The 51,537-nt window shown below is 60.4% G+C and carries 48 protein-coding genes (1 of these 48 cut by a window edge); 33 read left to right on the top strand and 15 right to left on the bottom strand.

What is annotated here, in order from left to right; all coding sequences use genetic code 11:
• Positions 1 to 201, top strand: a 201-nt coding sequence (locus ACYVI2_RS21335) for a hypothetical protein (RefSeq protein WP_460490349.1), incomplete at its 5' end; no start/stop codon positions are given.
• Positions 202 to 573: 372 nt separating this feature from the next.
• Here the strand turns inward: ACYVI2_RS21335 and ACYVI2_RS21330 are convergent.
• Entirely contained in the window at positions 574 to 1,557 is a 984-nt protein-coding gene (locus tag ACYVI2_RS21330) for a Bug family tripartite tricarboxylate transporter substrate binding protein (protein WP_415822352.1), read from the bottom strand.
• Between the two features lie 140 nt (positions 1,558 to 1,697).
• On the bottom strand, positions 1,698 to 2,597 hold the full coding sequence (locus tag ACYVI2_RS21325) for a LysR family transcriptional regulator (RefSeq protein ID WP_415822353.1): 900 nt from the start codon (positions 2,595 to 2,597) through the stop codon (positions 1,698 to 1,700).
• A 152-nt stretch (positions 2,598 to 2,749) separates the two neighbouring features.
• Between ACYVI2_RS21325 and ACYVI2_RS21320 the strand changes: the two genes are divergently transcribed.
• From ACYVI2_RS21320 to ACYVI2_RS21275, 10 genes are all read left to right on the top strand, one after another.
• The gene (locus ACYVI2_RS21320) at positions 2,750 to 3,664 is read left to right on the top strand and encodes an SDR family NAD(P)-dependent oxidoreductase (RefSeq protein ID WP_415822354.1); all 915 of its coding nucleotides are present in this window, start codon (positions 2,750 to 2,752) and stop codon (positions 3,662 to 3,664) included.
• 10 nt (positions 3,665 to 3,674) lie between these two features.
• Positions 3,675 to 4,535 carry a MaoC/PaaZ C-terminal domain-containing protein gene (locus ACYVI2_RS21315; protein WP_415822355.1) on the top strand — a complete coding sequence of 287 codons (861 nt, stop codon included), beginning with the start codon at positions 3,675 to 3,677 and terminating at the stop codon, positions 4,533 to 4,535.
• A 32-nt stretch (positions 4,536 to 4,567) separates the two neighbouring features.
• On the top strand, positions 4,568 to 5,764 hold the full coding sequence (locus ACYVI2_RS21310; RefSeq protein ID WP_415822356.1) for a CaiB/BaiF CoA transferase family protein: 1,197 nt from the start codon (positions 4,568 to 4,570) through the stop codon (positions 5,762 to 5,764).
• Between the two features lie 230 nt (positions 5,765 to 5,994).
• Positions 5,995 to 7,116, top strand: a complete 1,122-nt coding sequence (locus ACYVI2_RS21305; RefSeq protein ID WP_415822358.1) for an ABC transporter substrate-binding protein — start codon at positions 5,995 to 5,997, stop codon at positions 7,114 to 7,116.
• 28 nt (positions 7,117 to 7,144) lie between these two features.
• The gene (locus tag ACYVI2_RS21300; RefSeq protein ID WP_415822359.1) at positions 7,145 to 8,017 is read left to right on the top strand and encodes a branched-chain amino acid ABC transporter permease; all 873 of its coding nucleotides are present in this window, start codon (positions 7,145 to 7,147) and stop codon (positions 8,015 to 8,017) included.
• Positions 8,018 to 8,066: 49 nt separating this feature from the next.
• Complete coding sequence (locus ACYVI2_RS21295; protein ID WP_415822360.1) at positions 8,067 to 8,951, top strand: branched-chain amino acid ABC transporter permease; 885 nt, start codon at positions 8,067 to 8,069, stop codon at positions 8,949 to 8,951.
• 8 nt (positions 8,952 to 8,959) lie between these two features.
• A complete protein-coding gene (locus tag ACYVI2_RS21290; protein ID WP_415822361.1) occupies positions 8,960 to 9,733 on the top strand; it encodes an ABC transporter ATP-binding protein in 774 nt (257 codons plus the stop codon).
• The gene (locus ACYVI2_RS21285) at positions 9,730 to 10,449 is read left to right on the top strand and encodes an ABC transporter ATP-binding protein (RefSeq protein ID WP_415822363.1); all 720 of its coding nucleotides are present in this window, start codon (positions 9,730 to 9,732) and stop codon (positions 10,447 to 10,449) included. Before ACYVI2_RS21290 ends, ACYVI2_RS21285 begins: the two co-directional genes overlap by 4 nt.
• The gene (locus ACYVI2_RS21280; protein ID WP_415822364.1) at positions 10,449 to 12,074 is read left to right on the top strand and encodes an AMP-binding protein; all 1,626 of its coding nucleotides are present in this window, start codon (positions 10,449 to 10,451) and stop codon (positions 12,072 to 12,074) included. The genes ACYVI2_RS21285 and ACYVI2_RS21280 overlap by 1 nt, the downstream gene beginning before the upstream one ends.
• A gap of 57 nt (positions 12,075 to 12,131) precedes the next feature.
• Positions 12,132 to 12,587, top strand: coding sequence for a MaoC/PaaZ C-terminal domain-containing protein (locus ACYVI2_RS21275; RefSeq protein WP_415822365.1), 456 nt, complete (start codon positions 12,132 to 12,134; stop codon positions 12,585 to 12,587).
• A gap of 132 nt (positions 12,588 to 12,719) precedes the next feature.
• Here the strand turns inward: ACYVI2_RS21275 and ACYVI2_RS21270 are convergent, their stop codons facing one another.
• Positions 12,720 to 13,166 carry an SRPBCC family protein gene (locus tag ACYVI2_RS21270; RefSeq protein WP_415822367.1) on the bottom strand — a complete coding sequence of 149 codons (447 nt, stop codon included), beginning with the start codon at positions 13,164 to 13,166 and terminating at the stop codon, positions 12,720 to 12,722.
• Between the two features lie 254 nt (positions 13,167 to 13,420).
• Between ACYVI2_RS21270 and phnD the strand changes: the two genes are divergently transcribed.
• From phnD to phnE (ACYVI2_RS21250), 4 genes are all read left to right on the top strand, one after another.
• On the top strand, positions 13,421 to 14,392 hold the full coding sequence (gene phnD, locus ACYVI2_RS21265) for a phosphate/phosphite/phosphonate ABC transporter substrate-binding protein (RefSeq protein WP_415822368.1): 972 nt from the start codon (positions 13,421 to 13,423) through the stop codon (positions 14,390 to 14,392).
• A 76-nt stretch (positions 14,393 to 14,468) separates the two neighbouring features.
• On the top strand, positions 14,469 to 15,365 hold the full coding sequence (gene phnC, locus ACYVI2_RS21260; RefSeq protein WP_415822384.1) for a phosphonate ABC transporter ATP-binding protein: 897 nt from the start codon (positions 14,469 to 14,471) through the stop codon (positions 15,363 to 15,365).
• A gap of 121 nt (positions 15,366 to 15,486) precedes the next feature.
• Positions 15,487 to 16,281, top strand: a complete 795-nt coding sequence (gene phnE / locus ACYVI2_RS21255; protein ID WP_415822370.1) for a phosphonate ABC transporter, permease protein PhnE — start codon at positions 15,487 to 15,489, stop codon at positions 16,279 to 16,281.
• Entirely contained in the window at positions 16,278 to 17,081 is an 804-nt protein-coding gene (phnE, locus tag ACYVI2_RS21250) for a phosphonate ABC transporter, permease protein PhnE (RefSeq protein ID WP_415822372.1), read from the top strand. Before phnE (ACYVI2_RS21255) ends, phnE (ACYVI2_RS21250) begins: the two co-directional genes overlap by 4 nt.
• 110 nt (positions 17,082 to 17,191) lie before the next feature.
• On the opposite strand, the gene ACYVI2_RS21245 is transcribed toward phnE (ACYVI2_RS21250), so the two are convergent.
• Positions 17,192 to 18,250 (bottom strand): Fic family protein, encoded by a 1,059-nt coding sequence (locus tag ACYVI2_RS21245; protein WP_415822374.1) that lies wholly within the window; start codon positions 18,248 to 18,250, stop codon positions 17,192 to 17,194.
• 183 nt (positions 18,251 to 18,433) lie between these two features.
• Here ACYVI2_RS21245 and ACYVI2_RS21240 point away from each other — a divergent pair, with 183 nt between their 5' ends.
• A complete protein-coding gene (locus ACYVI2_RS21240) occupies positions 18,434 to 18,835 on the top strand; it encodes a hypothetical protein (protein ID WP_415822376.1) in 402 nt (133 codons plus the stop codon).
• A 65-nt stretch (positions 18,836 to 18,900) separates the two neighbouring features.
• On the opposite strand, the gene dkgB is transcribed toward ACYVI2_RS21240, so the two are convergent.
• Both dkgB and ACYVI2_RS21230 read right to left on the bottom strand, forming a co-directional pair.
• Positions 18,901 to 19,704 (bottom strand): 2,5-didehydrogluconate reductase DkgB, encoded by an 804-nt coding sequence (gene dkgB, locus ACYVI2_RS21235; RefSeq protein ID WP_415822377.1) that lies wholly within the window; start codon positions 19,702 to 19,704, stop codon positions 18,901 to 18,903.
• A 50-nt stretch (positions 19,705 to 19,754) separates the two neighbouring features.
• Entirely contained in the window at positions 19,755 to 20,918 is a 1,164-nt protein-coding gene (locus ACYVI2_RS21230; RefSeq protein WP_415822379.1) for an MFS transporter, read from the bottom strand.
• Positions 20,919 to 21,081: 163 nt separating this feature from the next.
• Here ACYVI2_RS21230 and ACYVI2_RS21225 point away from each other — a divergent pair, with 163 nt between their 5' ends.
• Both ACYVI2_RS21225 and ACYVI2_RS21220 read left to right on the top strand, forming a co-directional pair.
• Positions 21,082 to 21,981 carry a LysR substrate-binding domain-containing protein gene (locus ACYVI2_RS21225; protein WP_415822380.1) on the top strand — a complete coding sequence of 300 codons (900 nt, stop codon included), beginning with the start codon at positions 21,082 to 21,084 and terminating at the stop codon, positions 21,979 to 21,981.
• 80 nt (positions 21,982 to 22,061) lie between these two features.
• Positions 22,062 to 22,247, top strand: coding sequence for a hypothetical protein (locus tag ACYVI2_RS21220; RefSeq protein ID WP_415822382.1), 186 nt, complete (start codon positions 22,062 to 22,064; stop codon positions 22,245 to 22,247).
• 459 nt (positions 22,248 to 22,706) lie between these two features.
• Here ACYVI2_RS21220 and ACYVI2_RS21215 read toward each other — a convergent pair whose 3' ends face one another.
• On the bottom strand, positions 22,707 to 24,230 hold the full coding sequence (locus tag ACYVI2_RS21215) for a fumarate hydratase (protein WP_415820113.1): 1,524 nt from the start codon (positions 24,228 to 24,230) through the stop codon (positions 22,707 to 22,709).
• A gap of 95 nt (positions 24,231 to 24,325) precedes the next feature.
• Positions 24,326 to 25,093, bottom strand: coding sequence for a crotonase/enoyl-CoA hydratase family protein (locus ACYVI2_RS21210; RefSeq protein ID WP_415820114.1), 768 nt, complete (start codon positions 25,091 to 25,093; stop codon positions 24,326 to 24,328).
• A 262-nt stretch (positions 25,094 to 25,355) separates the two neighbouring features.
• On the opposite strand from ACYVI2_RS21210, the gene glyQ reads away from it, so the two are divergent.
• The 9 genes from glyQ to ACYVI2_RS21165 all read left to right on the top strand — a co-directional run bounded on the left by glyQ (position 25,356) and on the right by ACYVI2_RS21165 (position 35,449).
• Positions 25,356 to 26,264: a glycine--tRNA ligase subunit alpha gene (glyQ, locus tag ACYVI2_RS21205; protein WP_415820115.1), complete on the top strand. Its 909-nt coding sequence runs from the start codon at positions 25,356 to 25,358 to the stop codon at positions 26,262 to 26,264.
• Positions 26,265 to 28,451: a glycine--tRNA ligase subunit beta gene (gene glyS, locus ACYVI2_RS21200; protein ID WP_415820116.1), complete on the top strand. Its 2,187-nt coding sequence runs from the start codon at positions 26,265 to 26,267 to the stop codon at positions 28,449 to 28,451. It begins immediately after the preceding gene.
• A complete protein-coding gene (gmhB, locus tag ACYVI2_RS21195; RefSeq protein WP_415820117.1) occupies positions 28,448 to 28,984 on the top strand; it encodes a D-glycero-beta-D-manno-heptose 1,7-bisphosphate 7-phosphatase in 537 nt (178 codons plus the stop codon). The genes glyS and gmhB overlap by 4 nt, the downstream gene beginning before the upstream one ends.
• 3 nt (positions 28,985 to 28,987) lie before the next feature.
• Positions 28,988 to 29,725 carry a lysophospholipid acyltransferase family protein gene (locus ACYVI2_RS21190; RefSeq protein ID WP_415820118.1) on the top strand — a complete coding sequence of 246 codons (738 nt, stop codon included), beginning with the start codon at positions 28,988 to 28,990 and terminating at the stop codon, positions 29,723 to 29,725.
• Entirely contained in the window at positions 29,703 to 30,692 is a 990-nt protein-coding gene (locus ACYVI2_RS21185; RefSeq protein ID WP_415820119.1) for a M48 family metallopeptidase, read from the top strand. The genes ACYVI2_RS21190 and ACYVI2_RS21185 overlap by 23 nt, the downstream gene beginning before the upstream one ends.
• Before the next feature lie 11 nt (positions 30,693 to 30,703).
• Positions 30,704 to 31,630, top strand: coding sequence for a LysR substrate-binding domain-containing protein (locus tag ACYVI2_RS21180; RefSeq protein WP_415820120.1), 927 nt, complete (start codon positions 30,704 to 30,706; stop codon positions 31,628 to 31,630).
• Between the two features lie 83 nt (positions 31,631 to 31,713).
• Positions 31,714 to 33,129: an FAD-dependent tricarballylate dehydrogenase TcuA gene (tcuA, locus tag ACYVI2_RS21175; RefSeq protein ID WP_415820121.1), complete on the top strand. Its 1,416-nt coding sequence runs from the start codon at positions 31,714 to 31,716 to the stop codon at positions 33,127 to 33,129.
• A gap of 91 nt (positions 33,130 to 33,220) precedes the next feature.
• Positions 33,221 to 34,378: a tricarballylate utilization 4Fe-4S protein TcuB gene (tcuB, locus tag ACYVI2_RS21170; RefSeq protein WP_415820197.1), complete on the top strand. Its 1,158-nt coding sequence runs from the start codon at positions 33,221 to 33,223 to the stop codon at positions 34,376 to 34,378.
• Between the two features lie 93 nt (positions 34,379 to 34,471).
• Positions 34,472 to 35,449 carry a Bug family tripartite tricarboxylate transporter substrate binding protein gene (locus tag ACYVI2_RS21165; protein ID WP_415820122.1) on the top strand — a complete coding sequence of 326 codons (978 nt, stop codon included), beginning with the start codon at positions 34,472 to 34,474 and terminating at the stop codon, positions 35,447 to 35,449.
• An 80-nt stretch (positions 35,450 to 35,529) separates the two neighbouring features.
• Here ACYVI2_RS21165 and ACYVI2_RS21160 read toward each other — a convergent pair whose 3' ends face one another.
• Positions 35,530 to 36,213, bottom strand: coding sequence for a GntR family transcriptional regulator (locus ACYVI2_RS21160; RefSeq protein ID WP_415820123.1), 684 nt, complete (start codon positions 36,211 to 36,213; stop codon positions 35,530 to 35,532).
• Positions 36,214 to 36,402: 189 nt separating this feature from the next.
• Between ACYVI2_RS21160 and ACYVI2_RS21155 the strand changes: the two genes are divergently transcribed.
• Both ACYVI2_RS21155 and ACYVI2_RS21150 read left to right on the top strand, forming a co-directional pair.
• On the top strand, positions 36,403 to 37,944 hold the full coding sequence (locus ACYVI2_RS21155) for a Rieske 2Fe-2S domain-containing protein (protein ID WP_415820124.1): 1,542 nt from the start codon (positions 36,403 to 36,405) through the stop codon (positions 37,942 to 37,944).
• 70 nt (positions 37,945 to 38,014) lie between these two features.
• The gene (locus ACYVI2_RS21150; RefSeq protein ID WP_415820125.1) at positions 38,015 to 39,007 is read left to right on the top strand and encodes a PDR/VanB family oxidoreductase; all 993 of its coding nucleotides are present in this window, start codon (positions 38,015 to 38,017) and stop codon (positions 39,005 to 39,007) included.
• 29 nt (positions 39,008 to 39,036) lie between these two features.
• On the opposite strand, the gene ACYVI2_RS21145 is transcribed toward ACYVI2_RS21150, so the two are convergent.
• Positions 39,037 to 39,942 carry a LysR substrate-binding domain-containing protein gene (locus ACYVI2_RS21145; protein WP_415820126.1) on the bottom strand — a complete coding sequence of 302 codons (906 nt, stop codon included), beginning with the start codon at positions 39,940 to 39,942 and terminating at the stop codon, positions 39,037 to 39,039.
• 117 nt (positions 39,943 to 40,059) lie between these two features.
• Here ACYVI2_RS21145 and ACYVI2_RS21140 point away from each other — a divergent pair, with 117 nt between their 5' ends.
• Both ACYVI2_RS21140 and ACYVI2_RS21135 read left to right on the top strand, forming a co-directional pair.
• Positions 40,060 to 40,902 (top strand): class II aldolase/adducin family protein, encoded by an 843-nt coding sequence (locus ACYVI2_RS21140; RefSeq protein WP_415820127.1) that lies wholly within the window; start codon positions 40,060 to 40,062, stop codon positions 40,900 to 40,902.
• A 136-nt stretch (positions 40,903 to 41,038) separates the two neighbouring features.
• Positions 41,039 to 42,349: an MFS transporter gene (locus ACYVI2_RS21135; RefSeq protein ID WP_415820128.1), complete on the top strand. Its 1,311-nt coding sequence runs from the start codon at positions 41,039 to 41,041 to the stop codon at positions 42,347 to 42,349.
• A gap of 259 nt (positions 42,350 to 42,608) precedes the next feature.
• Here the strand turns inward: ACYVI2_RS21135 and ACYVI2_RS21130 are convergent, their stop codons facing one another.
• Positions 42,609 to 44,858: an IgaA/UmoB family intracellular growth attenuator gene (locus ACYVI2_RS21130; RefSeq protein WP_415820129.1), complete on the bottom strand. Its 2,250-nt coding sequence runs from the start codon at positions 44,856 to 44,858 to the stop codon at positions 42,609 to 42,611.
• Between the two features lie 180 nt (positions 44,859 to 45,038).
• Between ACYVI2_RS21130 and gloA the strand changes: the two genes are divergently transcribed.
• Positions 45,039 to 45,434, top strand: coding sequence for a lactoylglutathione lyase (gene gloA, locus ACYVI2_RS21125; RefSeq protein WP_094823159.1), 396 nt, complete (start codon positions 45,039 to 45,041; stop codon positions 45,432 to 45,434).
• 20 nt (positions 45,435 to 45,454) lie between these two features.
• Positions 45,455 to 45,988, top strand: coding sequence for a peptide deformylase (gene def, locus ACYVI2_RS21120; RefSeq protein ID WP_415820130.1), 534 nt, complete (start codon positions 45,455 to 45,457; stop codon positions 45,986 to 45,988).
• 69 nt (positions 45,989 to 46,057) lie between these two features.
• Here the strand turns inward: def and ACYVI2_RS21115 are convergent, their stop codons facing one another.
• From ACYVI2_RS21115 to ACYVI2_RS21100, 4 genes are all read right to left on the bottom strand, one after another.
• A complete protein-coding gene (locus ACYVI2_RS21115; RefSeq protein ID WP_415820131.1) occupies positions 46,058 to 47,374 on the bottom strand; it encodes an MFS transporter in 1,317 nt (438 codons plus the stop codon).
• Between the two features lie 84 nt (positions 47,375 to 47,458).
• Positions 47,459 to 50,662 carry a c-type cytochrome gene (locus ACYVI2_RS21110; RefSeq protein ID WP_415820132.1) on the bottom strand — a complete coding sequence of 1,068 codons (3,204 nt, stop codon included), beginning with the start codon at positions 50,660 to 50,662 and terminating at the stop codon, positions 47,459 to 47,461.
• Positions 50,659 to 51,204 carry a (2Fe-2S)-binding protein gene (locus ACYVI2_RS21105; RefSeq protein WP_415820133.1) on the bottom strand — a complete coding sequence of 182 codons (546 nt, stop codon included), beginning with the start codon at positions 51,202 to 51,204 and terminating at the stop codon, positions 50,659 to 50,661. Before ACYVI2_RS21105 ends, ACYVI2_RS21110 begins: the two co-directional genes overlap by 4 nt.
• Positions 51,205 to 51,236: 32 nt before the next feature.
• Positions 51,237 to 51,537, bottom strand: partial view of an FAD-dependent monooxygenase gene (locus ACYVI2_RS21100; RefSeq protein ID WP_415820134.1) — the final stretch only. 860 nt of this gene lie beyond the right edge of the window; only the last 301 of its 1,161 coding nucleotides appear in the window; the start codon falls outside the window, past its right edge — the gene reads right to left on this strand; its stop codon occupies positions 51,237 to 51,239.

Genomic DNA, 51,537 nt, shown 5'->3' with positions numbered 1-51,537 from the left:
GCACACACGCGAATCGCTATCGGTCCGGGCATGCAACGGGGTGGCGTGGTGCTTGGTTGGAAGATCTGCGTGGCTAGAGTTGTTGCATGCGATGATGATGCCTACCTCATCTCTATGCATGGCGAGAACGTCGCTCGAGAGATCTTTTGTTTATCTCCAACGCCAAAGCTTTCGCATGCAGATCACGAACGCTATGCATAGGCGCGCCCGTAGGCGCCTATGCATAGCCGCCCTGCAAAATATTCGTCCTTGCAAAAATCAGTGCCTACGAAGCCTACGTAGACCGCTCGTGCCAGCGACGAGGGAATCAGAGACGATGCGAGTCGAAGCGGGGCAGTGACCGTGTTGGCGCGCCTCGTGGCTGAGCGAGTGGATACCGAAGGCAGCGCGAAGGCGCGGACGAGGTGAACGAAGCGGTGTCGGCCGCGCAGGCGGCCGAGCAGCCACGTGAAGCGCCAACACGGTCACTGCCCCGCTTCGACGTCCAATAGCACTCGATCCCCCGCCCTACCAGCGCGCCAACGTCCAATAGCACTAGCCCCCCAAACCTGCCCACGATCCCGACCTATCTCATCACTCGACCTTGATCCCCGCATCCTTGATAACCTTACTCCACTTAGCAAGCTCAGCTTGTATGAACGCCCCGAACTCCTCCGGCGTACCCGGTTTGGGCTCCGCCCCTGCAGCCAGCATACTTTTGACGGTATCAGGATTGTTCAACACTTTCTGCATATCGGCGTTCACGCGCTTGACAATATCGGCAGGCGTACTTGAGGGCGCCAGCATGCCGCTCCAGGAATAGGCTTCGTAGCCGGGCACGCCCGACGACGCGATGGTGGGAATACCTGGGAACAACGCAGAAGGCTCGGGATTACCTACACCCAATGCACGAATTTTCCCGCCCGATAAATGCGGCATGGCGGATGGACCATCGGCGAACATGACCTGGACTTGTCCCCCAAGCAGGTCCTGCATCGCCGGCGCACTGCCACGATAAGGCACATGCTGCAGGCGCGTACCAGTCATGCTGTTAAAGAGTTCACCCGCGAGGTGAGTGCCACCGCCGGTGCCAGACGAGCCGAACGACAGCTTTCCTGGATTTTTCTTGGCATAGGCAATGAGTTCCTTGACACTTTTGACGGGCAAAGACTCATGCACAACCAGCACGATCGGAAATACCGCGCCCATACCCACAGGCACAAAATCCGCAGTGATGTCGTAGCTCAGGTTACCGCGCAGGCTGGGCAATACGGTGTGATGGATCGAAGCAAAGAAATAGTGATACCCATCCGCAGGAGCCTTGGCCGCGGCTTGCGCGCCGACGATGCCGCCCGCGCCCGCCTTGTTGTCCACGACCGTCGGCGTCTTCCACATCGCGCCCAGAGGCGTTGCGATGAAACGGGCTGTTGTATCGACCGGGCCACCGGCGGGGAATGGCACAATGAAATTGACGGGATGATCAGGCCACGAGGCAGCGCGAACAGAGAACGGCATAGTCGCGGCAGCGCAGGCTGCCCCCAGCCCCGCCAGCAGGCGGCGGCGTTGCGGATCGTGCATGAGTATGTCTCCGGTTTTTTGTCTGTGCGCACAAGCGCTGTGCCTTGTGCAGTGCTCGTATTATTTGCGCACAGGTGCCGGCTTGCCGATTCTTTTTTGCCGAAGCCCCTGTTCAGCAGCGGCAACCATCCGGCCGGGCGTCAGGCATTGCGCGCTGCCACCCGCACATGCTCGATGAAGTCTTCCACAAAACGCGGCAGATCGCGGCCGCGTTGCCGGCACAATAAACGGTCGCGCTGTGCCCAGGCGTCCTTCAGGCGCAGGACATGCAATGCCTGGGGCCGGCTGTAGCGCGCCGCGCAGGCCCTGGGCACTACGGCGATCCCAGCCCCTGCCTCGACCATGCGGCACACAGCCTCGAAACTGCCCACGTGTACCCGTTGACACAACCGTTTTCCCAAACCCAGCGCGATGTCCTCCAGGAAGGTCTGAATCGCACTGTTGGGATGAATGCCGACGAACTGATAGGCATCGATCACATCGACAAAATTGGCAGACTCCAGTTGCGCCAAGGGATGTTTCAATGATGTCACGACGGCCAGTTCATCACGGAACAGGGGCATCACGTCCAGCCCCTCGACATCGATATTGCCCGCCACGATCCCCAGGTCCGCCGTTCCGGCGCGAATGGCCAACACGATATCGCCGGAGATTTTTTCCTCCAGCTCGATATCCACATCCGGGTTTTCAGCCAGAAAGGTCGACATGGCATCGGCCAGAAAAGAATTCGTCGCCGTCGTGTTGGCGAGCAATCGTAACCGTCCCTTGATACCACTGGAATACGGCTGTAAATCGGCATTCAGGCACTCCAGCTGACGAAATACTGCGTGGGCGTGCTTGAGCAGGACTTCGCCCGCCGGCGTCAGGGCGACACCTGTCGCCTGGCGCACCAGCAATCGCGCCTTGAACGCTTCTTCCATGTTCTTGATGCGCGCACTGGCCGCAGGCAGCGACAGAAAGGTGCGCTCGGCCGCACGGGTCAGATTCAGGGTTTCGCCTACGTTCACGAATAAACGCAGATCGGTCAGGTCGTGTCTCATGTTCCGCCAAGCAAAAGGGGGGTGTCTTTAATTTTGAATTCCGCTGGCCCGACTTGAAATCTACCATGCACAGAGTCGGGTGTCCCAAACAGGCGTGCGATTCGCGTGCATCTGTCTAGCGAAGCGGCCCCAGCCCCAAAGGAGAATGGATTATGAGCGGTATGGTTGCAGGAAAAGTCGTCGTCGTCACCGGCGCGGGCGGCGGGATCGGGCGCAGTGTCGCCCTGGCGATGGCTGCGGCAGGCGCAAAAGTCGTGGTCAATGACATCGGGGTATCTCTGCAGGGCGAAGGCGGCGGGGACGGCCCCGCTCAGGCCGTGGTCAAGGAAATCCAGGCCGCCGGCGGACAAGCCTGCCCCAGCACAGACAGCGTCGCGAGCTACGAGGGCGCTCACAACATCATCAAGACAGCGGTCGATGCCTTTGGGCGCATTGATGCCGTGGTCAACAACGCAGGCAATCTGCGCGACCGCGTGTTTCACAAGATGAGTGAAGAAGAATGGCGCCAGGTGCTGGATGTGCATTTGAATGGCTCGTTCTACATGAGCCGTGCCGCGGCACCCTATTTTCGCGAACAGGAATCCGGCGCGCTGGTGCATATGACCTCGACATCCGGACTGATCGGCAATTTTGGGCAGGCCAACTATGCGGCAGCCAAGCTCGGCATCGTCGCACTGTCCAAGTCCATCGCGCTGGATATGGCACGCTATCACGTGCGATCAAATTGCATTGCACCATTTGCCTGGAGCCGCATGACCAGTTCCATTCCCGCAGAGACCGAAGCCGAAAAAGCCCGCGTCGAAAAGCTGAAAAAAATGGAAGCCGGCAAAGTTGCTCCTCTCGCGGTGTACCTGGTCAGCGACACCGCCAGCGAAGTGACGGCGCAGATTTTTGCCGTACGAGCCAATGAAATCATGCTGATGAGCCAGCCTCGCCCGCTGCGCACCGTGCACTACAGCGAAGGCTGGACCCCGGAATTGATTGGCGATATCGCGATTCCCGCGATGCGCAAACATTTCTATGCGCTGGAACGTTCGCCTGACGTCATCGACTGGGACCCCATCTGAGAGAGCCGCCATGCCCTTGGATTATCAAACCATCAAGAACTGGCAATTCGCCGACATCCACCACCGTTACGAGGACAAGGACACGATTCTGTACGCGCTGGGCATCGGTCTGGGGGCAGACCCCATGGACGCTGCGCAGTTGCGCTATGTCTATGAACAGGATCTTCAAACCATCCCCACCCTGGCCACCGTGCTGGGGCATCCCGGTTTCTGGATGAATGACCCTCGCACCGGGATCGATTGGGTCAGGCTGGTACACGGCGAACAGCGTCTGCAATTGCACGCGCCACTACCTGCCAGCGGTACCGTGATCGGCAAGAGCCGCATCACGCATGTCATCGATAAAGGCGCCGACAAGGGTGCGCTGGTGGTCACCGAACGCACGCTGCATGACGATCAAGGCCTGCATTTGGCGACCTTGCAGCAGATCACGTTCTGCCGTGGCGATGGCGGTTTTGGGCAGGGCGACGAAGCGCTGCCGCCCTTGCCCGCCGCGCCAGCACGCACGCCGGACCGATCGTGCCAACTATCGGTTGCCCCCAACGCAGCACTGCTGTACCGGCTGAATGCCGACCGCAACCCGCTGCATGCCGACCCTGCAGTCGCCAGCAAGGCCGGTTACCCGCAGCCTATTCTGCACGGCCTGTGTACCTACGGCATGGCGGCACACGCCATCATCAAGACCTGCTGCGACTACGACGCGTCGCGATTGACCGGTTTGAACGCCCGATTCTCGTCCCCCGTCTTCCCGGGCGAAACCTTGCAGTGCGACATATGGCAGGACACGAGCAATGCATTGCAATTCGTCGTGCGTGCCGTCGACCGAGACGTCGTGGTGATGAGCCACGGCACTGCCACGCTTTCTCCATAAACGCGGCTTGCCGCAACAAGGTTCTTATTGTCATGCAGCATCGTCCCCCGCCTCTGGAAGGCATCCGCGTACTCGATCTCAGCCGTATCCTGGCCGGCCCCTGGTGCACCCAGAACCTAGCGGATCTGGGTGCAGACGTGATCAAGGTCGAACGTCCCGCCACCGGTGACGACACGCGTCACTGGGGTCCACCCTATCTGAAAGACGGCCAAGGCAAGGACACGTCCGAGGCGGCCTACTATCTGAGCACCAATCGCAACAAACGCTCGCTGGAAGCCGATATCGCCAGCCCTGAAGGCGCGGCACTCATCCGCGAGCTCGTCACTCATTGCGACATTCTGGTCGAAAACTTCAAGGTCGGGGGCTTGCGCAAATACGACCTGGACTACGACAGCCTGAATGCCCTGAATCCACGCCTGATCTATTGCTCGGTCACTGGTTTTGGCCAGGACGGCCCCTGCGCCACATTGCCCGGCTACGATTTCATGATCCAGGGGCTGGGTGGCCTGATGAGCATTACCGGTGAGCGCGATGACCTGCCCGGCGGCGGTCCTCAGAAAGCGGGTGTGGCTGTCACAGACATCATCACGGGGATGTACGCTACGGTCGCCATTTTGGCAGCCATTCAAGAACGGCATCGCAGCGGCTTGGGCCAGCAGCTGGACATCGCGCTGCTGGATTGTCACGTCGCCATGCTGGCGAACCAGAACTCCAACTATTTCACGTCGGGTAATGCGCCAACGCGTGCAGGCAATGCCCATCAGAATGTCGTGCCCTATCAGGTCTTTGCCGCCAGCGACGGCCACCTGATCGTCGCAACAGGCAACGAATCGCAATACCGCGCCTATTGCAAAGCCATCGGCGTGCCCGAACTGGGGGACGATCCCCGCTTTGCGACGAATCGGTTGAGAGTCACCAATCGGGATGTTCTGGTCGCCCTGTTGAGCGACATCATGAAACAAGGTCCGCGCGACGAATGGATCAGCAAGCTGGAGGCTGCGGGCGTGCCTTGCGGCCCCATCAACAACATCGCGCAAACTTTTGCTCATCCGCAAGCACAAGCACGTCAACTGCGTCGAGAACTGCCGCACCCTTTGGGTGGCACGGCGTCCGTGACAGCCAGCCCGCTGCGGTTTTCCGCGTCGCCTGTGGTGTATCGCAATGCACCGCCCATGCTGGGCCAGCATACGCAGGAAATCCTGCAGGAGATCCTCGGTAAAACGGCTTGAACGCATTGACGATCCGATGACCGGGGAAAACCCGCGGTTAAGCAAATCCGAATAGTGCCGCCGATCCAGAATAGCTAGCATTTTTCGAGCCGTGAATCAGGTTGATCATGATGTTGCGGCACACAAAAAATCCTGACGCCGCATCTTGGCTTGCCGCTTTCCAAAGCAGCATTCGGCCTGCAGGCGGCTTTGAGGCAGAAAATCACGACATCTATCGTGGGAGACAACGCATGAAAAAGCTGCTTGCCGGTTTGGCCCTGTGCCAAGGCCTGTCCCTGACATCGCTGGCCACCGCGGCCGATCTGACGATAGGAGGCCTGCTGCCCATGAGCGGCAGCAACGCCGAATATGGACAGATATTCAGCTCGGGCGCCAACCTGGCCGTTGAACACATCAATGCGTCCAAGATGCTGTCCGGCAAGCTCTCCATCGTGTACGAAGACAGCCAGGCACTGCCCATGCAAGGCGTCATCGGCATGAACAAACTGGTCAACGTCGCAAAAGTGCCCTTCGTGCTGAGCGCGTTTACCGGCGTGTCCAAAGCCATCGCCCCCGTTGGCACGCGCAGCAAAACCGTGATGGTCAACGGCGGCGGTGTAGGCCCCGACCTGGCAGACCTGGGCGAGTACTTCTGGAACACGATTCCTCTGGCCAACTTCGAGGTACGCGCCATCGTGCCGTATCTGGTCAAAGATCGTCAGTTCAAGCGCATTGCCCTGATCTATGTCGACGATCCGTTGGGCCAAGCCGTCGTCAAGGAATTGGGCACAGAGCTAGGCAAAGCCGGAGGCGAATTGGCTGGCAGTTTCTCGGTACCTGCCACCTCGCAGCAGTTTTCAGGTATCGCTGCACGCGTGCGTGATGTCAAACCCGACGCGGTTTATATCGCCTCGTATGGCAGCCAGCAAGGGCAGATCGTCAAGCAACTGCGCGATAACGGCGTCACGCAGCAACTGGTCAGCTATTCTGCATTCGCCATTCCCTCGACGCTGTCCCTGCCCGAAGCCAAAGGCGCGATTTTCACCAGCCAGAAGGTGGACTGGGAGAAATCCGACGACATCACGCGCCGCATGCTGGACGACTATAAAAAGCAGTATGGCAAAGCCCCCAACATGTATGTCCTGAACTACTACAACGCCGTGCGCACCTTTGCCGTGCTGGCCGCAGCGCTGGAAAAAGCCGGTAAGCCCATCACTGGCGAGAACCTGCTGGCGCAGCGCAAGGCGACCCCCTCTTTTGATTTCGTGGGCGCCACCGTCTCGTTCGCGGATAACGGCACCATCAAGGCTCCTATCCAGATCAATGAGATCGGCGAGAACGGCACCAAGCCCATCGCCGACGCCGCGCCCTGACCCCGTCCCATAGAGAGGTGGCTATCGTATGTTGTTTGTCCAGCTCTTCATCAACGGGATACAGACAGGTGCCCTGTATGCCCTGATCGCGGCCGGGTTTTCGCTGATCTTCGGCACGACCCGGGTCTTTCACGTCGCCCACGGCGCCACATTCACGCTGGCAGGCTTTATTTTTTACGAGTGCTATACGGTGCTGGGCTGGATGTGGCCATTGGCTGCGGTGGCCGCGGGTCTGGCGGCGGCCTTGTTCGGCGTGTTGGTGGACCGCTATATCTACGCCGTCATCCAGCGGCACGAGGGTGCGTTTTTTACCGTGTTTGTCGCCTCGTTCGGCGTTGCGATCGTGGCACAGAATCTGATCACCATCGGGTTCGGCCGGGGTCTGGTGACTGTGCCCACGCCGTTGAGCAAGAGCGTGGAATGGCTGCCGGGATTGTATGTCGCCCCTATGGCAGGGGTCGCAGTGCTATGCGCCATCGTCGCATTCGGCCTGCTGCAGTGGCTGCTGACCCGCACCAATCTGGGCCTGGCGCTGCGGGCGTTAGGCGAAAATTCCGCCCTGGTACGCGTCTATGGCCTGACACCGCGGCGGCTGTCGCAATACGTGTTCCTGATCGGCTCATTACTGGCCGTGCCGGCAGCGATCCTGACGGCGACGACATCGGGCCTGAATCCCTCGATGGGACATCACATCATGCTGATCAGCATCGCGGCCACCATAGTAGGCGGCGTCGGCAGCCTGCGCGGTGCGGCCGTGGCGGGATTGCTGTTAGGCATGGCCGAGAATCTGTCGCTCGCCTGGATCGATCCGCAGTGGAGCGAGGCGGTCACTTTTGTCGTGCTGTTCCTTTTCATCCTGTTCCGCCCCGGCGGTGTATTCGGGCGCGCAGTGACGTCGTGACAGTGGCACGCCGTAATCATGGTCTGACGATTCATTCAACGGAGCATCCATGCTGGCTTATCTGCAAAACATTGCCGTGCTCTTCTGCGTGAATGCCATGTTGGCAGTCACACTCAACTTCATCATGGGCTATGCCGGCATTTTCTCCCTGGCGCATGCGATTTTTTTCGGGGTTGGCGCTTATACCGCAGCGAATGTGGCGATGCACTTCAGCGATTCGCTGTTGTTATGTACCGTCGCTGCCGTACTGGTGTCGGCCGTGCTGTCCATGGTCCTGGCCTTGCCGGCGTTACGCGTGCGGGGGGAATATTTTGTTGCCGCATCGCTGGGCCTGCAGGTCATCGGCGTCACGGTCTTTTCGGAATGGAAAGGCGTCACCGGCGGATTGGGGGGACTGGTGGGTATCCCCCCGCCCACGATTTTCGGCCACGCACTGAGCACGCCTGCCGAGTTCCTCGCCTTGGCCATCGCGGGGTTGATCGCCGTTTTACTCATCACCACCGCCCTGTTACGCGGCAGCTTTGGCCGCAGCTTGATGGCCATCCGCGATAGCGAATCCGCAGCGCAATCGGCGGGCAAATGGGTCGCCGCCATCAAAACCCTTTCTGTCGCCGTCTCTGCCGGATTGGCCGCCGTCGCTGGCGTCATCTACGCGTTCTACATGAGTTTCGTCAATGTCGAAGGATTCATGCTGGAAACCTCGATCCTGTTGATGGCCATGGTCATTATTGGCGGCACAGGCACCGTGTTTGGCCCCATCATTGGTACCGCGCTGTTGATGGTGCTGCCTGCCGCGTTGACGTATCTGCCCTTCCTGCCGCCTGCGGAACTCGGCACGATACAGCAGATCGTGTATGGCGCAGTCATGGTGTTGTTGATGATGTATCGCCCAGGCGGATTGGTGGGCGGACGCCGCAAAGGGGGCCAAGCATGAGTGCCGCCATGTCTGCATCCACGCAGTCATCCGAACATGCGATGAGCACGGCATCCTCTCCTGCCCTGCTGCAATTACAGGGACTGTCCAAGCGATTCGGCGGCCTGCAAGCCATCACCGATGTATCGATGGACCTGCCCGCGGGCCTCATTACGACGCTGGTCGGCCCGAACGGCGCGGGCAAGACCACGCTCTTTAACATGATCACGGGACACTTGGTACCGAGCGCCGGGACCGTCTATCTGCACGGCAAGCCGCTCGACAAGCTGGCGCCGTGGCAGATCGCCCGCCTCGGCGTCGGCCGGACGTTTCAGGACTTGCGGCTCTTTACTCAGATGAGCGTGATGGAGAACGTCACGACCGTCACCGAACGCAGCAGCTGGTTGTGGCAGCACCGCACAGATCCCCAACGTATTGAATCCATTTTGAACGAGTCCGGACTCTGGAATAAACGGCACGAGCGCGCGGCGGATCTGGCGTATGCCGAGCGCAAATTCCTGAGCCTGGCGCGCTTGATGGCCAGTGGCGCATCGCTCTGGCTGCTGGACGAACCGGCCTCGGGCCTGGACCCGCGCTCCTTTGATCGTTTCGTCGCCTTGCTGCGCGACTATGCTACGCGCGGCATCACCATTTGCATCATCGAGCACAATCTGGATCTGGTGACGCAGCTGTCTGATCAATTGGCCTTTTTGGATCAGGGCAAATTGCTGGCGTGCGGCGATCCGGCAGCCATTCTGCAGGATCCCGCCTTGGCTGCGATTTACTTCGGAGAGCGAGCATGAGTGCCTCCCCCCCGATCCTGGAAACCCGCGGCTTGCGTGCAGGCTATGGCGAGCGGCCCGTTCTCGAAGGCATCGATGTGCATCTGCATGCCAACGAAGTGCTCTGCCTGATCGGACACAACGGCGCGGGCAAATCCACGTTGCTCAAGACTTTATTCGGCCTGCTGGACCCGGAAGATGGCCAGGTGCTGTTGGACGGGACGCCCATGCATAGACCCGACGCACGCCGTCTGACGGATGCGGGCATCTCCATGGTGCCCGAAGGGCGCGGCATTTTCCCGGGGCTGACCGTCGCCGAGACCATGCGGTTGGGGCTATGGTCCGCAGGCGTTCCGAAGGGCGAACACGCGGCACGGTTGGATTGGGTCATGCAAGTCCTGCCCGCCTTGCGCAAGTTCTACAGCCAACGCGCCGGCACGCTCTCTGGCGGCCAACAACAGATGGTGTCGTTAGGCCGCGCCCTGCTCAGCCAACCGCGCTGCCTGTTGTTGGACGAGCCCTCGATTGGACTGGCGCCCAAGCTGTTTCAAGACTTGATGGGTCCGATTCGCGCGCTGCAACAGCAACGCGGCATGGCCATCTTGATCGTTGAACAGAATGTCCGCGAGGCCTTGAAAATCGCCGATCGCGTCATCGTCATGAAATCGGGCACCCTGATCCGCGCTGGCGTACCCGCCGATTTTTCCGACAATGCCAGTCTGATGGAACTGTATTGATGTCTGCCGCTGACACGCCAGCGCCTGTACGCCTGGCCGATTTATATATTCCGCATTTACAGGCCCGCCCTGACGACATCGCGCTGATCGACGAGGCCGGCCCTCTGAGCTATCGCGAATTCGATGCGTTGTGCCTGCGCACTGCGCAGTGGCTGGCGGCGCAGGGTATTCGGGCCGGCGACTGCGTAGCAGTATGGCTGGTCAACCGCCGGGAATGGCTGGCGCTGCTATTCGGTCTCGCCCGGTTGGATGCCACATTGGTCGCCATCAACACGCGCTATCGCAGCAGTGAGCTCGAGTACATTCTGACGCGCTCCAAAGCGCGCATGCTGCTGATGCAGCCTTCGTTTCGGAAAATCGACTTTCCCGAGGTCCTGGCAGACATCGCGCCCGATGCGCTGCCGGATCTCGAGTGTATTGCGTTACTCGATGCCCCCACTGATACACCGGATACGGTGCTGGACCGGCGCACCGTGGCGTTTTCACCCGATGCGCCAACACGGTTTCTGCAAACGCCAGATATCGCTAGCGGAGCATCCCAACCATCGCATCCGGTGATCCTGTTCACCACATCGGGCACCACCAAGGGCCCCAAACTGGTGATGCATAGCGCTGCAACCCTCTATGCACACAGCACCTGCGTCGCCGATGCATACGGGTTTCACGAAGCCGGCACGCGATTGCTGGCTGCATTGCCGCTGTGCGGCGTGTTCGGCCTGAACGGTGTGTTGGCGGCGCTACGGGCGGGTGCGCCCGTCATCATGATGGATCTGTTCGATGCGCCGCGGGCTGCACAGACCTTGCGTGACGAACGCATCACGCATTTGTTCGGCAGCGACGAAATGCTGCGGCGTATTGCCGACGAAGCCGCGGAAACGCGGCCCTTTCCCCATGCCCGGGTATTCGGATTCGCCTCTTTCAGCCCAGGGGCTGCCGCACTCGTTGATTCCCTGCAGCAACGCGGTTTTCCGTTGCAAGGGTTATACGGTTCTAGCGAGGTACAAGCGCTATTCTCTCTGCAAGATGCCGACTTGCCGGTCGAGGAGCGGGCCCTGGGAGGCGGCAGGCCAGCCGCAGACCAGGCGGCTCATCTGCGCATTCGTCATCCCGATACCGGCGACTTATGTCCATTGGGCGAGCCCGGTGAAATAGAAATCCGTGCGCCCGGTAATTTCCTGGGTTATCTGGACAATCCGGAGGCGACCGCCCAGGCCATGACAGACGACGGATACTTTCGCACCGGAGACCTGGGCTACCTGCGCCCGGACGGCAGCTTTGTTTATCTCGCACGCATGGGCGACACGCTGCGGCTCGGCGGTTATCTGGTTGATCCTGCAGAAATCGAACATGCGCTAGCCCAACAGCCGGGCGTGCGCAATGCGCAAGTCGTCGGCATCTCGCTGGACGGCCAGCCCCGCGCAGCGGCCTTTGTGATCGCGGCCCCGGAGATCACAGCAGAGGATTTGCTCACATCATTGCGCACATCGCTGGCGCCTTTCAAAATCCCCGCGCGGTTGTGGCTGGTCGATACCTTTCCCACCGCAGCCAGCGCCAACGGCTTCAAGATTCAACGAGCGAGATTACGCCAAATGGCCGAAGAGCGACTGCACCTGGAGATGCGTTAACCGGGTCTTTCCGGGTATCCCAGGAACGACTTTTGACGAATTCCTTTGAGGCAACCGATGCACGACACTTCTTTATATTTCGAGGACTTCCACCCAGGCCAGACATTCGAAAGCGGCGGCCGCACACTGACCGAAGCCGACCTGACCATGTTTTCCATGGTATCCGGCGACTGGAATCCCATCCATGCCGATGCCGTCTATGCTGCCAGCACGCGCTATGGCCAACGATTGATACACGGTACGCTGGGCATTGCCATCGCGACCGGCATGATGCATGAACTGGGCATCTTTCACCGCTCGGTCGTTGCGATGCTGTCGCTGCGCGAATGGAAATTCGTCAAGCCTATCTTTGTCGGCGACACGCTGCATCTGGTGCTGGATATTCTGGCGGTCAACCCCGGCACCAGCACACGCGTGGGCGCGATTGACCGGCGTCTGCGGCTGGTGAATCAGAACGGCGAAACTGTACAGGATGGCAGCAGCGAGGTGCTGGTCCTCAAGAAGAAAAACTAAACGCCTGACCGCGGCCACCACCTGCAGCCCGTTCATGATCGTGCTGCGCCGCTAGGCGATGCATCACACGGAGAGCGTCACAATCCAAAGCGGGAAAACAGGCAGATTCACTCCTGTTTTCCCTGTCAACGCTCATTCCGTGACATTCGCCTCAACCAGTTTGGCCAGTTGCAGCAGCGATTCCTGCCATCCCAGATAGCACATTTCGGCGGGAATCATTTCTGGAATTCCCTCCTGCACGATATTCAGCTCGGTCCCGCACACGACCTGTTTCAGTGAAACCGTAACAGTCATTTCGCCGGGCAAATCGGCATTATCAAAGCTGTCCGTATAACGAATTTTCTCAAAGGGCACCAACTCCAGATATTCTCCGCCGAACGACTCGCTCTTACCCGTGCCGAAATTGCGGAAAGACATCTTGTGCGTGCCGCCGACCCGGGCATCGAGGTGATGCACCTCGCAGGTATATCCGTAGGGGGGCAGCCATTTAGCAGCAGCATCGGGCTCGAGAAAGGCTCGATAGACGCGCTCGGGGGTAGCACGCAAGACACGGTGTAGGCGAACGGTTCCGGTTGTCATGATGAGAGCTCCTTAGGGTTAACGCCCCCGCCGCGCCTGTGGCGGTGGTTCAAAACGGGGGATGTACTCCTACGACGAATCAGCTTTCCACAAATCGACAACGATCAGACTAGAGAAAACCCTGATCTGCCATGGCTCCAAGGCATAGTTGCCCAACGCAACCCCCTACCTGACAATAAGCTGACGCGTCACAGACGTGTCACGAAACCGCCCCACAATCCGGTGAACTGTTCAAAAATGGATCATCCGGGATCATGAAGAAACTACTGAGCGTCACGTTGATCGGCCTGGCCTGGGCCGCCGTCGCCCCCGCCACCGCCGCCGAATGCCCACATGGTGAGCTCGACAAGAAATTCTGCGACGCCAACGGCGACATGGTTGCCGACGCCCCCGCCAATCCCAAAGAATGGGTGGATCCCTCGACGCTGATTTTTGCCTACACCCCCGTCGAAGACCCGGAGGTCTATCGTAGCGTGTGGGACGATTTCCTGCGCCACATGGAAAAGACCACAGGCAAAAAGGTCCAGTTTTTCCCCGTGCAGTCCAATGCCGCGCAGCTCGAAGCCATGCGCGCCGGCCGCCTGCACGTCGCGGGCTTTAACACAGGCAGCAATCCGCTGGCCGTGAACTGCGCGGGCTTTGTGCCGTTCACCATGATGGCGGACAAACAAGGCGCCTACGGCTACGAGATGGAAATCATCGTCCCGGCCGATAGCAGCGCTCAAAAAATCGAGGATCTGAAAGGCAAGACGATCGCCTTCACCTCGCAGACGTCGAACTCGGGCTACAAAGCCCCCTCGGCCTTGCTGGCCAGCACCTACCACATGCAGGCAGACAAGGATTACAAGCCCGCGTTCTCGGGCAAGCATGACAACTCGGTCATCGGCGTTGCCAACAAGGATTACGACGCAGCAGCGGTGGCAAACTCGGTGATGAACCGCATGATCGCGCGCAACGCCGTGGACAAGACCAAGATCCGCAGCATCTACAAATCGCAGTCGTTCCCCACGACGGGCTACGGCTATGTCTATAACCTCAAGCCCGAACTGGCCGAGAAAGTCCGCGAATCGTTCACGACGTTCAACTGGGAAGGCACTGCGCTCCTGAAGGAATTCGGCAAGGCCGAACCCGCTCAGGAAGCCTTTATTCCCATTACGTACAAAGAACACTGGGCAGTCGTGCGCGAGATCGACAAGGCCATGAACGTGTCGTACACGTGCCAGTGAGCGGGCATTGTGCAATGACAGTCAGCGTTATGCGAGGCATCGGATGATACATGGCCGCGCCGACACCGATGCGCCTATGCTGGAGCTGCAAGGACTCGTCAAACGCTATCCCACTGGCGATCTGGCGTTGGATCACGTAGACCTGAACGTCCCCCGCGGACAGGTCCTGGCGTTGATCGGCCCATCCGGGGCAGGCAAAAGCACGTTGATCCGCTGCATCAACCGGCTGGTGGAGCCGTCAGGCGGCGATGTGCGCCTCGACGGCCGCAGCCTGCCCACGCAATCCGCACGCGAACTGCGGCGCACGCGCCGCCAGTTGGGCATGATTTTTCAAGAGTACGCATTAGTCGAACGCCTGACCGTCATGGAAAACGTATTGTCAGGCCGGCTCGGCTACACAGGATTCTGGCGCAGTTGGGCGCGCCGCTATCCGCAGGCTGATCTGGAGCAGGCGTTTTATTTACTGGACCGTGTAGGACTCACGGGCTTTGAAAACAAGCGTGCCGACGCATTGTCAGGCGGTCAACGGCAACGTGTCGGGATCGCACGCGCGCTGATGCAGGATCCACTGCTGTTGCTGGTAGATGAACCCACCGCCAGCCTGGACCCCAAGACCTCGCGTCAAATCATGCGGCTATTGTGCGAGATATGCCGTGAACGGGGCCTGTCGGCCATCATCAACATTCACGACGTGGCGCTGGCCACGCAATTTTCGGATCGCATCGTCGGGTTGCGCAAGGGACGCCTCGTTTATGACGGCCAGCCTGCCGGCCTCGTGCCGCAGGTATTGACCGACATCTACGGCATGGAAGACTGGCACGATGCGGGGTCCGAACACGATGCCGACGCCACGAGCGATGCCAGTGAGACACTGGCGGGGACGGCGTCGCTGCACGTCACGGCGGCGCCATCCGATACCGCCTCGTCCTCCCCGCGCAGCGATACGTTGTGCACGGCGCGGGCGACAGCATGAGCCCCGTGACGGCTAACGCCGCCTATTGCCCAACGCACGCCCAGGCAACCAGGACGCGTACGCAATGCGGCATAAACGTCGCAGCCGTTAGACAGTACGGAACCACCATCGCATCAGCACGATGAACACAACAACAGCATGGCGCAAGCCGCCATTCATCCGCTCCGCTCGCATGCGCATCCTGTTGTGGGTGCTTGCAGGGCTGTATCTCATCACCGCGCTGAATTCCGTCGCTATCGATTGGAGCCGCGTCGCCGAAGGATTGACACGCGGCTGGCGTTTTATCGCCGCCTTCGCGCACCCTGACTTTGTCAGTCGATGGCGCGAGATCAGCGAAGGCCTGATCGAAAGTCTCGCCATGACCATGACGTCAACGGCCCTGGGCGTATTGCTCAGCATCCCGATCGGCCTGGGCGCGGCGCGCAATATCAGCCCCACGCCGGTCTACGCCGTATGCCGCGGATTCATCGCGATTTCACGCGCCTTTCCCGAATTGATCATCGCCATTTTGCTGGTGAAAATGTTCGGCTTTGGGCCGTTGGCAGGCATGCTGACATTGACCATCGCCTCGATGGGTTTCCTCGGCAAGCTCCTTGCCGAGGAAATCGAAACGGCCGACCGATCGCAACTCGAGGCCATCCGCGCCACTGGCGCCGCATGGCCGCAATGGATAGTCTATGCCGTACAGCCGCAGGTCATGCCACGCCTGATCGGCCTGTCCATCTATCGTCTGGACATCAATTTCCGCGAAGCCGCCATCATCGGCATCGTCGGCGCGGGCGGTATCGGCGCGACGCTGAACACCTCATTCGATCGTTATGAATTCGAAACCGCCGCCGCCATCCTCCTGCTCATCATCGCCATCGTGATGCTGTGCGAATACGCATCGAGTCATGTGCGCAGGAGATTCCTGTGAGCACGCATAGCATTCGGTGGCGCCGCCAAACGCCCGCGCAGCAGCGCTGGTCGTGGCTGGTCTGGATGATCGGCGCGTTGGTTTTCGTCGTCAGTTGGAAGCAGGTATCGGACAACACGATCTGGGACTTTGCCTGGGATGCGCCGGTAGCGGGCTGGGACATGGTTTCGCGCATGTGGCCACCTCGCTGGAGCTATCTGCCGCAACTGTGGCAGCCCTTGTGGGATACGCTGAATATTGCCACGCTGGGCACAGCAATTGGCACATTGATAGCAATACCGATCGCATTCGCCGCCGCGCGCAATACGACACCCAGCCGCGCCCTGCTGCGCCCGCTAGCCTTGGCTATCATCGTCGCCTCGCGGTCAATCAACTCATTGATCTGGGCGATGCTGCTGGTCACGGTAGTCGGCCCTGGCGTATTGGCTGGCATCATTGCCATCGCCCTGCGTTCCGTGGGCTTCATCGGAAAACTCCTGTACGAAGCCATCGAAGAAATCGACGCCCGCCAGGTCGAGGCCATCACGGCCACCGGCGCCACATCACCACAAATCCTGGCCTATGGCGTCGTGCCCCAGGTCCTGCCCTCTCTGGTGAGCACCACGGTCTATCGCTGGGACATCAACATCCGCGAATCCACCGTGCTCGGCATTGTCGGCGCAGGCGGCATAGGCCTGCCGCTGGCCGCATCGGTAGACACGCTCGCCTGGCCGCAGGTCACCGTCATTTTCGCGGCCATACTCGGCACAGTGTTCCTGGCCGAATGGGTATCCCGCAAAGTACGGGCAGCATTAATCTGAGGTGGTGCTGACACAGCTTTCACACTCGGCTTCACATTAATCACCAGTGCGGGACGCTTAGCTGCGAGACGGCAATACGTTTGCGCCAATAGCACACGCGTCTGTGGGCTTTACGGCGTTACCAGAATATGCGTCAGTACATGATTAATATAGTAGTTGCTGCGACCAATCCTTTGTTTTTTCAGAAAGCCCGTTTCCGCCAGCACATCCAGATACTTGGTGGCCGTTAGCCTGGACACATGTAAATCGTTCTGCAAAAACTCAATTTTCGTGTACGGGTGCATGAACAAGCTATTGATGAGATCCTGGCTATAAAACTTGTGCTGCTCACGAATGCGATGCTTGTAATCCAACAACGCATCACGAATGGCAATCACAGTTTTTACCGTCTGCTGTGCTGTTTGCTCCACAGCTTCCAGCATGTAAAGCACCCAATCCTCCCAAGCATCGCGGTCACGTACGGCTTGTAGCAAGCGATAGTAGTCACTTTTGGTTTGCACGATATGGCGGCTCAAATACAGCACCGGAATGTCAAGCAAACCCTCTTTGACCAGATACAGCACATTCAAAATGCGCCCGGTACGTCCGTTACCATCGTAGAACGGGTGAATGCTCTCGAATTGGTGGTGAATTAGCGCCATTTTGATGAGCGGGTCCACCGATACGGCCTCGGGATCATTGATGGCTCGTTCCAGGTCGCGCATCAGCGCCACAATAGTGTCCGGCTCCTGGGGTGGGGTGTACACCGTATCGCCCGCACCGTCTTTAAGCGCCGTACCAGGTAATTTTCGAAAGCCTGCATGATTACGCTCCAGCTCTCTCTGGATTTCCACCAAGTGATTGGCTGTCAACAGGCCCGTGTCCTTGACTAGCCTAAAGCCGGTATACAGAGCTTGCCGATAGCTCAACACTTCCTTGCTAGTCGCAGACATCTGCGCTTCAAGTGAGACATCGTCTTTAAACAGTTCATCATGCGTGGTCACGATGTTCTCAACTTCCGAACTATCCTTGGCCTCCTGCAAACCCAAGGTGTTGATGAGAATGCCTTGATTAGGAATTGACGCCGCGATGCCCTTGAGTTCGGCTAGCTGACGGCTACTGCTGGCCAGCTTTTTCAGAATTGGCGTAGTATCAAAACGGCTGGGGCGCAGGGTTACAAGGCTGTCCATGGCTGCCACATGTATAGAAAACGTCAATTTTTATACATATCCGAGCAGACATGTATAAAAAAACGTATTTCGTACACAAGTCCGGACTACCTTACCACCTCAGGTGTGCATAGCAAGCCACACTTTCCTATGCATAAGCTGTGCCGGAAGAGTTCAAGCATCATTGATATCAAACCTCAAACCGTGACCGAATCCCTCTTCAACCCCATTAACCGCGACCGCAACCAGAACTCCTTGCTCTGGCTGTTCGACACACTCGAGCGCGACGCGGGCTATATGCGGCGGCAGATGTTCGGCTGTCAGGCGGCCTACTTGGATGGCCGGTTGTATCTCGTTGTCGCTGACAAAGGCGATCCCTGGGACGGCCTGCTGGTCTGCACGTCACAGGAACAGCATGCCGGGCTGATGCAGGAGATGCCGGCGTTGCGCCCGCATGCCGTCCTGGGAAAATGGCTATATGTGCCACAAGACGATCCCGAGTTCGAATCGATAGCGGAAAAGCTGGTGGCCCTGGCGCTGGCACGCGATTCGCGCTTTGGTGTCGAACCCAAACCGCGCAAACGCAAACAGCGCCTATTTACCTGAGCCGCCTCACCGGGCACGACCGCGCGCTTTGCACGGCCGCGCTCTGGCTTGGCGAAGCTCTGCAATCAATCCCACACGGGGGCCAAACCCTCAGGACTGACTTCGCGGCCATTACGCTCCAATGCAGCGATTTGCGCCATGTCGTCTGCGTCCAGCTTCAGATCACGTGCGAGCAGATTGCTGGCCAGGTTTTCGCGTTTGGTCGAGGATGGAATTACGGCATATCCCAGATGCAGGGCCCAGGCCAACGCCACTTGCGCTACGGTCGCCTGATGCTTGTCCGCAATTTTTGCCAGCACCGGGTCTTTCAGCACCTTGCCATAGGCCAGCGTCATGTACGAGGTCACGGTGATGCCCTGCTCCTTGAGAAAGGCCGTCAGCTTGTGATTCTGCAGATAGGGGCTCAACTCGATCTGGTTGGTGGCGATCTCGCCCTTGCCCACCACATCAATAGCCTGCTTGGTCAGCTCGATATTGAAATTCGAGATACCGATCTGGCGGGTCAGCCCCAGCGATTTGGCCTCGGCCAGGGCCTCCATGTATTCCGGCAGCGCCACGCCGTTGCCCGGCGCGGGCCAGTGGATCAAGGTCAGATCGACATGATCGGTGCGCAGTTTTTCCAGGCTTTCGCGCAGGCTGGGCACGAGTTTGGACTTGGCGTAGTTGTCGGTCCAGATCTTCGTGGTCACGAACAAGTCGGCACGTTTGACGCCGCTATCGGCGATAGCTTTGCCGACTTCGGCTTCATTGCCGTAGATCTGCGCCGTATCGACTGCGCGATAGCCTACATCGAGTGCATTGCGGACCGAATCAATCACGGTCTGGCCAGTCAGGCGAAAGGTGCCAACACCAAAAGAAGGAATACTCATGAAAATCTCCGATTCAAATTAAAAGCGATAAGGGGACGGTTGGCGCTTGCTCACGCGCAGTGCGCTACACGGCGGCGGCTCGCGCCGCTCAGCCAGACCAGTCCCAGGCCACCTGCCGCCAAGGCGGCGCCCGCCAACGGCACTGCGGCATAACCCAACCCTTGGCTGATGACAACGCCGCCCAACGCGGCGCCCACCGCATTACCCAAATTAAAGGCGCCGATGTTCACCGACGAGGCCAGGCCCGGCGCCTGGGCAGCCGCCTGCATCACGCGCATCTGCACCGGCGGCACGATGCCGAAGGCGGCCGCGCCCCACACCACCAATCCGATCGCCGTGCCCACATGCGTCGTCATCAACCACGGCAGTATGGCCATGACAATCGCCAGCGTCGCGAGGATCAGCTTCGTCGCGCCGTCGAGCGACCAGTCAGCCAACCGGCCACCCAACGTATTGCCAACCGTAAAGCCTACGCCAATCAACACCAGCGCAAAAGCCACGAATCCAGGGCTGGCATGGGTAATGTCGGCCAACACCGGGGCAACATAGGTGTACAGCGTGAACATGGCGCCCGCGCCCAACACGGTCGTGCTCATGGCCAGCAGCACCTCGGGGCGCGTCAGCACCTTCAGTTCGCGGCGCACTTCGGGGCGCTTGCCCGGCTCGCCTTTAGGCAATGCCACCCACAATGCGGCAATAGTGATCAGGCCCAACACGGCCGTGCCGGCGAAAGACATGCGCCAACCGACTTGCTGCCCGATCCAGGTCGCCGCCGGCACGCCGCCGATATTGGCTACCGTCAGGCCCATGAACATGGCTGCAATGGCACTGGCCTGTTTCTCTCTAGGCACAACGCTCGCCGCGACCACTGCACCGAGTCCGAAGAATGCGCCGTGGTTGAGGCTCGTGATCAGGCGTGACAGCAACAGCGTCGTATAGCCCGGCGCAAACGCCGACAACAGATTGCCGATGGTGAAGATGAGCATCAGCGACATCAGCGCCGTACGTTTGCCAAAGCGGCTGAACAGCAGGGTCATGATCGGCGCACCGATCATCACGCCCACGGCGTAGGCCGAAACCAACATGCCGGCGGTGGGGATACTGACCTGCACGCCGTCGGCGATGACCGGTAACAGGCCCATGGGCGAGAACTCGGTCGTGCCAATGGCGAATGCGCCAGTGGCCAACGCGAGCAAAGCAGCTGAGGATTTCATCTCGGCCGTTCCTTGAATCAATAGGGTGAAAATGGGGAGTAATGCCTGCGAGGACGAATTCACGATGTCATGCGTTCGGTCTCTCGATGGGATGCAGTATGCCGGTTTAATATTTGCAGATTAAGCCTAGTATCGATCAAAGATATTTGATTTAATATCAACAATGAAAACCACACTCGACGAATTGCAGGCCTTTATAGCGGTGGTGGACACGGGGACGATCACTGCCGCATCCGAGGCGCTCGGGCTGACGATTTCGGCCACCAGCCGCACGCTGGGCCGCCTCGAAGAAAAGCTGCAAACCACCCTGCTGCGCCGGACTACCCGGCGGCTGGAGCTGACCGAGGAAGGCGCGGCATTCCTGCAACACGCCCGCGCCATCCTGGCCTCGGTGGACGAGGCCGAGGAACAGATGGCCGCGCGGCGCATGCGCCCGGCCGGGCGGCTACGGGTCGATGCGGCCACCCCCTTCATGCTGCATGTCCTCGTGCCGCTGATCGCAGGCTTTCGTGAACGCTACCCCGAGGTGGAACTGGAACTGACCTCGAACGAAGGCTTTATTGATTTGATCGAAAAACGCACAGACGTGGCGTTTCGTATTGGCGCCCTCAAAGACTCCACCCTGCATGCGCGCCTGGTGGGTACCAGCCACCTACGGCTGCTCGCCAGCCCTGGCTATCTCAAGCGTCACGGCACACCGACCGAGCCTGGGCAACTTGAACAGCACGCGCTACTGGGATTCACACAACCCGAATCCCTGAATGACTGGCCGTTACGCAATACGGACGGCAACACCCTACACATCAAACCAACGATCGCATCCTCCAGCGGGGAAACCCTGCGACGCATGGCGTTGGAGGGGTTGGGCATCGTCTGCCTGTCGAATTTCATGTCGGGCGAGGACCGCCGCAAAGGCGATCTGGTGCAAGTCCTATCCAAGCATACGCTCGAGGTGCGCCAATCGATCAACGCGGTCTACTATCGCAACACCACGGTGGCCGCACGGATTACGTGCTTTGTGGACTACGTGATCGAGGTTCTGGGCAAACGCGCCTACGCCTGAACGCACGCAGGCCGCCCCAAGGTAAAAACGCCCCCTCGGGGATGAGCCCGGACACGGGGCAGTCCCCTGCGGACTGTTCCGTGCCTGGCGAATCCGAGCGGCGTGCCAGCCGCGAGGTGGACAAGCAAGCCGAAGGTGCAGCGTGGGGGCATTTTTTATCGCTGTTGGTGTTGGCGGCGTTTGCTGCTCTTGATTGTCTCTATGGAGGCGTCCCTGCCGCGTGCCTGGGCGTGGCGCCGGGCCTATCGCACGGACTCGGCCCATGACCAGGGGCCTCGGTCCGCTGCGCGGACTAAATCCGTGCTCAACGGCCCGGCGCCACGCCCAGGCACGCGACAGGGACTCATGATGAGGGAATGCAACGAGGGCTGATTGCCATCAGCGGTTTTCGAAGCTGTCTTTGCTAATGCATAGGCAGGGTTCGTGTCACGTGGCCAGACTGGACGCCAATCAACGGAGTCTGCTCAACAACGAGAAGAGTATAAACATCCGTCAATGGCAGACATTGCGAGCAGGAGGTCGGCGTGTAAAAGCCCCGCCGGGCCGTTGAGCCGCGATTTAGCCCGCGAAGCGGGCCGAGGCCCCTGCTCATGGGCCGAGTCGCGGCGATAGGCCCGGCGGGGCTTTTACACGCCGACCTCCTGCGCCAAAAGAACTCCACACTACGCATGCCACAGACTACAACCCTGTGGGGAAAAATGCCCTGGGGCTTACAGGCAAATGCTTTAAGCGACCGCGACCGGAATTTTGCCGATGCGTGCCTGCCATTCCTTCGGACCGGTAGTGTGCACCGACGTGCCTTCGGAATCGACCGCCACCGTGACTGGCATGTCTTTTACGTCGAACTCGTAGATGGCTTCCATGCCCAGGTCTTCAAAGGCCAGCACGCGCGCCTCGCGAATCGCCTTGGACACCAGATAGGCAGCGCCGCCGACAGCCATCAAGTAGGCCGACTTGTGCTTGCGGATGGCCTCGATAGCGACAGGGCCGCGCTCGGACTTGCCGATCATCGAGATCAAGCCGGTCTGGGCCAGCATCATCTCGGTGAACTTGTCCATGCGGGTCGCCGTGGTGGGACCAGCCGGGCCAACCACCTCGTCGCGCACCGGATCCACCGGGCCCACGTAGTAAATGACGCGGTTGGTGAAATCTACCGGCAGCGGCTCGCCCTTGGCCAGCATGTCCTGAATACGCTTGTGCGCGGCATCGCGGCCGGTCAGCATCTTGCCCGACAGCAACAGGGTCTGGCCGGGTTTCCAGCTCGCGACCTCGGCGGGGGTCAGGGTGTCCAGGTTCACTTGCTTGGATTTGTTGTAATCCGGCGCCCAGTGGACCTCGGGCCATTCCGACAAGGACGGCGGATCCAGACGAGCCGGACCGGAACCATCCAACTCGAAGTGAGCGTGACGCGTGGCCGCACAGTTCGGAATCATCGCAACCGGCTTGGAGGCCGCGTGCGTCGGGAAGGTGTTGATCTTGACGTCCAGCACGGTGGTCAGGCCGCCCAGGCCCTGCGCGCCGATGCCCAGTGCGTTGACCTTTTCGTAGAGTTCGATACGCAGCTCTTCGAGCTTGTTCTGCGGGCCGCGGGCCAGCAGTTCGTACATATCGATGTCTTCCATGAGCGACTGCTTGGCCATCAACATGGCTTTTTCAGCCGTGCCGCCGACGCCGATGCCCAGCATGCCGGGCGGGCACCAGCCCGCGCCCATCGTCGGCACCGTCTTGAGCACCCAGTCGATCAGCGAGTCGCTGGGGTTCAACATGACGAACTTGGACTTGTTCTCGGAGCCACCGCCTTTCGAGGCGATTTGCACGTCGACCTTGTCACCGGGGACAAGCTCGACGTGCAAAATACAGGGTGTGTTGTCGCGGGTGTTTTTACGGGCAAAGATCGGATCGTCCAACACCGAGGCGCGCAGCGGATTGTCAGGATTGGTGTATCCCTGGCGCACGCCTTCGTCGCACAGTTCCTGCAGCGTACGCTTGGTCTCAAAGCGCACGTCCATGCCTACTTTCAGGAATACGTTGACGATACCCGTGTCCTGGCACAGCGGACGCTTGCCCTCGGCGCACATGCGCGAGTTGGTCAGGATCTGGGCCATGGCATCACGCGCAGCCGGGCTTTCCTCGCGCTCGTAGGCGCGGGCCAGATGGCGGATATAGTCAACGGGGTGGTAATAGCTGATGAACTGAATCCCATCAGCAATAGACTGTATGAAGTCTTCTTCTTTGATCAGAGTAGACATGGCGATTTAAGCAAAAGCAACAAAAATGGAATAAGCGGCCCGACTGGCGGGCCGCACGATAATCAACAACTTATTTTAGGCCTCGACGCGCCAGCCTATTTGCCTTGCCACACGGGCTTGCGTTTTTCGGCAAAGGCAGTGGCGCCCTCTTTGGCGTCGGCCGAGGTGAAAATATGGGCAATCAGCGGGCGCTGGCGGTCAAACATGCCTTCTTGATCCCAATCCGTCCCCTGGGCCACGATGCTCTTGGCCGTCTGCACGGCCAGCGGGCCGTTTTCGACGATGACGCGGGCCAATTCCAGTGCGCCCTCCAGCGCCTTGCCCGGTTCGGTCAGGCGATTGACCAGGCCATAACCATGCGCGCGCTCGGCACTCAGCATCTCGCCGGTCAAAATGAATTCCATGGCGATGTGATAGGGCAGACGGCGCGGCAAACGCAGCAAACCGCCAGCGCCAGCCACCAGGCCGCGCTTGACCTCGGGCAGGCCGAACTTGGCGTTATTCGCCGCAACGATCAGATCAGACGCCAATGCCATCTCACACCCGCCGGCCAGCGCATAGCCCTCAACGGCGGCGATCAATGGTTTGCGCGGCGGGCGCTCGTTCAGCCCGGCAAAGCCGCGGCCCTCGACATAGGGCCGCTGGCCGCTCTGCGCAAAAGCCTTCAGGTCCATGCCCGAGGAAAACGTCCCGCCTGCGCCGGTCAGAATGCCGATGCGCACGTCATCGCGGCTGTCCAGCTCATCGAGCGCCGCGGCCATGGCCTGTGCGGTCTCCAGGTTGATGGCATTCTTGGCCTCGGGGCGGTTGACGGTAATGATCTGGATACCGTCGGTGACCTCGACCTTGATCAATTCAGACATGCAATGCTCCCAGGGCGGACATTCGGCCCGCGGTTATCTATAAGACTTACGGAGATACCGAATCATACGACCATCGGCGCGAGCTTGCCTCCACCCCCGTGGCGCCAGGAGAAAAGGCGGCGCTTTGCCCGGATATACGCTGCGTCACGGGCTGTCCACCCAGCGAACGCCCAGGCCAGTTAAAATGGCCGACTTTCCCGCCTACAGGGGCCGGACTGCTCCCGCAGACCAGCTGCCCGGCGACCCGAATTCCAAGAATCTTATGCTCACCTTTCAGCAAATCATTCTCACGCTCCAGGACTACTGGGACAAGCAGGGCTGCGCGCTGCTGCAACCGTACGACATGGAAGTCGGCGCGGGCACCTCGCACACAGCCACGTTCCTGCGCGCCATCGGGCCGGAGCCCTGGCGCGCCGCCTATGTGCAACCCTCGCGCCGCCCCAAAGACGGCCGTTACGGCGAAAACCCCAACCGCCTGCAACACTATTACCAATATCAGGTCGTCCTGAAACCCGCGCCCCCTGAGATCCTGGATCTGTACATCGGCTCGCTGAAAGCACTGGGGATCGACCCCACTCAGCACGATATCCGTTTCGTCGAAGACGACTGGGAAAACCCCACGCTCGGCGCCTGGGGCCTGGGCTGGGAAGTCTGGCTCAACGGCATGGAGGTCACGCAATTCACGTACTTCCAGCAAGTCGGCGGCCTGGACTGCACACCCACCACCGGTGAAATCACCTATGGCCTCGAACGTCTGGCCATGTATCTGCAGGGCGTCGAAAGCGTCTACGACCTGGTCTGGACCGAGGGCACCAACGGCAACCGCGTGCTGTATCGCGACGTGTTCCACCAGAACGAAGTCGAGCAGTCCACCTACAATTTCGAGCACTCCTCGGCGGACATGCTGTTTGCGCATTTCAACGACTACGAGGCCGAGGCCAAGCGCCTGATGGACGTGCCGCTGGCCCTGCCCGCCTACGAGGCCGCGCTCAAGGCCGCGCACACCTTCAACATGCTGGATGCGCGTGGCGCCATCAGCGTGACCGAGCGTGCCGCCTATATCGGCCGTATCCGCAACCTGTCGCGCGCCGTCGCGCAGGCCTATTACGATTCCCGTGAACGACTGGGCTTTCCCATGCTGGCTGGCCGCCGCACCGAGGAGGCCGCGTAAATGACCACCCATATCCGTCCCCTGCTGGTCGAACTGCTGACCGAAGAACTCCCGCCCAAGGCCCTGCAAAAACTCGGCCAGGCTTTTGCCGAAGGCATACGCGCCACGCTGGACAAGCATGGCCTGCTTGCCGCCGGCAACCAGACCACCGCGTACTCGACGCCGCGCCGTCTGGCCGTGCGCCTGTCACAGGTACTCGAGCAAGCCCCCGATCAGGACTACGCCGAAAAGCTGATGCCCGTGAAAATCGGCCTCGATGCTGACGGCAAACCCACCCCGGCGCTGGCGAAAAAACTGGCGGCCAAAGGCTTGGAAAACATCGATCCGGCCACGCTGGCTCGCGAATCCGACGGCAAACAAGACTATCTGGTTGCGCGCGGCATCGCTCCAGGCGCCAAGTTGGCCGAGGGCCTGCAGGAGGGCCTGCAAGCCGCGATCGACGGCCTGCCGATCCCCAAGGTCATGCGCTACCAGTTGGCCGATGGCGTCACGACAGTGAAATTCGTGCGACCCGCGCACAGCCTGATCGCCCTGTATGGCGCGGACATCGTGCCGATCTCCGCACTGGGCCTGACCGCCGGCCGCAGCACGCTCGGCCACCGCTTCATGGCCAATGGGCCGATAGAGATTGCTGAGGCCGACGCGTACGAGACCGCCCTGGCCGAACAAGGCCACGTGATCGCCTCGTTCGAAACGCGCCGTGCCGACATTGCCCAGCAATTAAAGGCCCACGCCAAACGCCTGGCCACCGTGCTGGAAACGTCATCGGATTCGGGCTCGGCTCAAGGCGATCAGGGGATCCTGGGCAACGACCCCGAAGTCGCCGCGCTGTTGGACGAGGTCACCGCCCTGGTCGAACACCCCACCGTCTACGAGGGGCAGTTTGACGAGCAATTCCTGCAAGTCCCGCAGGAATGCCTGATTCTGACCATGCGGCTCAATCAAAAATACTTCCCGCTGTTCGACCCGGCCACCGGCAAGCTCACGCATCGTTTCCTGATCGTCAGCAACATGCACACGGACAACCCGGTCAACATCGTCGAAGGCAACCAGCGCGTGGTGCGCCCCCGCCTGGCCGACGCACAGTTCTTCTTTGACACCGATCGCAAAACGCCGTTGGCGGCACGTGTCGAGCAACTGGGCAGCATCGTGTATCACAACAAATTGGGCACACAGCTCGAACGCGTAGAGCGCGTGCGCGCGATTGCCCGAGGCGTAGCCAAGCAGCTCGGCAGCGATATCTCGGCCGCGGACCGCGCCGCCTTGCTGGCCAAAGCCGACCTGGGCACCAATATGGTGGGCGAATTCCCCGAGCTGCAGGGCGTCATGGGGGCTTACTATGCCGCCGGCGATGGCGAGCCCGCATCGGTCGTCCAGGCGCTGCGCGATCAATATCGCATCCGCCTGGATGCGCCTGTAGACGCCGAGGGCATCACCGCCGCGATCCTGTTCATCGCCGAGCGCGCCGAGACGCTGATCGGTATCTGGGGCATCGGCCTGGCGCCGACCGGCGAGCGCGATCCGTTCGGCTTGCGCCGTGCGGCTCTGGGCGTGATCAGCGCCTTTGAACAGTTGGCTGCAGGCAATTGGCTGGCCGCCAGCGCCGATGGCCCGCTGTCGCTGAACAGCCTGCTGACCCTGGCTGCGGAGACCTTCCCGGCAGGCAAGATCCCGGCCGACACGCTGGCCGAAGTCCGCACGTTCATCTATGAACGCTATCGCAACCAACTGGCGGGCGAATTCGACCGCAATGCCGTCGATGCCGTCATCGCCCTGGCGCCGCCGCTGCACCAGGTCGCCGCCCGCGTCCGTGCTGTCACCGCATTCGGTCAACTGCCCGAGGCGGCGAGCCTGGCGGCTGCGAACAAACGCATCGGCAACCTGCTCAAAAAGGCCGAAAGCGAGATAGGCGCAGTCGATACGGCCCGCCTGACCGAGCCTGCCGAGCAAGCTCTGGCAGCATCCGTGGCAGCGCTGCGTCCGCAGGCCGAGGCCCAGCTGCAAGCCGGCGATTTCGCCGGCAGCCTCAGCACGCTCGCCCAAGCCCGCCAACCCGTCGACGCGTTCTTTGCCGATGTCATGGTCATGGCAGAAGACCCCGCCGTGCGCGCCAACCGCTTGGCCTTGCTCTCGCAATTGCACGGCCTGATGAACCAAGTCGCTGACATTTCCAGGCTGGCACAGTGAAGCTGATCATTCTCGACCGCGATGGCGTCATCAATCAGGACAGTGACGCCTTTGTCAAAAACCCCGATGAATGGATCGCCTTGCCGGGCAGCCTGGCGGCGATCGCCCGCCTGTCTCAGGCAGGCTATACCGTCACGGTGGCGACAAACCAATCGGGCCTGGCGCGCGGCTTGTTCGATACCCCCACGCTCAATGCCATTCATGCCAAGCTGTACCGCGAGGTCTCCCAGGCAGGCGGGTTGGTCGATTCCATTTTCCTGTGTCCGCACGGCCCGCAAGACGGCTGCTCATGCCGCAAGCCCCTGCCCGGCATGTACCACGACATTGCGCGCCGCTACGACGCCGATCTGACCGGCGTCCCCGCAGTGGGCGACTCGCTGCGCGATTTGCAGGCAGCCTCGGCCGCTGGATGCACGCCGTGGCTGGTGCTGACAGGCAACGGCCCCAAGACACAACAAGGCACATTGCCGCCCGGCACACGCATCGCCGCCGATCTCTCGGCTGTGGCCGACGCCTTGTTGCAGGAAGCTTGAGCCATGGCCTGGTTGCGTTCGCTGTTGTACATGGTGTTTTTGATCGTCACGGTCATCCCTTACGCCTTTGCGTGTCTGCTGTGGGCGCCGTTGCCACTGCACTGGCGCTACAAACTCACAGTCGGCTGGCCACGCCTGGCGATCTGGGGAGCACGTTTTTTCTGCGGGATCCGCTGGCAGGTCAAAGGCGCAGAAAATCTGCCCGATGGCCCTGCCGTGCTGCTGTCCAAGCACCAATCGGCCTGGGAAACGCTGTTTTTCCCGGCCCACATGCCGCGTGAAGTCTGCTTCGTCTACAAAAAAGAACTGCACATGGTGCCGTTCTTTGGCTGGGGCCTGGCGCTGTTGCGCATGATCCCTATTGACCGCTCCAAGGGCCGGGACGCCTTTGAACAAGTCATCAAACAGGGCCAGCAGCGCATGGACGAAGGCCGCTGGCCGTTGCTCTTTCCCGAGGGCACGCGCGTGCCTCCCGGAAAAACGGCGCGCTTCAAAATGGGCGGCGCCCTGTTAGCCTCGCGCACTGGCGCCGCCGTCATTCCCGTCGCCCACAACGCGGGCGAATGCTGGCGCCGCAACGCCTTTGTCAAGCGTCCTGGCCTCATCACCCTGTCCATCGGACCCACGATAGAATCACAGGGTCTCACTCCCGACGAACTCAATGCCAAAGTGCAGGCGTGGATCGAAGGGGAAATGCGTCAACTCAACCCTGAAAGGTATGCCCAAGAACGGTCAGCTTGAACTTCTGTTCTCTCAGCCTGTAGCGTCTGCCGCAGCCACACCCGGCGGCGAACCGCTGCAGGCTGCCAGTGCTGATGCCGTCTCAGCGGGGGCTCTCGGCCTCTCTGAAGGCAGCATGCCATCCACAGACGTTCTGGCGCCGCCCATTGCCCTTCAACCGCCTCCGCCCGTCAGGCCGGGGGTCACCATCATCGCCACGCCCTGTCCGGATCCCCTGCCCCCGGGCGCCCGTTGGCGCGAAGTCGCGACGGAACAGCAAGCCATAGGCTTTGTTCTGCTGCGCTCACGCCGGCGCAGCATCGGCTTTGTCATCGCTGATGATGGCCTGCGCGTCACAGCGCCCAACTGGGTCACGCTCACGCAAATCGACGACGCCGTGCGGGAAAAGTCGCGCTGGATCCTCGCTAAATTACGAGACTGGCAGGCCCGCAAAGAACAACTCGCGATGTCCGAGACCCGCTGGCAAGCAGGCGGCGAGCTCCCTTATTTGGGTAAACGCATCGTACTGGGGCTGAACGCGGAAAACCGCCAAGCAAAGTTCTCCAGCGACGTTGACGCACCCAACGATGGCGACACGTTGTGGCTGGCGTTGCCGGCCCACGCCGATTCCTCACGCATCCGCGATGCTGCGCAAGCGTGGCTGCAACAACGCGCCGGCACCTTGTTCGGCACCCGCCTGGCACACTTTCTACAGATCAGCGGCCTGAAGATCCGCCGCTGGCGTCTTTCAGCGGCGGCAACGCGATGGGGCTCATGCACCAGCGATGGCAACATCATGTTGAACTGGCGCCTGATCCATTTCGCGCCAGCCATCATTGATTACGTCATTGCACATGAGCTCGCCCATCTGCGCGAAATGAACCACAGCCAGGATTTCTGGGCCGAAGTCGGCCAGATCCTGCCCGGCTTCGAAGAAGCCAAAAACGTGCTGCGGCGGCACGATCCCAAAACGCTGCCTCAGTTTTAGGCTCCACCGTTATGGAACTGCGCCAGCTACGCTATTTCGTCAAAGTGGCCGAATATGGCAGCATGGGCCGCGCCGCGGCAGATCTTGGCGTCGTCACCTCCGCCCTCAGCCAACAGATCAGCCGCCTGGAAAGCGAACTCTCTACGCGTTTGCTCACCCGTACCTCGAGCGGCGTCGTCCCGACCGATGCGGGCGTGGCCTTTCTGCGCCAGGCTCAACTGGCCCTGCGCCATGCCGATGGCGCCGCGCGGGCCGCCAAGGCCGCCCGTTTGATCGGCGAGGTCAGCCTGGGGCTGCCCGCAACAACAGCATCGATATTGGCCGTGCCGTTTTTGCAGGCCATGCGCGAACGCTATCCCGATGTACGCGTACATCTGGTCGAAAGCCTGTCCGGCTACCTGAGCGCCATGCTGAACGCACGCCAGCTGGATCTGGCCGTCGTTTTCCGCACTGAAACTGCGCGACGCTGGAGCACCCTGCCGCTCATCGATGAACGGCTGTTCCTGATCGCGCCGCCTGACATGCCTGGCCTGCCCCCTGATGGACCCGTGCGTTTGCGCGACATCGCCAATCTACCCCTGCTCATGCCTAGCGCCAGCCATGGCTTGCGGGCGCAAGTCGACGCATCTTTTGCGCGCCTGCGCATGGAATTCAACCTCGCTGCCGAAATTGATGGCCTGGACGTGCTGATGGATCTGGTGCGCAATGGCTTTGGCGCCACCATTCAACCCGGCGCCGCCATCGTACGACTGCGCGGCGAGCCCCTGGCCGTGCGGCAGATCACCGACCGCCATCTGCGGCGCACCAATCTGCTGGCAAGCGTCTCTGACGACGAACTCTCGCCGGCCGCATTGGCAGCCCGGGTTTTGCTGGCCCAAACCGTCGAAAACCTCGTTCGGGCAGGCACGTGGCCCGGGGCGACTCTTCACAAATCGTGAACAACCGTTGACGATCGTAGGCTAGCGCGCACCTCTCGCACGCCCCTATAGTGCAGGCCTGACTACACAAGCCTACACACCCCATGATTGACGTATTGGTTATTGGCGGCGGCAACGCCGCCCTGTGCGCTGCCTTGATGGCGCGCGAAGCCGGCGCCAGCGTACTGCTGCTGGAGGCCGCGCCCAAAGCCTGGCGTGGCGGCAACTCGCAGCACACTCGCAATCTGCGCTGCATGCACGACGCCCCTCAGGACGTCCTGGTAGAAGCCTATCCGGAAGAAGAATTCTGGCAAGACTTGCTGAAAGTCACGGGCGGCATCACCAATGAACACCTGGCCCGGCTCGTCATCCGTGCATCGTCCACCTGTCGTGACTGGATGCGCAAACATGGCGTGAATTTTCAGCCGCCATTGTCCGGCGCACTGCATGTTGCCCGCACCAACGCCTTTTTCATGGGCGGCGGCAAGGCACTCGTGAACGCCTACTACCGCAGCGCCGAGGCGCTCGGCGTGCAGATCCGCTACGACGCGCCTGTCGATTCGCTGGAACTGGAGAACGGCCGTTTCGTCGCGGCCCGTATCGGCGACGAACGCATCACCGCGCGCAGTTGCGTCCTGGCCGCAGGGGGCTTTGAGTCCAATCGCGAATGGCTGCGCGAGGCCTGGGGACAGAACGAACGCGGCGAATGGCCTGCCGACAATTTCCTGATTCGCGGCACGCGTTTCAACATGGGCGTGCTGTTGAAATTCATGATCGACGCTGGCGCCGATACCATCGGCGACCCGTCGCAGTCGCACTGCGTCGCCATCGACGCGCGCGCACCGCTATACGACGGTGGCATCTGTACCCGCATCGACTGCGTCTCGCTGGGCGTGGTCGTCAACCGCGACGCACAACGCTTCTACGACGAAGGCGAGGACTTCTGGCCCAAGCGCTATGCCATCTGGGGCCGCCTCACCGCCATGCAGCCCGGTCAAATCGCCTATTCCATCATTGACGCCAAAGCCATCGGCCGATTCATGCCACCGGTGTTCCCGGGTGTCCAGGCCGACACTCTGCCCGAGCTGGCGCGCAAACTCGGCCTGGACGAAGCCCAGTTCATGCGCACATTGACCGACTACAACGCCGCCTGCCGCGTCGGCACATTCGATCACACCCAACTCGACGACTGCCATACCGAGGGAGTGCAGCCGGCCAAGACCCACTGGGCTCGCCCGCTGGACACGGCCCCCTACTACGGCTACGCCCTGCGGCCTGGCATCACGTTTACCTATCTGGGATTGAAAGTCGACGACACAGCCGCCGTTCGTTTCAACGACCAACCGAGCGACAACCTGTTTGTCGCGGGCGAAATGATGGCCGGCAATGTGCTGGGCAAAGGCTATACCGCCGGCGTCGGCATGTCGATCGGCACCGCCTTTGGCCGCATCGCCGGCACACGTGCAGCCGCCTCGGCCCTGGCGCAACGGAACACAGGAGCACAACGTGAAGCAGCTTGAAGCGCTCGTTCATCAAGCGCGCGAAACACTGCCGCCTGCGACAGCCACCACATCGCAGATGGCACGCAACGGTATCAACTCATCCGCAACCATGACAGAAAAACCCGTGCAATGGCACGCCAAAGGCACAGCGATCACGCCGGCTGCCTTGAGCGATGACGAAACCGAAGTCGCTCGCGTCATGCAGATCTGCAATGCCTGCCGTTACTGTGAAGGGTTCTGCGCCGTCTTTCCCGCCATGACGCGGCGGCTGGAGTTCGGCAAAGCCGACATCAACTACCTGGCCAACCTCTGCCACAACTGCGGCGCCTGTCTGCACGCCTGCCAATATGCGCCGCCTCATGAATTTGCCGTGAACGTGCCGCAGGCCATGGCCAAAGTCCGTGTGCAGACCTATAGCGACTACGCCTGGCCCAGCGCATTAGGCAAGCTATACAAAAAAAATGGACTGACCCTGTCCATCGCGGCTGCGGGTGCATTGGCGCTATTCCTGGTGCTCACCGTCGCCATCACCGGCGGCCTCTTGCACGAACCGCTCGCCGGCAACTTCTACGCCATCTTTCCGCACAACACCTTGGCATTGATGTTCGGGCTGGTGTTCGTCTTCGCGATCATCGCGCTCGGCATAGGCGTCACGCGTTTCTGGCGCGACGTCTCACCTGGCACCGCCAGTGGCGCTGCCGTCGCCGAGGCCACTCACGATGCGCTACGGCTGAAATACCTCGATGGCGGACACGGCAAAGGCTGCAACAACGCCGACGACGCATTTACCTTGCTGCGCCGGCGTTTTCACCACCTGACGTTCTACGGTTTCATGCTGTGTTTCGCCGCCACCAGCGTCGCCACGCTCTACCACTATGCGTTTGGCTGGGAAGCCCCCTATCCCTATTTCAGCCTGCCTGTGTTGCTGGGCACCGTCGGAGGCATCGGCCTATTGATCGGGCCTGCGGGTTTGCTCTGGCTGAATCTCAGACGCCATCCTCTGCAAGGCGATGCGGCACAAAAGCCCATGGATCGCGGTTTTATCGCCCTGCTGTTCCTGACCAGTCTGACCGGCCTGCTCCTGCTCGCGCTGCGCGAAACCAGTGCAATGGGACTCTTTCTCGCCATCCATCTGGGCGTAGTGATGGCACTGTTCCTGACCCTGCCCTACGGGAAATTTGCGCATGGCATCTATCGCTGCGCATCCCTGTTGAAATGGTCCATCGAAAAACGGCAGCCCGACAATTTGAAATTGGGATCTGACTGACAACACGTTCGAGATGGTGCGGGGATTCGTTGTTGCCCTTGACGGGCAATCTCGAATCCCCGCGCCAATTCGACATCAGAAATGGAGACACACATGACAAAATTCCTGACCCAGACGGCCTGTGCCCTCGCACTGACGGCAGCCGCCAGCATCCTACCCGCAACCGCGCAGACCTTTCCTGCACGGCCGATCACGCTGGTCGTGCCGCACTCGGCCGGAGGCACCTCCGATATCCTGGCGCGTACGGTCGCTGCCGAGGCCGCGAAGATCCTTGGCCAAAGCATCATCGTCGAGAACAAAGGCGGTGCCAACGGATCGATTGCAGCGAAAACTGTAGCCACCGCGGATCCCGATGGCTACACCCTGCTGCTCGCCACCGCCAGCACGCATGGCATCAACCCCGCGTTGTACAAAAAGCTGAACTACGACGCGATCAAGGACTTTACCCCCGTGACCCTGCTGGCCACCGTGCCCAACGTGCTGGTCGTCAACAAGGAAGTTCGCGCCACCAACGTCCAGGAATTGATCGCCGAGATCAAAGCCAAGAGCAATGCCTTCAATATGGGATCCGCCGGTGCGGGCACGCCAGGACATCTGGCCGGAGAAATGTTCAAACAACGTGCCGGCCTGGAATTTGTCCACGTCCCCTACAAAGGCGGCAGCCCAGCGCTGGCCGATTTGATCGGCGGCCAAGTGCAATTCATGTTCACGACCATTCCCGGCGCCATGCCCCTGATCAAGGCCAATAGCGTGCGTGCGCTGGCAGTCACTTCGCCCCGCCGCTCGCCGGCCCTGCCCGATCTGCCCACGATGGCCGAATCCGGCTTGCCTGGATTCCAGGCGATTTCCTGGCATGGCGTCGTCGCACCGGCCGGCACACCCGCAGCCACCGTCGATACACTGAATCAAGCACTGACCAAAGCCCTGGCCACGCCCGAAGTGCGGCAACGCCTGATGGAAGAAGGCGCCGAGGCAGCAGGCCTGGGTTCCAAGGAATTCGGAACCTTCATCCAGCAAGAAATCGATACCTGGGCCAAGGCAGTCAAAGCATCCGGCGCAACGGCCAACTAGCATTCACGCTGATGGGGTGCCTCGAGTCACCCCTGCCTGGCGAACCTGCGGCGCGAAATTTCCTCAAACCAACAAGCGCCCTACACGATTGGATGAGCCTCGCCCAGATACTCATCCAATCGACTGACCAGATTGGCACGCGCGCGATGCGTATGTAAATCCGTCAACTCGACTGCCAACACGCTGTCGCCCGCGGCGATGGCCTTCGCGATGGCTTCGTGCTCGTCCCAGATGGCTTCACGTTGCTGCATCGACGACTGCAGCACAGCACCCATCACACGCCGTAAATGGACCCAATAAATCTGGGCGCTCTGTTCCAGCAACGGATTCCCCGCTGCGCGGTATATCGCCTGATGGAATTCCATGTCCACATCGATCATGGCTTTCACATCCTTGCCACGCGCGATCTTGCGGCCACGGACAATGATGCCCGGATCTACCTGAAATTTCCGTGCAGCCGCCAGACGCGCCGCCAACGCATCCAGCGAGCCGCGTATCTCGTACAAATGCCCCACTAGGGCCCCGTCCAGGGGAGTCACCAGCACTCCCCGACCCGGTGCGTCCTGCACAAATCCATCCTTCTTCAGAATGCGCAGCGCCTGAATCACCGGCGACCTCGACACCTGCATTTGCTCGGCGATTTCCTCCTGCGTCAGGCGGGTGCCAGGCGCCAAGGTGCCATCGCTGATAGCGTCAAGCAGCATTTGGTAAACCTCGTCCACGAAATCGGGACGAGACTGGATTCTGGGAAGGGTGACAGCCATAACTAGCCTTTTGTACTCGGTATTCAAAGTATTTTGAGCCAGCGCGCCACTTGCTGCAATCGCCGCGCACGCCCGGGGAAACGAATCAGGGGCTTGACTTTTCCACCGCCGAAGCAAAAAATAGCGCAAACTCTGTATACAGAGTTCAGAGTTCAGAGTTCAATTAGGCAATAAACACGGAGACAGCGCATGACCAAAGCCTTTGAAAAACTCGAGTCCCCTCGTTCGACGGGCAGCAGTGCCACGACGAAGAGGCTGATTCCCTATGGTGGCTATTACGCCAATCGCACACCTGACCATGATCCCGAGCTCACCGAAACCGGCCCCGGGACGCCGTTGGGGGAATACATGCGCCGATTCTGGCAACCCGTTTGCATGTCGATGGAATTGACCGACACGCCCAGGTTTCTGAAAATCCTGTGCGAGGAGCTCGTGGCCTTTCGCGATGGCAGCGGTCGCGTCGGCGTCCTGCATGCGCATTGCGTACACCGAGGCGCCTCGCTGGAATACGGCGCCATTCAAGAGCGCGGTATCAAATGCTGCTATCACGGCATGGTGTTCGACGTCGACGGCTCATGCCTGCACGTGCCGTTCCCCAAAGGCGAGGAAAAAGAAGCAGAAAAATACGCCTGTTCCATTCAGCAAGGCGCCTACAAAGCCATAGAACGCAATGGCCTCGTCTTCGCTTATATGGGACCGCCCGACGAGGAGCCGCCATTCCCGGAGTGGGAACAAGACTTTACGGTGCTGCCTGGCGACGAGTTGGTGCCATATAGCAACTTTCAACACTGCAATTGGCTGCAAGTACAGGACAACGCCGCCGACAACTTCCACCCTACCGCCCTGCATGCCGCGAAAAACGTTGTCGATGGCCATTTCCAGGGCACGACCTTTGACGAGGTCGGCGCCGCATCAATGGAAGTCGCGCCCGACATGCAATTCATCCCTATCCACCAAGGCCGCGGTCTGGCGTGTGCAGGAGCCAGGCGCGTCGACAAAGACAAGATGTTCCTGCGTATTCAACACCAGGTGCTGCCCAATCTGAGCCTGCACGCCTACACCTCTGAAGACGGCTCGCAAAAGAAACTCTTCAGCCGGTTCCACATCATTCGGTGGACGGTTCCGGTCGACGACGAAAATAGCAAGATGATCGGCTGGCGGGTCATGGGGCCAGGCATCGACACTCGCGGCGTAGGCAACAAAAGCCTGGTCGGCTACGAGACGATCGATTTCCTCGAGGGCCAAGTCGCCATGCGCAGGCCGGAGCGTTTCGGCCAATACAAACTCGAAGACATACCGCCCATTCCATCGAACCACCGGGAACGGCACAACTATAAAGAAGCCCAGTACGCCCCAGGGGATTACGAGGCCATCATCAGTCAGCGCCCGATCGCCGTTCACGCGCTGGAGAATCCCACCAAATTCGACGCCGGGCTCTATGCATTTCGGAAAATGTTGCGAGACGCCGTGCGCGGCACCAACGCGGCCGCCGCCGCACAGGGATTCGCGCAGTGGTTGCGCGATGTCAACGGCGCACCTAACAGCTACTGCAGCGGGAACGTCTTTGAACTCCCCTTGGCCGATTCGATAGAACAGGAAGTCGCCAATCGCCGGCAGCTTGCTCGCAAAGCCGTCGCCATCCTGACCGAAGCCGATCATCTGCACGGCACTGAACGCGCCGAGTTCGTCAAAGCCCGGTTCGATGAGCTTGAAAGCAGCTTGAAATCCTGAACAGAGTGATCACCGACTGACGGGATAGGCGGCGGCATCGCCTATCCCGACCATCAAAACGAGAATGACGATGAACTCTTCCAAGACCGAACAGGAAGCGCTGACCCACTTGGAACTGGTCCTGCGGCAAGTACGCAGAGAGGCGATAGGGATAAACTCCTACGAACTCGTAGCCCCGGACCAGAAAGACCTTCCTCCCTTCACCGCCGGCGCTCATATCGATGTACACATTGCGCCGGGCGTCATACGGCAATACTCGCTTTGCAATGATCCCTCAGAGCGGCACCGTTATGTCATCGCCGTATTGCGAGACGAAACCGGCCGTGGAGGCTCACGCGGGATGCACGACGATCTGCGCGTTCCGGACAAATTGAAAGTCAGCATCCCACGAAACAACTTCCCGCTTTCCGAGCAACCTCGCAAAACCCTATTGATTGCGGGGGGCATAGGTATCACTCCCCTCAAATCGATGATCCATGCGCTGGAGGCGCAAGCGAAAAACTACGAGCTCCACTACTGTTCGAAAAGCGCGGAATACGCAGCGTTTCAACAAGAGCTGAAACAGGCCGCCAAGACGGGAAATATCCACTGTCATTTCGATGGCGGCAACCCTCAAAAAGGCCTGGATATCGCCGCACTGTTGCGCGAGCCTCAAACAGAAACGCACGTCTACTACTGCGGTCCGGGCGGGTTCATGGAGGCGTGCAAACAGGCCAGCACGCATTGGCCAGCAGGCACGATTCACTGCGAGCACTTCAAAGCCCCGGCCAAGCCCATTCCGATCGACACCGAACACGCGGCCGACGAATACACCGTCGAGCTGGCAAAATCGGGGCAACGTGTCACGGTATCCCGGGACCAAAATCTGGCGGAAGTGCTGCAACAAGCAGGCGCCGCACTGGAAACATCCTGCCAGGCGGGGCTCTGCGGCACCTGCAAGTGCAGATATTTATCCGGAGACGTGGATCATCAGGACTTCATTCTGGACGATGACGAGCGCCGCGATTTTTTGACGCCATGTGTTTCGCATGCCAATGGCGGCACCTTGGTGCTGGACTTATAAGCCATCAGGCCTGCGTTGTTAGCAACGGCCTATCGCGAGGCAGATGCCGTCGAGTCCAGCGTACCGAGCAGCCACGATATAAACGCGCCAACTTTCTCCCGCTTTCGCTCATTACTGCGGCACGAGAGAAAGTGCGTTTCTTTTTTGAACTGGTGAAAGACGCCCGCGCCGAATTCCACCAACTCGCCACGGCTCAACTCGCGTGCAGCCAACAAACTACTCTCGAGTATCACGCCCATGCCATCGACCGCGGCGGCGATCGCCAATGCCGCCCGGTCAAACGAAGGCCGAGGCCGATCGGGCATGCGTAAATCATTCGCGGCAAACCAGTCCGCCCACCTCACGCGGCTGAGCTGCGAATCAATTAACGTCAGCTCCCGGATCCGCGCCGCTGCCGCAGTTTCTGAGGCCGCCAACTGCGGCGCACATAACGGCAGGATGCGCTCAACGCCCAATGCGAGTGTCTCCATGCCCGGACGCTCCAGCGCACCGCCATATGAAATCGCCACGTCGACATCATGCACACGCGTCAAATCAAGCGGCTCGGCACCAGTCGATAAACGAATCGTGATGTTCGGATGCGCTGCGGAAAACTCGGGCAATCGCGGCCCCAACCACTTCACCGCAAAACTCGGCGCAGCGTAGACCGCCAGCACTTGTGCATCCGGCGCCAATTGCACCTCGGCGCATGCGGCCTCCACAACATCGAAAACACGGCTCAGACTCCCAAGCAGACGCAAGGCCTCTGGAGTCGGCTCGACCTGCCGATTGCGCCGCACGAACATGGCGCGGCCAAAGTAGTCCTCGAGTTCCTTGATCTGATGACTGATAGTGGACGGCGTCAGATGCAATTCCTGCGCAGCCAACGCAAAACTCTGCAATCTGGCGGCGGCCTCGAACGTACGCAGCAGGACAAAATTCGGAATGCGTCGCATCGATCTGACTCTATAGATGGATGAGATTCATCTTTCCATGAACAACCATCGTTTGTCAAAGCCTGACTGCCAGCGGGATCATGCATTTACCCGATCACCATCCTCAAGGAGACACACATGGCTGCGGTAATGCAACCCACAAAGAAAAGCATCGATCTCAACGGTCGCATTTCCATTTACCAACCCGAGCAAAAGGGGCTGATTTTTCCGGAGATCCCTTCGTTTACCAGCGCCGCCGCACAGCGCCAACACTTGAAAGAGCGCCTGGTCGGCGCGTGTCGCGCCTTTGCCTTGCAAGGCTACGACTATGGCTTCGCAGGCCATTTGACCGTACGCGACCCGGAAAACCCCGGGCTGTATTGGACCAACCCCATGGCGGTGCATTTTTCTCAGGTCAAGGTCTCCAACCTGATCCTCGCCGACCACGAAGGCACCGTCGTAGAAGGCCGTCACGCCATCAACCGCGCAGGCTTTGTATTGCACGCCGCCGTCCACGAGGCCCACCCCGACATCATCGCCATGTGCCATGCCCATACCGTATACGGCACCGCCTTTGCCGCGCTCGGCAAACCGTTGGCTCCCATCAGCCAGGACGCAGCCGCATTTTTCGAGGACCATGTGGTGATCGGCGACGAAGCAGGACAAGTCGCCGTCGAAGTCAAGGCTGGCCATAAAGTCGCCAACGCATTCAAAGGCGTCAAAGCCGCCATCCACCAGAACCACGGGCTGCTCACCGCCAGCCGCCACAGTATCGAGTCTGCTGCGTTCTGGTTCATTGCTCTGGAGCGCTGCTGCCAGCAGCAGTTGATGATCGATGCTACCGGCATCACGCCGCGCCTCGTCTCCGAAGAGCGCGCCCGCTATAGCCGTGAACACGTGGGCAGCGACTATATCGGTTGGCTGCATTTTCAGACGATCTGGGACCAACTGATCGCCACGCAGCCCGACATGTTCGACTGACACTCATAAACGATGCCGCGGTTCTAGTATCCAGCATATAGGCCGCCAGGAGAAATAAAAAACAACGACATTCGTCATGAATTCGCTTCGCAACGTACGAAGCGAATCGCCCAATTAATATCAACGGAGACTACATATGACCACCGCAACCCATGCGGAATATCTGCCCGTATCAGAAGACGCCACCTACACCAAAGTCATCTGGCGCCTGCTGCCGTTTCTCTTCATCTGTTATGTCTGTGCGTACCTGGATCGCGTGAACGTCAGCTTCGCCAAACTGCAGATGCTGGACGATCTCAACATGAGCGAGGCGGTCTATGGCCTGGGTGCCGGCATTTTCTTTGTCGGCTATCTGATGTTTGAGGTCCCCAGCAATCTCATCTTGTTGCGCGTCGGGGCTCGCCGTTGGATCGCCCGCATCATGGTGACCTGGGGGCTCATCTCGGCCGCCATGATGTTCGTCACCACACCGACGATGTTCTACGTCATGCGGTTCCTGCTTGGCGTTGCCGAGGCAGGCTTCATCCCCGCCATTCTGCTGTATCTGACGTATTGGTTCCCGTCATCACGCCGCAGCAAAGTCACGGCGCTCTTTTTGACCGGGATCCCCATGTCAGGCGTGATCGGCGGCCCGCTCTCTGGCTGGATCATGGAATCCTTTGGCGGGCATCATGGATTGGCAGGCTGGCAATGGCTCTTCTTGCTCGAAGGCTTACCGACTATCGCATTAGGCGTCGTCGCGTTTTTCTTCCTGGATGACCGTGTCTCCGATGCGAAATGGCTGTCTGCCGAAGAAAAACAGATCATTCAACGCAATCTGGAGAATGATGCAGCGCCCGGACGCATGCACAGCCTGCGGGATGGCCTGCTCAGTCCGCGCGTCTTGTTGCTGGGTTTGATCTATTTCTGTTTCACCATGGGTTTATACGGCGTCAGTTTTTGGCTGCCCTCGTTGATCAAGGCATCTGGCGTGTCCAATACCCTGGATATCGGCCTGTTGACCGCAGTGCCGTATGCCGCGGCCACCATCGCGATGATTCTGGTTGGTCAGAGCTCGGATACACATGGTGAACGGCGCTGGCATCTGGCGCTGCCTGGCCTGATCGGCGCCATCGCGCTATGCGTGAGCATCACCCAGGCACACTCTGTCGTCTGGGCCATGCTGGCATTGACCGTCGGGACCATGGGCGTCATGACCACCATTTCTCAGTTCTGGGCCGTGCCTCCGGCGATCCTGGGCGGCGCGGCGGCCGCTGCGGGCATCGCGCTGGCCAACTCCATCGGCAGCATCTCAGGCGTCGTCAGCCCCTACCTGATCGGATGGTTTCAAACCACCACCGGCAGCACAGGAGGCGGCATCCTCGGCATCGCGGCCAGCATGATACTGGGCAGCATCCTGATCTTTCTCGTTCCGGCATCGTCGGTCAATCACGCCCGGCAGGCGTGAACCACACAGCGACGATATCGAGTCACCAAGACAGGGGTAGTCAACCACGCCTGTCTTGGACCATACGACCTCAATCAGTCCATCGCGAGGAAAAGAGATCATGTTCACCAGAATGCTGCGCTATCTCACCGCACACGCCAGCCGGCTAAAGCCATCCCGCGTACTGCTGGGAGACACGGGGATTTCACTACCACTCGAACTGCCTCCCCATCACTGCCTGGATCAGTCCGTGCAATACAGCATGAACGCCAGCCCGTACCTACGAGAAATTGCGCTCTCGCGCGGCCGCCTGTGCACATGCTGCAACATAGGCATTGACCCGCGCCGCACGCAGGCGAGCACGCACGAACATCACGACCGCTAATACGCCGTGCACGATCAGCAATAGCCACGCCAGCAGCCACCAGGCCGATCGCAGCATGGCGGGCACCTGGTCGCTGGCGCCACGGCGGGCATCCAGCGTATAAACGGGCGTGTCGCTCGCGTCCTGCGACACGCCGACGATCATCGCCTCGACGGCAAATGGCGCAACGCCATCAGGCCCGGCCAACCACGCATATTGGTTATAACGCTGCAGCGCATCGAGCTTCCCCTCCGGCGACTTCTCGACCGATGACTCCCCGTCGTCAAACGCGGGAACAGCCGGCAGACGGGCATGCGGCCCCGTTCGCACATCCAACACCACACCGCCGCGCTGGCTACGCAACGTCGCATCCGCCGCCGCAGCGACAATCCCTTCCACCTGCGGCGCAGCCACCCGTTGCGCCAGCCGTCTCACCTTGGACAGGCCTTGCGCGGAAATCACCATCGTCCTGCCGGCATTGGGCGCGCCCTGCTCAGCGGCCTGCGCCAATGCTTTCCAGTTGGTGTGTTCCTTGTCGCTGAGCAGGTTTTCAACCATCGCGTCACGCAGCGCCGTGCAACCCATCTGGCTCTTTGCATTGAGGCGCGCACAATAGGCGTCCACGTCCGAGATCGCTTTCGGTACGCCGATCACATCGAAAAACCGTCGTTGATTACGCCCCTGCATCTGATTCAGATACGCCAGCGGATTGTCCTGTGCATTCCGGTACATCTGCTGTTGCACCATGACATCCAGCATAGGATTGGCGCGCGTACGCAGGAATTTTCCGCTATACATGGCAAACGCTTGCTCGTCCTCATGCAATCGCGGCGCTTGCGGCGTGCCGCCTCCCCACCGCAACGTACTGCACTGAACCGCGGGCATGCCCTGACGCACCGGCATCAACGAACAACGCGCCTGCCCTTTCAATGCCACCATGGTCCCCGCAGCCGGGCTCGCCTCGCGCAACGCCCCGGCGTTGTCATAAGTCCGCGTCTGGGTACCCAGCAACCACGCCTTGGTTTGCAACACGTCGCCACGCAGCCCTCCGCCACTCACCATGGCAACGCCGACGAGCAATAACAAGGCCGTGATTGCCAGCACGACATGACGCCCCCAGAACACCCGAGGATAGGCACGCGTTTCCGCATCGATAGAAAAATGCTTGCCCAGGCGTACGACGGAATAATCATCCACCCGCAATTCCGTATCGACACGGCCAGAGGCAGGGACAACCAGATGCGGCAACCAGTGTTTGGGCAACATGAGATGCAGCTTGTCGCCCAGGAACCAATGCTGGGAGACTGCCGCCGAATTGTTCGGATGACTCAACTGAACGGCAGTAAACGCGCCTCGCACATGATTCACGCGTTTCGACACCGGCCAACGGCGCGGCCCCCATATCAGCCACAGCGCGCACAACAGCAATAGGCCTGCCACTGCGCTGCATCCCAGACGGACGACATCCTCTGTGACCGTCGCAATCCCCGCGCTCACGGCAGCCAGTATCAACACCACGGCGGGCCCGAAGCCCAGGCCTGCCGATTGGCGAGCCGTCGTTTCTGCTGGCGTCTCGTCGCGCTGCCCCAGCATGTCGACGCGGACGATATCCTCTTCGTCCGGCGTGAGCCCCTCTGACGGCGCGTCAATATCCGACATTTCACCGACCTGGCCGCCTGCCCACTGTTGAGCCTGTTCCTGGCGGCGCATGCCTCGCTCGCGGCCCCCCGCCAGATCAAACTCGCCATTGAGACGAATCACGATGGCGACCTTGTCAGCCAACATGACTTCGGCATCGTTATTGACTTGCAGATAATCGCTCGCGTCATACGGCAGAATCACCTCGACCCCGCCCAGCGTGTCATGCATCTGTTCCCCGCCGCCATTGGCGGTCAAACCGTGACGCAGATACTCGCCTCGCAAGCAGTAAACCTTGCCGTCTGCCAGCATCAAGGGACGCTGGCGCTTACCGGGACGCGTCAGAAAGGGCTGAACGAGGGTCAGTTCCTCGGCCGTTGCCTCGCGCGGCGGGGTGCCCGCCTGCATCAGGCTCTTGAGGATGCGCTTGCTGGCACGGCGGCGCGATTGATAGCGGATCACGCCATACAGCGAATAGCCGAGCATTGCCAGCAACAGCAGTAATTTCAATAAATCCAACGTGTCCATCGCGCCTGACTTTTTCCTGGAGGAAGCCGCGGGAATCATAGGAGGTCGCCGGCACGAAAGACAGAGCGAAAACCACACAGACCTCATGAAATCGTGACAAAAAGCTACGCCAACCCGGTGTTTGCTACGATATCACCTCGGCCACGAGCCCGATTTTCACCTAGCACAAGGAATTTCCCCATGCGTCTCCTGCACACCATGCTGCGCGTCGGCAACCTGGACAAGTCGATCGATTTCTATACCAATGTCCTGGGCATGCGCGTGCTGCGCCGCAAAGATTACCCCGATGGCAAATTCACCCTGGCATTCGTTGGCTATCAAGACGAAAGCGAAGGCGCGGTCATCGAGCTGACCCATAACTGGGACACCGATCACTACGACCTGGGCAACGGCTATGGCCACATTGCGCTGGAGGTCGACAACGCCTACGAGGCCTGTGAAAAGGTCAAACAAAAAGGCGGCAAGGTCACACGCGAGGCGGGCCCGATGAAGCACGGCACCACCGTCATCGCCTTTGTCGAAGACCCGGACGGCTACAAAATCGAATTCATCCAGAAAAAAGGCCGCGCCGACTGAACGGCAGCGTCCACATCGCCATGATTCATCCCATCCTGAAAATGGGCGACCCGCGTTTGCTGCGGGTGGCTCAGCCCGTCGAGCAATTCGACACTCCCGAGCTGCACACCCTGGTCGCCGACATGTTCGAGACCATGGAGCATGCGCGGGGCGTCGGATTGGCCGCGCCGCAAATCGGCGTCGACCTGCAACTGGTCATATTCGGGTTCGACCGGAATGAACGCTATCCCGATGCGCCGGCCGTCCCCCAGACAGTTCTGTGCAATCCAGTGATCACGCCCTTGTCGGACGAACGCGAGGACGGCTGGGAAGGCTGCCTGTCCGTGCCCGGCCTGCGCGGGCTGGTGCCGCGCTATCGGCACATCCGCTACAGCGGCTACACCCCGCAGGGCGAATACATCGAACGCGAGGCCGAGGGCTTTCATGCTCGTGTCGTGCAGCATGAATGCGATCATCTGATCGGCCGGCTCTATCCGTCGCGGATCGAGGACTTCACCCAGTTCGGATTCACAGAGATCCTGTTTCCCGACATGGATCCGAATCAGGACGATTGAAACCCGGCGTACGCGAAGAGGGGCAGGCATCCATCAAGATGCTCTGCCCCTCCTTCATTTCGTACTGAGTTAATCCAAGGCCCTGTTCTTGGACTCGACGTCGACCCATTTGATCGCGACGGCGCCTGCCACCAGCAATCCCGACAACACGAACAACGACAAGGTAAATTGCGTCGCCATGATCGGTGCAATCACGGCCGGGGCAAACAGCCCGCCGAGCCGGGCCACGGCACCTGCCGCCCCCATACCGGAAGCGCGTAAACTCGTCGGATAGACCTCAGGCGTAAAGGCATACAGCGCGCCCCAGGTACCCAGCAATGCAAAGCTCATCAACAATGTTGAGGTCACCATCAATGCGACCGAGCTTCCCAGGCTGTACAGCAGGCACCCTGCCGCACTGAACAGCAGGAAGCCGATCAGGGTGGGTTTGCGTCCATAACGCTCAACCGCATAGGCCGACAAGGCATATCCAGGTACTTGCGCCAACGCCAGGACGATCAAGAACGCCTGTCCACGCATAAAGCCCATGCCTTCGGCAGACAGCTTGATGGGCAGATACACAAAGACGCCGTAGTAAGCGACGGAAACCAGCAGCCATGCCAACAACAGCGACACACTGCGCCGCGCCAGGCCGGCGCCGAACAACGCGAACACCGATTTGCGCTCCATCGTTTGCGGCTCGAGCTCGCCGATTTGAACGCTGTTGCCGTTGGTCTTGGCAACGCGCTCCAGCACTTGCCGGGCCTCTTCCGATTTACCCGTCTTGTTTAGATATAGCGGCGACTCGGGAACATACCAACGCAGGATCACCCCGACGATCGCAGGTATCCCCGTGACAAAGAAAATAATGCGCCATGCTTCATCGCCATACGCACTGGCCACCCACGCCAAAATGGCCAGAAATACGGTCCCCAAAGCCCAAAACGATTCGAGCCACACCAGCCAACGGCCACGGCGCTGAGCGGGCAGAAACTCCGCCATCATTGTGTAATCGACAGGCAAGGTGCCGCCTACACCAATACCGGTCAGAAAGCGCAGAATCAACAGCCATTGGAAATCCGGCGCAAACGCCGATGCCACCCCGGCGCAGGCATCGATGACCACGGCCAGCATCAGCACCGGCCGCCGGCCAATACGATCGGCCAACCGTCCGAACGCAAAAGCGCCGATCAACATGCCCACAAAAAACAGCGTCCCCGTCTGCAGGGCCTGGGGAATCGTCAGGCCAAAGGTCTTTGCAATCGACGGCGCGCTGAAACCGATCGACAGTACCTGCATCGCGTCGGCCATCCAGACCAGCCCGAATATCACAAACAGCCGATACTGGAATTTCCCTACGCCTGCTGTGTTCAACCCTTGTTCAATCGTTATTTTTGATGCTGCCATGGCTACTCCTACGAGGTTTGCCGTTGCTTTTATGCGCTGTCGCGCAATTAAAAATCAGTCCTGCGTATTCAAAATATCCTCGAATCAACGGGATTGATTTCGTATCTGGCCGATCACTGCCAAGCTGTCGGCCCATTCAGGCTCTCGCGGCGCGAATCGCGTCCGCAAGTAGTTCAACAGATCCTGCACTTGTGCATCATTCAAACTGTCTTTGAATCCTGGCATATAACCGAGATCATCATTGGCCGGCGTCTGAATCCCATGCAGAATGACTTGCACCAGATTATCGGGCGTCGCGGCATGCAGATTCGTATTCAACGCCAATAAAGGCTTTACGCCAAACAATGTCGGGCCCGATGCGGCCTCGTGGCACACCGCGCAGGCATTCTGGTAAATCCGCTCACCCCGCGCATTGCCCTCGAACAGGCGCTGCGCAGACGGCTGCACCACAGGCTTTTGCGCAATGACGGGCGCCGGCGCGGTAGGCGCAGGCCCGCCCGCGACAGGCAGTTCGGGCCCAGATGAGGCAGTGCCAGGCAAGTTGAGCAGATACGTGGCGATGGCGCGCACATCGCTCTCGGGCAATTCGCTCAGCCCTTGGATAACAGGCGCCATGGGCCCTGCCGCCACGCCATGGCTGGCTGAATATCCCGTGCGCAAATATTGAAACAACGCGTCGGGCGTCCATGGCACTTTGCCACTGGCCAAGCGGTCCAGCGGCGGTGCTTCCCATCCCTCGGCCTCGCCGCCGGCCAAATAATTGCCGACGCCTGTCTTTTCGGCTCCCAGCGTATTACGCGGCGAATGGCAGGCGGCGCAGTGGCCAGCGCCCTGCACGAGATAGGCGCCTCGGTTCCAGACGAGAGATTGCACCGGGTCGGGCTCGTAGACGCCCGTATCATGGAACAGCAGATTCCAGCCCGCCATCATCGGCCGCCAGTTATAGGGGAAAGGCAATGCGGTCTGGGGCGGCTCGTTGCGAACGGGCGGCTGCACCATCAAGTATGCATACAGAGCCTGCATATCCGCATCCGTCATCTTGGCAAACGCGGTATAGGGAAAGGCCGGATAGAGTTGGCGGCCGTCTCGATGCACGCCTTCGCGCATGGCACGTTCGAACGCGCGATACGACCACTGGCCTATTCCGGTCTCGTTGTCCGGCGTAATGTTGGTGGTGTAGATCGTGCCAAAGGGCGTATCCAGACCCAGGCCACCGGCATTCGCCTGGCCACCCGGCACGGTATGACACACCACGCAGTCTCCTGCTGCCGCGACCAAACGGCCTCGATCAATCGCTGCCGCTGAGTAGAGCGAAACATCAGGGCCCGCAGTAGGCGCTAGAGCGGGTTTTAGTGGCCAGGCCATGGTCACCACCCCCGCCAATGCGCCCGCTCCGGCGGCCAACCACAGACCACCTCGCCGCAGCCAACTGCGCGCGGATGGCTGCGGGGGAGCTGGAGATGCCAACGCATCGCGCAGTTGCTCCACATTGAATGGCACCTGCCGCAATCGCACACCGGTCGCATCAAAAATCGCATTTCCGATCGCCGCGGCGGCAGGCAGGGTCATCACCCCATCCAGCGCCAGTTCCCCGTGATCGATAGGCTGTGCAGGCGTCAACTCCTGATGTGCATTCAACGGCGCCACGTCATGAGACACCGGCTTATCACCCGGCACAGCAGCGTTACCCGAGCTGCTTGCCCCCCAGTCATCAAATCGCGGCGGCGCTGCGAGCAAGCGGCGGGCAGCGTCCAGCAACCGGGGATCTTGTTCATGAATGGCCGCGCCCTGGGCAGGCTGCAGAGACTGACTGTCACGCCCGACCATCAGGCGCGTCACCTCCACGTTCCCCGTATCCGGTGTTACCTCGACCTCGACCAACCAGGCACTCCATGTTTCCATGGCTGTACCATCAGGCTGCCGCTCCCTGACGTGAGCCGTCGCATAGCCACGACCACGCAAAGGAGACCGATCAGCGGTTTCGCGTTCGACCAAAGCTTGGGATGTCGAAGTCTGCTGCGCAGGGTTCTGCTGCGCTGAAGCTCGCTGTACCGAAACTTGCCGTGCCGAAGCTTGCCGTTCGGAACCCAACGCCGCGAATGCCGTGTTCGCGTCCCCCGGCGCTGCCATGCCGGCCGCCAGCGCCGAACCATTCACTTGTTCGCGCATGCGCCGAGTCAACGCCTGACCCGGCCCCTTTGGCAACAACGACAAACGATACGCCATCGGGTCCATGCCCAATCGCGCTGCCTCTTCATCCAGCAGACTCTCGTGCGCAAACACCTGCATCGCCTCGAACTCCTCGGGCGATGCATGGATCAACGGTGCCGCGACATCACTCGTTGTCCGTACGATTTCTCCCGCGCCTTGCAGCCGAGGCATCGCCACGGGCGCTGCCTGGGCCGGCTGGCTGAGCAATCGCGCCAAACTGGGCCGTGCGCCCCAGGGACGGCTCGCCACCCAACGCGGCATGGCGCCCCCATCGCCGGCAAGCGAACCCTGCTCCTGATCAAACGCTGGGTCTCCTGTGCCGGCCGCCGCAGCAGAGGCAGAGGTGCGTGCAGCCGACGTCGCGCCAGCCGCAGGCTCGCCTGACGGAGCGTGACTCAGCACCATCTCGCCCGGCGTTAACGCGCGCTGCACGGGCACATGCACCGGCCTACCCACGGCACGCGACAGCAGCGCGGCATCTGCCGCCGCATCCAGCACATCCAGGATATGGATTTCACTCCGGCTACGCGGCGCCGTATCGACAAGAGTGATCCGGCCAACAGGCATAGCCAGCAAATGGCTCAGCTCTTCTTGCACGTATCGTTGATAGACTGCCGCACCAGGCAGCCAGGCGGTAGCGTGGCTATCGGTACACCACACCGTCGCGCCCTGGCCGTCCGTCGCAGGATGTTCGGCGGCGCGCCATACATAAGACAGGCCCTCTGACGTAGACACTGTCGTAGCAGATGATATCTGCGACGGCGATTCCATCTCTCGCATCGAGGCAGCAGGGAATTGCCACTTTACGTCAAGCCCATCCAGAGCCTGGCGCGCCAGCATCGCCGATACCGCCACAACGCCGACAAAATCCGCCAGATGTACGACCCGAACCACACCGGGCAAGATCTGGGCACTCGAGGTATCGATGTCCGCCAAGCTCGCGCCGCGATAACGCCTGCCATCCCACAACACTCGCGGTGGACGCAGCAGCGCGCCATGCAGCAATCCGCCGGCAACGCCCGATGGCTCTGCGCGCGGAGAAGAAACAACGACCTCGGGAAACTCGGCGCCGCTCACGGGGCCTCGTCCTCTGAGCTCGGCGGCGCAACTACGGCGGCACGCAGCACTGCGGCTTGGCGAGCCGCCTGCAAAATCTCAATATGCGTACCGCAGCGGCATAAATTGTGGCGTAACTCCTCGCGCAACATCGTGTCGGTCGGATCAGGGCAACGCCGCAGCAACGCCTCGACAGTCATGATCATGCCATTCAGACAGTAGCCGCACTGCGCCGCCTGACACGCGATAAACGCCTGCTGGGTCGGCCCCGGACATTGCTGATCACCCAAGCCCTCCAGGGTCGTGACCTCTCGCTGGCCCACGCCGCGAACGGGAATCACGCAAGAGCGCGCGGCCACCCCATCGATCAACACGGTGCACGCACCACACTCGCCCAGGCCACAACCGTACTTGGGCCCATTCAATTCGAGATCGTTGCGCAAGACCAGCAACAGCGGCGTCGCCGGATCGGCCTGCACCGCTTGCTCCCGTCCGTTGACGAGCAAGCGAAAAACAGGAGAACCCGTAGAGAACGGCGCGTCGGAAACGCTGCTGTATGCCATGATCATCGCTCAGAGATCAAATCGAAAGTGCGTCACTTCACCGCCGCTTTGGGTTGCGGATCGACAAGCGGCACATTGAATACGTCATAACCGAAACACCACGCAGGATCCTCGTTGGTGCGCAGCCACGTATTGTCGTGCGAAATACGCTGAACCTTGCTCGCGCGTTCAGCGCGATTCGCCTCATACAGATCGAAAGCCTGTTGGTAATCGTGCACACCCACTTCCTTGAAACAACGCGTCAGCATCGCCGCATCCTCGATAGCCATGGCCGCGCCTTGCGCCATGTGCGGCTTCATCGGATGACACGCGTCTCCCAACAACACCAGACGG

The sequence above is a fragment of the Bordetella tumbae genome (assembly GCF_054780995.1).
The sequence above is the reverse complement of the archived record's forward strand: the minus strand, read 5'-3'. Positions and strand labels throughout refer to the sequence as shown.

What these genes read in the sequence shown, in the direction of transcription:
- ACYVI2_RS21330 (WP_415822352.1), bottom strand. Translation starts at nt 1,557, where the DNA reads ATGCACGATCCGCAACGCCGCCGCCTGCTGGCGGGGCTGGGGGCAGCC.
- ACYVI2_RS21325 (WP_415822353.1), bottom strand. Translation starts at nt 2,597, where the DNA reads ATGAGACACGACCTGACCGATCTGCGTTTATTCGTGAACGTAGGCGAA.
- ACYVI2_RS21320 (WP_415822354.1), top strand. Translation starts at nt 2,750, where the DNA reads ATGAGCGGTATGGTTGCAGGAAAAGTCGTCGTCGTCACCGGCGCGGGC.
- ACYVI2_RS21315 (WP_415822355.1), top strand. Translation starts at nt 3,675, where the DNA reads ATGCCCTTGGATTATCAAACCATCAAGAACTGGCAATTCGCCGACATC.
- ACYVI2_RS21310 (WP_415822356.1), top strand. Translation starts at nt 4,568, where the DNA reads ATGCAGCATCGTCCCCCGCCTCTGGAAGGCATCCGCGTACTCGATCTC.
- ACYVI2_RS21305 (WP_415822358.1), top strand. Translation starts at nt 5,995, where the DNA reads ATGAAAAAGCTGCTTGCCGGTTTGGCCCTGTGCCAAGGCCTGTCCCTG.
- ACYVI2_RS21300 (WP_415822359.1), top strand. Translation starts at nt 7,145, where the DNA reads ATGTTGTTTGTCCAGCTCTTCATCAACGGGATACAGACAGGTGCCCTG.
- ACYVI2_RS21295 (WP_415822360.1), top strand. Translation starts at nt 8,067, where the DNA reads ATGCTGGCTTATCTGCAAAACATTGCCGTGCTCTTCTGCGTGAATGCC.
- ACYVI2_RS21290 (WP_415822361.1), top strand. Translation starts at nt 8,960, where the DNA reads ATGTCTGCATCCACGCAGTCATCCGAACATGCGATGAGCACGGCATCC.
- ACYVI2_RS21285 (WP_415822363.1), top strand. Translation starts at nt 9,730, where the DNA reads ATGAGTGCCTCCCCCCCGATCCTGGAAACCCGCGGCTTGCGTGCAGGC.
- ACYVI2_RS21280 (WP_415822364.1), top strand. Translation starts at nt 10,449, where the DNA reads ATGTCTGCCGCTGACACGCCAGCGCCTGTACGCCTGGCCGATTTATAT.
- ACYVI2_RS21275 (WP_415822365.1), top strand. Translation starts at nt 12,132, where the DNA reads ATGCACGACACTTCTTTATATTTCGAGGACTTCCACCCAGGCCAGACA.
- ACYVI2_RS21270 (WP_415822367.1), bottom strand. Translation starts at nt 13,166, where the DNA reads ATGACAACCGGAACCGTTCGCCTACACCGTGTCTTGCGTGCTACCCCC.
- phnD (WP_415822368.1), top strand. Translation starts at nt 13,421, where the DNA reads ATGAAGAAACTACTGAGCGTCACGTTGATCGGCCTGGCCTGGGCCGCC.
- phnC (WP_415822384.1), top strand. Translation starts at nt 14,469, where the DNA reads ATGCTGGAGCTGCAAGGACTCGTCAAACGCTATCCCACTGGCGATCTG.
- phnE (WP_415822370.1), top strand. Translation starts at nt 15,487, where the DNA reads ATGAACACAACAACAGCATGGCGCAAGCCGCCATTCATCCGCTCCGCT.
- ACYVI2_RS21245 (WP_415822374.1), bottom strand. Translation starts at nt 18,250, where the DNA reads ATGGACAGCCTTGTAACCCTGCGCCCCAGCCGTTTTGATACTACGCCA.
- dkgB (WP_415822377.1), bottom strand. Translation starts at nt 19,704, where the DNA reads ATGAGTATTCCTTCTTTTGGTGTTGGCACCTTTCGCCTGACTGGCCAG.
- ACYVI2_RS21230 (WP_415822379.1), bottom strand. Translation starts at nt 20,918, where the DNA reads ATGAAATCCTCAGCTGCTTTGCTCGCGTTGGCCACTGGCGCATTCGCC.
- ACYVI2_RS21225 (WP_415822380.1), top strand. Translation starts at nt 21,082, where the DNA reads ATGAAAACCACACTCGACGAATTGCAGGCCTTTATAGCGGTGGTGGAC.
- ACYVI2_RS21215 (WP_415820113.1), bottom strand. Translation starts at nt 24,230, where the DNA reads ATGTCTACTCTGATCAAAGAAGAAGACTTCATACAGTCTATTGCTGAT.
- ACYVI2_RS21210 (WP_415820114.1), bottom strand. Translation starts at nt 25,093, where the DNA reads ATGTCTGAATTGATCAAGGTCGAGGTCACCGACGGTATCCAGATCATT.
- glyQ (WP_415820115.1), top strand. Translation starts at nt 25,356, where the DNA reads ATGCTCACCTTTCAGCAAATCATTCTCACGCTCCAGGACTACTGGGAC.
- glyS (WP_415820116.1), top strand. Translation starts at nt 26,265, where the DNA reads ATGACCACCCATATCCGTCCCCTGCTGGTCGAACTGCTGACCGAAGAA.
- ACYVI2_RS21190 (WP_415820118.1), top strand. Translation starts at nt 28,988, where the DNA reads ATGGCCTGGTTGCGTTCGCTGTTGTACATGGTGTTTTTGATCGTCACG.
- ACYVI2_RS21185 (WP_415820119.1), top strand. Translation starts at nt 29,703, where the DNA reads ATGCCCAAGAACGGTCAGCTTGAACTTCTGTTCTCTCAGCCTGTAGCG.
- ACYVI2_RS21180 (WP_415820120.1), top strand. Translation starts at nt 30,704, where the DNA reads ATGGAACTGCGCCAGCTACGCTATTTCGTCAAAGTGGCCGAATATGGC.
- tcuA (WP_415820121.1), top strand. Translation starts at nt 31,714, where the DNA reads ATGATTGACGTATTGGTTATTGGCGGCGGCAACGCCGCCCTGTGCGCT.
- tcuB (WP_415820197.1), top strand. Translation starts at nt 33,221, where the DNA reads ATGACAGAAAAACCCGTGCAATGGCACGCCAAAGGCACAGCGATCACG.
- ACYVI2_RS21165 (WP_415820122.1), top strand. Translation starts at nt 34,472, where the DNA reads ATGACAAAATTCCTGACCCAGACGGCCTGTGCCCTCGCACTGACGGCA.
- ACYVI2_RS21160 (WP_415820123.1), bottom strand. Translation starts at nt 36,213, where the DNA reads ATGGCTGTCACCCTTCCCAGAATCCAGTCTCGTCCCGATTTCGTGGAC.
- ACYVI2_RS21155 (WP_415820124.1), top strand. Translation starts at nt 36,403, where the DNA reads ATGACCAAAGCCTTTGAAAAACTCGAGTCCCCTCGTTCGACGGGCAGC.
- ACYVI2_RS21150 (WP_415820125.1), top strand. Translation starts at nt 38,015, where the DNA reads ATGAACTCTTCCAAGACCGAACAGGAAGCGCTGACCCACTTGGAACTG.
- ACYVI2_RS21145 (WP_415820126.1), bottom strand. Translation starts at nt 39,942, where the DNA reads ATGCGACGCATTCCGAATTTTGTCCTGCTGCGTACGTTCGAGGCCGCC.
- ACYVI2_RS21140 (WP_415820127.1), top strand. Translation starts at nt 40,060, where the DNA reads ATGGCTGCGGTAATGCAACCCACAAAGAAAAGCATCGATCTCAACGGT.
- ACYVI2_RS21135 (WP_415820128.1), top strand. Translation starts at nt 41,039, where the DNA reads ATGACCACCGCAACCCATGCGGAATATCTGCCCGTATCAGAAGACGCC.
- ACYVI2_RS21130 (WP_415820129.1), bottom strand. Translation starts at nt 44,858, where the DNA reads ATGGACACGTTGGATTTATTGAAATTACTGCTGTTGCTGGCAATGCTC.
- gloA (WP_094823159.1), top strand. Translation starts at nt 45,039, where the DNA reads ATGCGTCTCCTGCACACCATGCTGCGCGTCGGCAACCTGGACAAGTCG.
- def (WP_415820130.1), top strand. Translation starts at nt 45,455, where the DNA reads ATGATTCATCCCATCCTGAAAATGGGCGACCCGCGTTTGCTGCGGGTG.
- ACYVI2_RS21115 (WP_415820131.1), bottom strand. Translation starts at nt 47,374, where the DNA reads ATGGCAGCATCAAAAATAACGATTGAACAAGGGTTGAACACAGCAGGC.
- ACYVI2_RS21105 (WP_415820133.1), bottom strand. Translation starts at nt 51,204, where the DNA reads ATGGCATACAGCAGCGTTTCCGACGCGCCGTTCTCTACGGGTTCTCCT.